Origin of the sequence: Kitasatospora sp. NPDC057223, from assembly GCF_042669755.1 — a bacterium.
GTDB lineage: Bacteria > Actinomycetota > Actinomycetes > Streptomycetales > Streptomycetaceae > Kitasatospora.
In genome coordinates this window covers 1-57,671 of sequence record NZ_JBHUWW010000035.1, presented here as the reverse complement: position 1 = coordinate 57,671, position 57,671 = coordinate 1, and the positions used below count along the sequence as shown (strand labels likewise).

At 73.1% G+C, this 57,671-nt stretch carries 40 protein-coding genes and 1 pseudogene (1 of these 41 running past the window's edge); 23 read left to right on the top strand and 18 right to left on the bottom strand.

Annotated features, from left to right (window positions below; genetic code table 11):
* Nucleotides 1-306 carry the end of a YhjD/YihY/BrkB family envelope integrity protein gene (locus ACFUK0_RS15480; RefSeq protein ID WP_380250215.1) on the top strand. Its footprint begins 663 nt before the window's first position, so only the last 306 of its 969 coding nucleotides appear in the window; its start codon lies off the left edge, out of view; the stop codon is at nt 304-306.
* Nucleotides 307-313: 7 nt separating this feature from the next.
* On the opposite strand, the gene xylB is transcribed toward ACFUK0_RS15480, so the two are convergent.
* Complete coding sequence (xylB, locus tag ACFUK0_RS15475; protein ID WP_380250213.1) at nt 314-1,747, bottom strand: xylulokinase; 1,434 nt, start codon at nt 1,745-1,747, stop codon at nt 314-316.
* A gap of 239 nt (nt 1,748-1,986) precedes the next feature.
* Between xylB and xylA the strand changes: the two genes are divergently transcribed.
* Nucleotides 1,987-3,165 carry a xylose isomerase gene (gene xylA / locus ACFUK0_RS15470; protein WP_380250211.1) on the top strand — a complete coding sequence of 393 codons (1,179 nt, stop codon included), beginning with the start codon at nt 1,987-1,989 and terminating at the stop codon, nt 3,163-3,165.
* A 58-nt stretch (nt 3,166-3,223) separates the two neighbouring features.
* Here xylA and ACFUK0_RS15465 read toward each other — a convergent pair whose 3' ends face one another.
* From ACFUK0_RS15465 to ACFUK0_RS15450, 4 genes are all read right to left on the bottom strand, one after another.
* The gene (locus ACFUK0_RS15465) at nt 3,224-3,892 is read right to left on the bottom strand and encodes an NUDIX domain-containing protein (RefSeq protein WP_380250209.1); all 669 of its coding nucleotides are present in this window, start codon (nt 3,890-3,892) and stop codon (nt 3,224-3,226) included.
* Nucleotides 3,889-4,242 (bottom strand): DUF4406 domain-containing protein, encoded by a 354-nt coding sequence (locus ACFUK0_RS15460; protein ID WP_380250229.1) that lies wholly within the window; start codon nt 4,240-4,242, stop codon nt 3,889-3,891. Before ACFUK0_RS15460 ends, ACFUK0_RS15465 begins: the two co-directional genes overlap by 4 nt.
* Nucleotides 4,243-4,298: 56 nt before the next feature.
* A complete protein-coding gene (locus ACFUK0_RS15455) occupies nt 4,299-5,084 on the bottom strand; it encodes a DeoR/GlpR family DNA-binding transcription regulator (RefSeq protein ID WP_380250207.1) in 786 nt (261 codons plus the stop codon).
* Between the two features lie 144 nt (nt 5,085-5,228).
* The gene (locus tag ACFUK0_RS15450; RefSeq protein ID WP_380250205.1) at nt 5,229-5,705 is read right to left on the bottom strand and encodes a MarR family winged helix-turn-helix transcriptional regulator; all 477 of its coding nucleotides are present in this window, start codon (nt 5,703-5,705) and stop codon (nt 5,229-5,231) included.
* 99 nt (nt 5,706-5,804) lie between these two features.
* Here ACFUK0_RS15450 and ACFUK0_RS15445 point away from each other — a divergent pair, with 99 nt between their 5' ends.
* Complete coding sequence (locus tag ACFUK0_RS15445; protein ID WP_380250203.1) at nt 5,805-6,896, top strand: epoxide hydrolase family protein; 1,092 nt, start codon at nt 5,805-5,807, stop codon at nt 6,894-6,896.
* A 106-nt stretch (nt 6,897-7,002) separates the two neighbouring features.
* Here ACFUK0_RS15445 and ACFUK0_RS15440 read toward each other — a convergent pair whose 3' ends face one another.
* A complete protein-coding gene (locus tag ACFUK0_RS15440; protein WP_380250201.1) occupies nt 7,003-9,795 on the bottom strand; it encodes a cellulose binding domain-containing protein in 2,793 nt (930 codons plus the stop codon).
* Nucleotides 9,796-9,999: 204 nt separating this feature from the next.
* Between ACFUK0_RS15440 and ACFUK0_RS15435 the strand changes: the two genes are divergently transcribed.
* A complete protein-coding gene (locus tag ACFUK0_RS15435) occupies nt 10,000-12,312 on the top strand; it encodes a glycoside hydrolase N-terminal domain-containing protein (protein ID WP_380250199.1) in 2,313 nt (770 codons plus the stop codon).
* Between the two features lie 64 nt (nt 12,313-12,376).
* Entirely contained in the window at nt 12,377-13,045 is a 669-nt protein-coding gene (locus tag ACFUK0_RS15430; RefSeq protein ID WP_380250197.1) for an MOSC domain-containing protein, read from the top strand.
* A 70-nt stretch (nt 13,046-13,115) separates the two neighbouring features.
* Here ACFUK0_RS15430 and ACFUK0_RS15425 read toward each other — a convergent pair whose 3' ends face one another.
* Nucleotides 13,116-16,046 carry a glycoside hydrolase family 3 C-terminal domain-containing protein gene (locus ACFUK0_RS15425; protein WP_380250195.1) on the bottom strand — a complete coding sequence of 977 codons (2,931 nt, stop codon included), beginning with the start codon at nt 16,044-16,046 and terminating at the stop codon, nt 13,116-13,118.
* A 334-nt stretch (nt 16,047-16,380) separates the two neighbouring features.
* Here ACFUK0_RS15425 and ACFUK0_RS15420 point away from each other — a divergent pair, with 334 nt between their 5' ends.
* The 10 genes from ACFUK0_RS15420 to ACFUK0_RS15375 all read left to right on the top strand — a co-directional run bounded on the left by ACFUK0_RS15420 (nt 16,381) and on the right by ACFUK0_RS15375 (nt 30,256).
* Nucleotides 16,381-18,060, top strand: coding sequence for an ABC transporter substrate-binding protein (locus ACFUK0_RS15420; protein WP_380250193.1), 1,680 nt, complete (start codon nt 16,381-16,383; stop codon nt 18,058-18,060).
* 42 nt (nt 18,061-18,102) lie between these two features.
* Nucleotides 18,103-19,122, top strand: a complete 1,020-nt coding sequence (locus tag ACFUK0_RS15415; RefSeq protein ID WP_380250191.1) for an ABC transporter permease — start codon at nt 18,103-18,105, stop codon at nt 19,120-19,122.
* Nucleotides 19,119-20,048, top strand: coding sequence for a carbohydrate ABC transporter permease (locus ACFUK0_RS15410; protein ID WP_380250189.1), 930 nt, complete (start codon nt 19,119-19,121; stop codon nt 20,046-20,048). Before ACFUK0_RS15415 ends, ACFUK0_RS15410 begins: the two co-directional genes overlap by 4 nt.
* Nucleotides 20,049-20,127: 79 nt before the next feature.
* A complete protein-coding gene (locus ACFUK0_RS15405; RefSeq protein ID WP_380250187.1) occupies nt 20,128-21,204 on the top strand; it encodes a LacI family DNA-binding transcriptional regulator in 1,077 nt (358 codons plus the stop codon).
* Nucleotides 21,185-23,221 carry a TIM-barrel domain-containing protein gene (locus tag ACFUK0_RS15400; RefSeq protein ID WP_380250185.1) on the top strand — a complete coding sequence of 679 codons (2,037 nt, stop codon included), beginning with the start codon at nt 21,185-21,187 and terminating at the stop codon, nt 23,219-23,221. Before ACFUK0_RS15405 ends, ACFUK0_RS15400 begins: the two co-directional genes overlap by 20 nt.
* 11 nt (nt 23,222-23,232) lie before the next feature.
* On the top strand, nt 23,233-25,212 hold the full coding sequence (locus ACFUK0_RS15395; protein ID WP_380250183.1) for a beta-galactosidase: 1,980 nt from the start codon (nt 23,233-23,235) through the stop codon (nt 25,210-25,212).
* A gap of 190 nt (nt 25,213-25,402) precedes the next feature.
* Nucleotides 25,403-26,350: a PrsW family intramembrane metalloprotease gene (locus tag ACFUK0_RS15390; RefSeq protein ID WP_380250181.1), complete on the top strand. Its 948-nt coding sequence runs from the start codon at nt 25,403-25,405 to the stop codon at nt 26,348-26,350.
* A 47-nt stretch (nt 26,351-26,397) separates the two neighbouring features.
* The gene (locus ACFUK0_RS15385) at nt 26,398-28,218 is read left to right on the top strand and encodes an alkyl/aryl-sulfatase (protein ID WP_380250179.1); all 1,821 of its coding nucleotides are present in this window, start codon (nt 26,398-26,400) and stop codon (nt 28,216-28,218) included.
* Between the two features lie 3 nt (nt 28,219-28,221).
* Complete coding sequence (gene glsA, locus ACFUK0_RS15380) at nt 28,222-29,460, top strand: glutaminase A (RefSeq protein ID WP_380250177.1); 1,239 nt, start codon at nt 28,222-28,224, stop codon at nt 29,458-29,460.
* Nucleotides 29,461-29,515: 55 nt separating this feature from the next.
* On the top strand, nt 29,516-30,256 hold the full coding sequence (locus tag ACFUK0_RS15375) for a DUF3592 domain-containing protein (RefSeq protein ID WP_380250175.1): 741 nt from the start codon (nt 29,516-29,518) through the stop codon (nt 30,254-30,256).
* 13 nt (nt 30,257-30,269) lie between these two features.
* Here the strand turns inward: ACFUK0_RS15375 and ACFUK0_RS15370 are convergent, their stop codons facing one another.
* From ACFUK0_RS15370 to ACFUK0_RS15360, 3 genes are all read right to left on the bottom strand, one after another.
* Nucleotides 30,270-32,099, bottom strand: a complete 1,830-nt coding sequence (locus tag ACFUK0_RS15370) for an SLC13 family permease (RefSeq protein WP_380250173.1) — start codon at nt 32,097-32,099, stop codon at nt 30,270-30,272.
* 81 nt (nt 32,100-32,180) lie between these two features.
* Complete coding sequence (locus ACFUK0_RS15365) at nt 32,181-33,827, bottom strand: AbgT family transporter (protein WP_380250171.1); 1,647 nt, start codon at nt 33,825-33,827, stop codon at nt 32,181-32,183.
* The gene (locus tag ACFUK0_RS15360; protein WP_380250169.1) at nt 33,817-35,394 is read right to left on the bottom strand and encodes a leucyl aminopeptidase family protein; all 1,578 of its coding nucleotides are present in this window, start codon (nt 35,392-35,394) and stop codon (nt 33,817-33,819) included. Before ACFUK0_RS15360 ends, ACFUK0_RS15365 begins: the two co-directional genes overlap by 11 nt.
* 297 nt (nt 35,395-35,691) lie before the next feature.
* On the opposite strand from ACFUK0_RS15360, the gene ACFUK0_RS15355 reads away from it, so the two are divergent.
* The 3 genes from ACFUK0_RS15355 (at nt 35,692) to ACFUK0_RS15345 (ending at nt 40,231) form a co-directional block, all read left to right on the top strand.
* On the top strand, nt 35,692-37,782 hold the full coding sequence (locus ACFUK0_RS15355; protein WP_380250167.1) for a SpoIIE family protein phosphatase: 2,091 nt from the start codon (nt 35,692-35,694) through the stop codon (nt 37,780-37,782).
* Between the two features lie 47 nt (nt 37,783-37,829).
* Complete coding sequence (locus ACFUK0_RS15350; protein ID WP_380250227.1) at nt 37,830-38,411, top strand: cupredoxin domain-containing protein; 582 nt, start codon at nt 37,830-37,832, stop codon at nt 38,409-38,411.
* A gap of 83 nt (nt 38,412-38,494) precedes the next feature.
* Nucleotides 38,495-40,231 (top strand): SpoIIE family protein phosphatase, encoded by a 1,737-nt coding sequence (locus ACFUK0_RS15345; protein WP_380250165.1) that lies wholly within the window; start codon nt 38,495-38,497, stop codon nt 40,229-40,231.
* Nucleotides 40,232-40,300: 69 nt separating this feature from the next.
* Here ACFUK0_RS15345 and ACFUK0_RS15340 read toward each other — a convergent pair.
* Nucleotides 40,301-40,696 (bottom strand): annotated as a pseudogene (locus ACFUK0_RS15340) (ATP-binding protein); the annotation flags it as partial.
* Nucleotides 40,697-40,915: 219 nt separating this feature from the next.
* Between ACFUK0_RS15340 and ACFUK0_RS15335 the strand changes: the two are divergent.
* Together ACFUK0_RS15335 and ACFUK0_RS15330 are read left to right on the top strand one after the other, a co-directional pair.
* Nucleotides 40,916-41,782, top strand: a complete 867-nt coding sequence (locus tag ACFUK0_RS15335) for a helix-turn-helix domain-containing protein (RefSeq protein WP_380250163.1) — start codon at nt 40,916-40,918, stop codon at nt 41,780-41,782.
* On the top strand, nt 41,779-41,973 hold the full coding sequence (locus ACFUK0_RS15330) for a DUF397 domain-containing protein (RefSeq protein ID WP_380250161.1): 195 nt from the start codon (nt 41,779-41,781) through the stop codon (nt 41,971-41,973). The genes ACFUK0_RS15335 and ACFUK0_RS15330 overlap by 4 nt, the downstream gene beginning before the upstream one ends.
* An 8-nt stretch (nt 41,974-41,981) precedes the next feature.
* Here the strand turns inward: ACFUK0_RS15330 and ACFUK0_RS15325 are convergent, their stop codons facing one another.
* The 3 genes from ACFUK0_RS15325 to ACFUK0_RS15315 all read right to left on the bottom strand — a co-directional run bounded on the left by ACFUK0_RS15325 (nt 41,982) and on the right by ACFUK0_RS15315 (nt 45,438).
* Nucleotides 41,982-42,647: a hypothetical protein gene (locus tag ACFUK0_RS15325; protein WP_380250159.1), complete on the bottom strand. Its 666-nt coding sequence runs from the start codon at nt 42,645-42,647 to the stop codon at nt 41,982-41,984.
* 28 nt (nt 42,648-42,675) lie between these two features.
* Nucleotides 42,676-43,902 carry a helix-turn-helix domain-containing protein gene (locus ACFUK0_RS15320; RefSeq protein WP_380250157.1) on the bottom strand — a complete coding sequence of 409 codons (1,227 nt, stop codon included), beginning with the start codon at nt 43,900-43,902 and terminating at the stop codon, nt 42,676-42,678.
* A gap of 357 nt (nt 43,903-44,259) precedes the next feature.
* Nucleotides 44,260-45,438, bottom strand: a complete 1,179-nt coding sequence (locus ACFUK0_RS15315; protein WP_380250155.1) for a GDSL-type esterase/lipase family protein — start codon at nt 45,436-45,438, stop codon at nt 44,260-44,262.
* A 247-nt stretch (nt 45,439-45,685) separates the two neighbouring features.
* Here ACFUK0_RS15315 and ACFUK0_RS15310 point away from each other — a divergent pair, with 247 nt between their 5' ends.
* Together ACFUK0_RS15310 and ACFUK0_RS15305 are read left to right on the top strand one after the other, a co-directional pair.
* A complete protein-coding gene (locus ACFUK0_RS15310; protein ID WP_380250153.1) occupies nt 45,686-46,621 on the top strand; it encodes an esterase/lipase family protein in 936 nt (311 codons plus the stop codon).
* 166 nt (nt 46,622-46,787) lie between these two features.
* Entirely contained in the window at nt 46,788-49,610 is a 2,823-nt protein-coding gene (locus ACFUK0_RS15305; RefSeq protein ID WP_380250151.1) for a penicillin acylase family protein, read from the top strand.
* On the opposite strand, the gene ACFUK0_RS15300 is transcribed toward ACFUK0_RS15305, so the two are convergent.
* Both ACFUK0_RS15300 and ACFUK0_RS15295 read right to left on the bottom strand, forming a co-directional pair.
* Nucleotides 49,537-50,328, bottom strand: a complete 792-nt coding sequence (locus ACFUK0_RS15300; protein WP_380250149.1) for a TetR/AcrR family transcriptional regulator — start codon at nt 50,326-50,328, stop codon at nt 49,537-49,539. The genes ACFUK0_RS15305 and ACFUK0_RS15300 overlap by 74 nt on opposite strands.
* 46 nt (nt 50,329-50,374) lie before the next feature.
* Nucleotides 50,375-54,079: a DUF4132 domain-containing protein gene (locus ACFUK0_RS15295; RefSeq protein WP_380250147.1), complete on the bottom strand. Its 3,705-nt coding sequence runs from the start codon at nt 54,077-54,079 to the stop codon at nt 50,375-50,377.
* A 216-nt stretch (nt 54,080-54,295) separates the two neighbouring features.
* Between ACFUK0_RS15295 and ACFUK0_RS15290 the strand changes: the two genes are divergently transcribed.
* Nucleotides 54,296-55,972, top strand: a complete 1,677-nt coding sequence (locus tag ACFUK0_RS15290) for an alpha/beta hydrolase (protein WP_380250145.1) — start codon at nt 54,296-54,298, stop codon at nt 55,970-55,972.
* Nucleotides 55,973-55,986: 14 nt separating this feature from the next.
* On the opposite strand, the gene ACFUK0_RS15285 is transcribed toward ACFUK0_RS15290, so the two are convergent.
* Nucleotides 55,987-56,736, bottom strand: coding sequence for a hypothetical protein (locus ACFUK0_RS15285; RefSeq protein WP_380250143.1), 750 nt, complete (start codon nt 56,734-56,736; stop codon nt 55,987-55,989).
* A 90-nt stretch (nt 56,737-56,826) separates the two neighbouring features.
* Entirely contained in the window at nt 56,827-57,564 is a 738-nt protein-coding gene (locus ACFUK0_RS15280) for a CPBP family intramembrane glutamic endopeptidase (protein ID WP_380250141.1), read from the bottom strand.
* Between the last annotated feature and the right edge of the window lie 107 nt (nt 57,565-57,671).

The following is a 57,671-nucleotide window of genomic DNA, read 5'->3' as shown; positions in this document are numbered from 1 at the left end:
TGGCTGCCGCTGCTGCCGGGGGCGGTGCTGTGCGCCGTCGCCATGGTCGCCCTGTCGGTCACGGCCCGGCTGTACATCCCGGCGGCGCTCAACCGCAGCCTGGCGGAGTACGGCGGGCTGGGCCCGGTGTTCACCCTGCTGTCCTGGCTGATCGTGCTCTGCGCCGTCATCACGGGGTGCATCACCGTCGGGGCGGTGATCGCGCAGGAGCCGCCGCTCTCGCACCACCTCGGCACCCCCGCCCCGGACTCGGCCCCCGTCGCACCCGGCGAGGCGGCCCAGCCCGGGCCGTTCAGTGGTATCTGACCTGCGATCAGCTGGGCTTCTCCGCGCGCAGCAGGGGCTGCGCGCGGTCCAGGGTGCCGGCGAGCCGGGCGAGCGCGGCCTCGTCGCGCTCCAGCGGCTCGTGCAGCGGGCCGTCGGCGGTGCGCCAGCGGCGGGCCACCTCGTCGGGGCGCTCGCCGGTGAGCAGCGCCGCGGCCTGGGCGGCCGCGCCGAACGCGACCAGTTCCCTGGCGGCGGGCACCTGGACGGCCCGCCCGGAGAGCCGCCGTACGGTGTCGCGCCACGCCGCGCCCTGCGCGCCGCCGCCGATCAGCAGCAGCGGGACGTCCGGGTCGGCCGCCTGGCCGCCGGCCCGCAGGACGTCGTCGAGGGCGGCCAGCAGTGCGTAGGCGGCGCCGTCGTAGGCGGCCTGCAGGATCTGGCCCGGCGTGGTGTCGTGCCGCAGGCCGTACAGCAGGCCGGCCGAGTCGGGGAGGTTCGGGGTGCGCTCGCCGTCCAGGAACGGCAGGACGACGACGCTGCCGCCGGGCTCGACCGCGCCCCGGTCCCGGCCGAGCAGGGCGGCGATCCGGTCGACGGCCTGCGTGCAGTTGAGCGTGCAGGCGAGCGGCAGCCAGCCGTCCAGGGCGTCGGCGAAGCCGGCTACGGTGCCGGTGGGGTCGGCGGGCCGGCCGCGGGTGACGGCGTAGACGGTGCCGGAGGTGCCGAGGCTGAGCACCGGGCGGCCGGCGGTGAGCCCGAGCCCGACGGCCGCCGCCATGTTGTCGCCGGTGCCGGCCGCGACGGGGGTGCCGGGGCGCAGCGGCCCGCCGGGCAGGGCCGGGCCGGCCGGCTGCCCCTGGGCGAGGACGGCAGGCAGCATCGCCTCGTCCAGCCCGCAGGCGGCGAGGATCTCGGAGTCGTAGCCGTCGGCGCCCCACCAGCCGGTGCCCGAGGCGTCGCCCCGGTCGGTGGTGGCGGCGCCGGTGAGCCGGCCGGTGAGGTAGTCGTGGGGGAGCCGGACGGCGGCGGTGGCCCGTGCGGCGGCGGGTTCGTTGGCGGTCAGCCAGGCCCACTTGGCGACGGTGAACGCGGCGGTCGGGACGCTGCCGACCCGGCGGGCCCACTCGCCGGCGCCGAGGCGGGCGGCCAGCTGCTGCGCCTGGGGAGCGGAGCGGACGTCGTTCCAGAGCATCGCCGGCCGCACCGGGCGGCCGTCCGCGCCGAGGGTGACGAGGCCGTGCTGCTGTCCGCCGATCGAGACGGCTTCGGCCCGGTCGGCGTACCCGGTGCCGGCGAGCGCGGCGTTCAGGGCCTGCCACCACTGCTCGGGGTCGCTCTCGCGCGCGCCGCCGGTGCCGCTGACGGTGTGCGGGGCGCGGCCCTCGCCGAGGACGGCGCCGGTGTCGAGGTCGACGGCGAGGGCCTTGGTGGCCTGGGTGGAGCTGTCCACGCCGATGACCACGCGTGCTGTTGCTGCCATGTCTGCTGGGTCCTTCCATGGGCCGGCCGGGTGGGCTGCGGCAGGTGTGCGGCGCGGGGGGCTTTGCGAAACCGCTTCCGCATACTAGTTTGTTTTCTGCGATTGCAAATAGCGCCGGAGCGAATCACCCCCGACCGGTCGCGGCCCGCAGCCGCAAGCCCGTCCGGACCTGCCAGCAGGCCCAGACCTGCAGCCAAGCCCAGACCCGCCAGCAAGCCCAGACCCGCCAGGAGCCCTCGGTGACCCAGGACAGCCTCACCCCCACCCCCGACGACAAGTTCACCTTCGGCCTCTGGACGGTCGGCTGGCAGGGCCGCGACCCGTTCGGCGACGCCACCCGCCCGGCCCTCGACCCGGTGACCTCGGTCGAGCGACTGGCCCAGCTCGGCGCGTACGGCGTGACCTTCCACGACGACGACCTGATCCCCTTCGGCTCCACCGACGCCGAGCGCGAGGGACACGTCAAGCGCTTCCGGCAGGCCCTGGACGCGGGCGGCCTCAAGGTGCCGATGGCCACCACCAACCTCTTCACCCACCCCGTCTTCAAGGACGGCGCCTTCACCGCCAACGACCGCGACGTGCGCCGCTACGCCCTGCGCAAGACCATCCGCAACATCGACCTCGCCGTCGAGCTCGGCGCCGAGGTCTACGTCGCGTGGGGCGGCCGGGAGGGTTCCGAGTCCGGCGCCGCCAAGGACGTCCGTACCGCGCTGGACCGGATGAAGGAGGCCTTCGACCTGCTCGGCGCGTACGTCCTGGACCAGGGTTACCAGCTCCGCTTCGCGATCGAGCCCAAGCCCAACGAGCCGCGCGGCGACATCCTGCTGCCCACCATCGGCCACGCGCTGGCGTTCATCGAGCGGCTGGAGCACCCCGAGCTGGTCGGCGTGAACCCCGAGGTCGGCCACGAGCAGATGGCCGGGCTCAACTTCACCCACGGCATCGCGCAGGCCCTGTGGTCCGACAAGCTCTTCCACATCGACCTCAACGGCCAGTCCGGCATCAAGTACGACCAGGACCTGCGCTTCGGCGCCGGCGACCTGCGGCAGGCCTTCTGGCTGGTCGACCTGCTGGAGTCGGCCGGCTACAGCGGCCCGAAGCACTTCGACTTCAAGCCCCCGCGCACCGAGGACTTCGACGGCGTCTGGGCCTCCGCCGCCGGCTGCATGAGCAACTACCTGATGCTCAAGCAGCGCGCCGCCGCGTTCCGCGCCGACCCCGAGGTGCAGCGCGCCCTCAAGGCCTCGCGGCTCGACGAGCTGGCCCTGCCGACCCTCGGTGAGGGCGAGAGCCCGGCCGCCCTGCTGGCCGACCGCAGCGCGTTCGAGGAGTTCGACGTCGAGGCCGCCGCCGCCCGCGGCATGGCCTTCGAGCAGCTCGACCAGCTCGCCATGGAGCACCTGCTCGGCGCCCGCTGACCGAAACGGCGCGAGGTCCGGCCCGGGTGCGGAGTGCCGCACCCGGGCCGGACCGTCGTCAGGAGGGCGGCCGGCGGCCGAACGGCCCGTCGAGGGCGGCCCACTGCAGCAGCATGATGGTCTTGGCATCGGCGACGGCCCCGCTGCGGATCATGGCGAGCGCCTCGTCGAAGGGCACTTCCACGGTGCTGATGTCCTCGCCCTCGTCGGCGATCCCGCCGCCGGCGCCGGTGGAGGTCGCAGGCCCGTAGGGAGCGGCGAAGAAGTGCAGCCGCTCGGTGACCGACCCCGGGCTCATGTAGACCTCGAAGACGCGCTCCGGCCGGCCCACCGTGTGCCCGGTCTCCTCGGCCGCCTCCCGGCGGACGGCCTCCTCGGGGGAGTCCCCGTCCAGCAGCCCCGCGGCCGTCTCGACGAGCATCCCGTCGGGGTGCCCGTTCACGTACGCGGGGAGGCGGAACTGACGGGTCAGCAGGACGGTGCGGCGCGCGGCGTCGTACAGCAGCACGGTGGCGCCGTCGCCCCGGTCGTAGGTCTCGCGCTGCTCGCGGCTCCAGTGACCGTCACTGTGCCGGTAGCCGAAGGTGGTCTTCCTCAGCACGTACCAGTCGCAGGAGAGCACCTCCACCTCCTCGACGCGCACCCGGGGATTGCCGGTCAGGTCGCGGCCGTGCCGGTCCAGCCCGGTGCGCCCCCGCCGGTCGGGGGTGTCGACGCCGGCGGTCACCGGGCGGCCGGCACGTCGTCGAGGCCGGTGTAGACGGCCGCGCCCTGCGCACGGGCCTGCGCGACCATCCGGTCCGCGCCCGCGGAGGGGCCGCCGATCCGCAGCACCGCGTCGCAGCGGGCGAGCAGGCGCTCGGCGACCGGGTGGAAGATCTCCTCGAAGAGCGGGTCGCCCGGGACGGTGCTTCCCGCCGTCTCCAGCAGTGGGAGGGCAAGGGCCTCCCCGGTGACCGGCAGGTGGCCGGCCCGGAAGAGCGCCAGCGCGCTCGCGTTCATCGCCCGGACGTTGGCCGCGAGCGCGGCGGGGTCGTCGCCGGTGCCCGAGCGGTACGGGCCGGCGACCAGGATCATCAGCGGGCGGGGAACGTCGGTCACGGTGTCTCCTTCTGGTGGGGCCGGGCTTTCGGTCAGGCCAGTACGGTCCTGACTCCCGCCTCGGTGAGGGCGGCCAGGGTCCGCGGCCCGCCGGGGTGGGTGGCGGCGTCCCGGGCCGCGGTGTCGGTGACGAAGTCGTCCACGGCGCCGAGCCGGGCGACCTGGCTGAACGCGCGCACCCCGAGCTTGGTCGCGTCCGCGACGGCGATCGTCCGGCCGGCCTGGGCGAGGGCGGCCTGCTTGACCGCCGCGTCGTCCAGCGAGAACTCCGACCACCCGTACTCGGCGTGCACGCCGCCGATCGACAGCACGAAGCAGTCGAAGGCCAGCGACTCCAGCGTCCGCAGCGCGAGCGGGCCGACCAGGGACCGCTCCCCGGGCCGCGACCGGCCCCCCGCGACCAGCAGGTCGATCCCGGGCCGGTCGGCGAGGGCGACGGCGGCCTGCAGGCTGAGCACCGCCACGGTCAATGGGGCCCGCGCGGCCAGGTGGTGCGCGACGTGCACGGTCGTGGTGCCGGCGTCCAGCAGTACCCGGGAGCCCGGTTCGATCATCGCGGCCACGGCCGCGCCGAGCCGGTCCTTGGTGGCGGCCTGCCAGGGCTCCCGCGCGAGGAAGCCCGCCTCCTCCTCCCGGGCGCGGGTGGCGACCGCGCCGCCGTGCACCCGCTGGACCAGCCCCTGCTGTTCCAACGCGTCCAGGTCCCGGCGGACGGTCATTTCGGAGACCCCGAGGCGCTGGGAGAGCTCCGACACGGAAACCCGGTCGGAGCCCTGCACCAGTCGCAGGGTCAGGTCCAGACGATTGGCGACACCCATGGCTCATTTCTAACACAGCTATGTGCGAATGAACATTCTGATGTGAACCGTGGGGTCGTGGCGGCCGGGAAGGATCACGCCGGACGGTGGCAGGAACCGCCCCGGGGAGCCGTGCGCGCTGGGGGCGAGGCGCGGGCGGACGGGCTACTGCGCGTCCTGCGGCCGGGGGTGCGGGGGCTGGTGGTGCACGATCAGGGCGGTGAGCAGGCGGGTGAGTTCGTCCTGCTCGGCGGGGGCCAGGGGGGCGAGGAGCTCGCGCTGGGCGTCGGCGACGAGCGTGTCGAGGTGCTCCAGGCGACGGCGGCCGGCGGGAGTGAGGGTGATGACGTTGCGACGGCGGTCGGCGGGGTCGGGTTCGCGGCGGATGTGTCCGGCGTCGGCGAGCTCGTTGACGACGGCGACCATGTCGCTGCGGAATATGCCGGTTCGGCGACTGAGGTCGGCCTGGCTGGCGGCGCCGGCCTCCGCAAGTGCGACCAGCACGGCGAAGTGCGACCTGCGAGCGCCTTCGGCGGCCAGGGGTTCGCTGACGAGCCGGTCGGCGACGACCGAGACCCCGGCGAGCAGTCGGCTGGGGATGGTGCGCAGCCGGTCCGGGGTGGGTTCGGGGGTCGGGCTCATGGGGGATCCTCCGCCTCTTGTGTTAGTGACACTAACAGTCTAGCTTCGTTAGTGTCACTAACGTTCGGGCTGCTAATGAATCCCTCTGGAGCGAAGACCGTGATCAAGCCGTTCCGCATCGACATCCCCCAGGCCGACATCGACGACCTGACCGACCGGCTCTCCCGTACCCGTTGGCCCAACGAGGTCGCCGACGCCGGGTGGGACTACGGCTTCCCGCTGGCGCGGCTCAAGGAGCTGGCCGAGTACTGGCGCACCGGCTACGACTGGCGCGAGCACGAGGCCGAGCTCAACGAGCTTCCGCACTTCACCACCGAGATCGACGGCCAGAACATCCACTTCGTCCACGTCCGGTCCTCGAAGCCGGACGCGCTCGCGCTGGTCCTCACGCACGGCTGGCCCGGTTCGTTCCTGGAGTTCCTCGACGTCGTCGAGCCGCTGTCACGCGACTTCCACCTGGTGATTCCGTCCATTCCGGGATTCGGCTTCTCCGGGCCGACCCACGAGCGCGGCTGGGACATCGTCCGGGTCGCACGGGCCTGGGCCGAGCTGATGCGCCGTCTCGGGTACGAGCGCTACGGTGCGCAGGGCGGCGACTTCGGCTCGGGCATCTCGACGGCACTCGGTGCGGTCGCACCCGAGCAGGTCGTCGGGGTGCACATCAACTACCTGCCGACCCGGCCGGTCCCGGACGCGGGGATCGAACTGTCCGAGACGGATGAGGCCCGACTGGACAAGGTCAGGCAGCTGATGGCGAACCGTCCGCCGTACCAGGCCCTGCAGGCCGCCACCCCGCAGACCATCGGCTACGCGCTGACCGACTCGCCGGTCGGCCAACTGGCCTGGATCGCGGAGCGCTTCGCACAGTGGACGGACCCCCGCTCGCCGATCAGTGACGAGCGGATGCTCACCGACATCTCGCTGTACTGGCTGACCGCCACCGCGGCCTCCTCCGCGCGACTGAGCCGCGAGACCCCGCGAGGGGTCGAGCCGTGCCCCGTGCCGGTCGGCGTGGCGGTGTTCGCACACGACATCACACAGTCGGTGCGACCGCTGGCCGAGCGGCTGTACGACATCAGGCACTGGTCGGAGTTCGAGCGCGGTGGCCACTTCGCCGCGATGGAGGTGCCGGACCTGCTCGCCGAGGACGTCCGGGAGTTCTTCCTCGCCCGCATCGGCGAGGAGCACTGAAGCCGGGCCGCCGCGAAGGGCCGTCATGACGGTGGCGCGCGAGCCGCAGGGGTGCGGGTCGCGCGCCACGGTCATGACGTGTGCGGTCAGGGGCGTTCGGCAGGCACTACTTCACGGTGCAGGCCGTGCCGTTCAGGGTGGCCGCCGTCGGATTGGTGTTGCTGCCCGTCCAGCTGCCGTTGAAGCCGAAGGACGTGCTGCCGCCGTTGGCCGCCAGCGTGCCGTTGTACCCCAGGTTGTTCACCGTGACGTTGGCGCCGGACTGGGTGTACGCGCCGTTCCACAGCGAGGTGACCTGCTGGCCGTTGGCGTAGGCCCACTTGACGGTCCAGCTGCTGATCGCCGTGGTGCCGGTGTTCTTCACCGTCACGTTGGCGCCGAAGCCGCCGCCCCACTGGCTGGAGACCGCGTAGGTGATCTCACAACCACCGGACGCCGTCGGGCTGGTGGTCGCGGTGGGGCTGGTGGTGGCCGTCGGCGACGTGGTCGCGGTGGGCGAGGCCGTCGGCGACGTGGTCGCGGTCGGCGAGGTGGTCGCCGTCGGGGAGGCGGTGGCGGTCGGGCTCGGCGGGGTGGCGGTGGTGTCGCCGACGATGATGCCGCGGCCGTTGGTGCCGACGTACACCCGGCCGTAGACCCGGGGGTCGCCGGTGATCGTGGAGCCGGTCCAACCCCACTGCTGGGCGTCGTTGTTGATCCTGACCCAGCTGGCGCCGGCGTCGTCCGAGCGGAAGATGCCGCGCACCCCGCCGATCCTGGCGCTGGTGTAGAGCGCCGGGTACGTCCGGCCGGGGGCGGGCTTGCCGAAGCCGATGTTGTCGGCCTGGTCGGCCGCCGCGAGCTTGCTGAAGGTCGCACCGGAGTCGGTGGAGTGCCACAGGCCGTACGTGGTACCGGCGGTGGTGGCGCCACCGGCGAGCCAGACGTCGCCCTCGGTGGTGGTCAGGGCCTTGAAGCGGGCGTTGCCGGTGGCCGGCAGGCCGGTCGCGGCGCTGGCGGTGAAGCTGAGGCCGCCGTCGGTGGAGGTGTAGAACTTCCCGGCCGCGAAGGCGTAGAACTTCTTCGGGTTGATCCGGTCGGAGCTGACCCGGGCGCCCGCCGGGACACCGGTGGCCGCCGTCCAGGAGTTGCCGCCGAAGGCGGACGAGGAGACCGCGCCGCCGTCCGGTGCCCAGAGCACCCGGCTGCCGTCGGCGGAGAGCGCGACGGTGCCGCCGCCGGTGGTGCCGGCGGGCTCGCTGTTCGCCTGGTACCAGTTGGCGCCGTTGTCGTTGGAGAAGGCGATCCGCTTGCTGGTGCTGCCGCTGTCCAGGTTGCCGCTGCGGACCACGATGTTCGCGTTCGACTCGGCGTAGTCCAGGCTGGTGGTGGTGGTGAAGTTGGGGGAGGTGAACATCATCGCCGGGACGGTGGTCAGCGAGGTGTGCCGGAACCCGCCGATGTCGCCGAGCGCGCTGAGCAGGTTGGCGCCGGTGGGCGGGCTGATCAGGTCGTTGACCGCGGTCTCCTCCAGGCCCTGCACGACCGGCTTGATGGTGATCTTGGTGCCGGCGTCCCAGGCGGTGAGGTTGTCGGTGCCGTAGAGCGTGGCGCCGGTGCCGTACATCATCCGGTCGGAGTTGAACGGGTCGATCTCCAGGGCCTCGGTCATCCAGCCGAGCTTCGGGGTCTCCTCCGGCGGGCTCGGGTTGGCGCCCCAGGTCAGCCAGGGGGAGCTGGAGACGTCCATGGTGTAGTGGTCGACCCGGGTCGGGTAGGAGCTGTACTCCCAGATCGGCTTCCAGGTCGCCCCGAAGTCGGTGCTCCGGTACATCTGGGTGTCCGGCCACCAGGAGCTGTAGCCCGTCGCCATCAGGACGTTGGGGTGCTGGCGGTCGATGCTCAGGCCGCTGTAGCCGAAGTACGCGCCGGAGTCGGTGGACGGCAGCGGGCTGATCCTGGTCCAGGTGCCCGTCGCGGTGGCGTAGCGCCAGATGTCGCCCTTGCCGCCGTCGTACGGGCCGCCGGTGTCGCTGGTGGCGATGTAGAGGTAGCCGTTGACCGGGTCGAGCACGCCCTTGTGCGGCAGGAAGCCGGTGGGCTGCCCGGCGACCCGGGTCCAGGTGGTGCCGCCGTCGGCCGACCTGTAGATGCTGTTGTCCTTGTCGGCGACGCCCACGTAGATGGTCTGGGTGGTCGCGCCCGCGGCCGCCGAGGTCTTGTCGAAGGTGACCCACAGGACGCCCTGTTCGGCGCTCAGGTAGCCGTTGGTGTCGGTCGGGTCGGGCGCGTAGTGGCCCACGTTGGGGAACGCGGTGACCTGGGCCCAGGTGACGCCGTAGTCGGTGCTGCGCCAGAGGCCGTTGCCGCTGGGCGCGCCGAAGTACAGCACCTTGTCGTTGTTCGGGTCGACGGCCAGGCGCTCGCCCATGCCGCGGCCCGGCATGTTGCCGCCGATCTTGAACGGCAGCGCGGTGCGGGCCCAGGTGGCGCCCTTGTCGGTGGAGCGCAGGATGGCGCCGTTGTTCGGGTCCCAGCTGTTGGTGTACATGCCGGCCGCCACGTACACCCGGTTGGTCTGCACGGGGTCGGTGGCGAGGCTGGCCACGCCGGTCAGGTTCCAGTCGTCCCAGCCGACCGAGTCGAGCAGCGGGATCCACTTCTTGGTGGCCGGGTCCTGCCGGTAGGCGCCGCCGATGTCGGTGCGGGCGTAGACCAGGTTCTTCTCGGTCTGGTTGAAGACGATGCCGGGGACGAAACCGCCGCCGTCGATCCTGGCGTTGCTCCAGCTGTACGTGGCGGCCGTGGCCGCGTCGGGTGTGGCGGCGGCCGAGCTGCCGAGGCCGGCCAGCGAGGTCAGCGCCAGACCGCAACTGACCGCCACGGCGGTGAGGGCGGCTCTGGAACGGGAGGTGAGCATGGGGTGGGGAACTCCTCGGGGCAGGCCGGCGGTGGGGGCCGGCTGGGGCGGGGGAGGTGGGAGCGCTCCCATGGTTGACCCGAGGGCGGTACCCGTCAAGAGCCGGAACAGTCTTCGATACGCTTCGACACCTATTCCAACAGGCGGACAACAAACTAGGATGCCGCGAGCCTCGCCGGGAGACCCGCAGAAGGAGCGCCACCCTTGAACCCGCTGGACACCAACGACGTGAATCCGCTGGACACCAACGATGTCCGCGACACCCACGCGATCCACGACACCGCCCCCGCCGGCCGCTGGGAGGACGCGTTCCTCTCCGGCAACGGCGAGTTCGGCATCATGGTCGAGGGCGGCCCGCACCGCGAGCGCACCATCCTCAACCACCACCGGTACGTCCTGCCCAACGGCACCCGCGGCCTCCGGGCCGCCGAGACCGCCGACCGGCTGGAGGAGATCCGCGACCTCATCCTGGCCGGTCGCGCCCCCGAGGCCCAGAAGATCTGGGCCCGCGGCGAGGAACTGCGCTGGACCCAGTCCTTCCACCCCGGCCACGCCCTGGAGTTGGCCACCCCCGAGCACGGGCCCGTCCACGGCTACCGGCGCGGCACGGAGTTCGCCACCGGCGAGATCACCGTCCGCTGGAGCGACGACGCCGGCGCCTGGCAGCGCCGCTCCTTCGTCTCGCGCGCCGACGCCGTCATCGTCCAGGAACTCACCGGCCCGCCGGCGGAACTGCGGCTGCGCCTCACCGGTGACCTGCCCGACTGCCCCGAGGACGTCCGGCACCGCTGCACGGCGACCGAGTCGGCGCCCGGCTGCGGCCTCCTCGTCGCCCACGCCACCTACCCGCAGGGCCAGGGCGCGTACGGCTTCGAGGCCGTCACCCTGGTGCACGCACCCGGCGCCCGGATCGACACCGACGGCGACGTGCTGATCCTGCGCGGCGCCGGGCGCGTCCTGCTGCTCACCGACCTCACCCGGCACGAGCGCCCCGGCTGGGCCACCGCCGAGTCCCGCCGCCGGCTCGCCGGCCTCCCCGCCGACTACGACACCCTGCTGGCCGCCCACACCGCCCTGCACACCCCCGCCTACCGGCGCGCCACCCTCGACCTCACCGGCGGGGCACAACTCCCCGCCGCCTCCGCCGAACTGGCCGAACGCCAGCGGAAGAACCCCGGCGCCCTCGACCCCGCGCTCCTCGAACTCCTCTTCCACCACGGCCGCTACCTGCTGCTCTCCGCCAGCGGCGTGCTGCCGCCGCGCCTGACCGGGCTCTGGATCGCCGCCTGGGGAGCCGCCTGGTGCGGTGACTTCACCACCGACGCCAACCTCAACCTCCAACTCGCCGGAGCCAACCTCGCCGCCGTTCCGGAGGCCGTGCACGCCCACGCCGCCCTGATCCGCGGCCAGGTCGAGGACTGGCGGGCCAACGCCCGTGCCCTCTACGGCATCCGCGGCCTGCTCGCTCCCGGCCGCACCGACGGCGAGCACGGCCACCTGTTCCACCTCGACGACGACTGGCCGTGGCCCGCCTGGCTGGCCGGGGCCGACTGGCTGCTCCACCCGCTGCACGAGTACTGGCGCACCACCGGGGACGACGAGTTCCTGCGCGGTGAACTCGCCGGCTGGCTGGTCGGCGCCGCCGAGTTCTTCGAGGACTTCCTGACCCGGACGGACGACCGGGGCCACGTCGTCTTCGTGCCCTCCTACTCCCCGGAGATCGCCCCCGAGGGCGTGGCCGGCTCCGCCACCGTGAACGCCGTCATGGACGTGTCGGCCGGCCGGCACGCGCTGGAGAGCGCCATCGAGGTCTGCGAGCACCTCGGCATCGAGCCCGGGGCGGTCCGCCGCTGGCAGGGCCTGCTGCTCCGGTTCCCGCCCTACCTGGTCAACCAGGAGGGCCGGCTGACCGAATGGGCCTGGCCCGGCCTCGACGGCAACCTCGACCACCGGCACGTCAGCCACCTGTACCCCGTCTGGCCGCTGCACGAGATCACCCGCGACGCCACCCCCGAACTCGCCGAGGCCGCCCACCGCGCCCTCGCCGACCGGGGCGACGAGAACCTCTCCGCCCACGGCAGCCTGCACCGCGCCCTCGCCGCCGCCCGCCTGCGGGACGCGGACCTCGCCCGCGCCAACCTGCTGAAGATCCTCGGCGCCGACATGCTGTTCCGCTCCCTGATGACCTCCCACAACCCCGCCCTGGAGATCTACAACGCGGACGCCGCGATCACCTTCCCCGGCCTGATCGTGGAACTGCTGGCGGACGCCCGCCCCGGCCGCCTCGACCTGCTGCCCGCCCTGCCACCGGAGTTGGCCCGCGGCACCCTGCGCGGCGTCACCTGCCAGGGCCGCGTCACCGTCGAGGAACTGACCTGGGACCTCGCGCGGGGCACCGTGCGGGCACTGCTGTGCTCCGCCGTCGACCAGACCCTCGCGGTGCACTGCCGGGGCGCCGGGCGGAGCGTCACGCTGGCTGCCGGGGCGGCGGTCGAGGTGGCCTTCGACGGAGTCTGACCGGTGGCCGGGGCGGCCGGAAATCGCGTCGCCCCGGCCCGGCCGGGCGGCGTACCGTCGGGGCATGCATGTGCTCTCCGTGAACGTCGGCGTGCCCGGGCCCAACCCGTGGAAGGGGCTCCGCGCGACCGGAATCGACAAGCGGCCGGTGGCCGGGCCGGTGGCCGTGTCGGCGCCCGGCCCCAAGGGCACCGGCGCCGTCGGCCTGGCCGGGGACAGGGCCTACGACGTGAAGCACCACGGCGGGGCCGACCAGGCCGTCTATGCCTACGCCCGGGAGGATCTCGACGCCTGGGAGCCCGAGTTGGGCCGCCCGCTCGCCGGCGGCGTCTTCGGCGAGAACCTCACCACCGTCGGCCTCGACGTCAACGGCGCCCTGATCGGGGAGCGCTGGCGGATCGGCGCCGACCTCGTCCTGGAGGTGTCCTGCCCGCGCATCCCCTGCATCACCTTCCAGGGCCGGCTGGGGCGCGAGGGCTGGATCGCCCGCTTCACCCGGGCCGCCGTCCCGGGCGCGTACCTGCGCGTGGTCGAGCCCGGGGAGATCAGCGCGGGCGACCCGGTGGAGATCGTCCACCGCCCGTCGCACGACGTGTCGATCGCCCTCGCCTTCCGCGCCCTGACGCTGGAACCGGGCCTGTTGCCAGAGCTGCTGGTCGCTGACGTGCTCCCCGCGGAGGACCTGGCCCTGATCCGCCGGCGGCTCGGCGGTCCCGCCTCGGCGGAGGGCTGAGCAGGCGAAACGCCCCGGCTGGCAGCACGGTTGCTGCCGGCCGGGGCGTTTCGCACCCTCGGAACAGGGGTCAGGCGCCGGCCCGGCTCACGGTGAACTCCGCGACGCGCTGCTCGCCGAGCAGCACCAGGTGGAGGTCGTGGACGCCGTCGAGGGCGGTGGTCAGCCCGGCCGTGACCGTCGTCCACTCGTAGCGCCCGCCGGTGGACGGTACGGTGGCGCTCGCCAGCAGCGGTCCCGTCCGGGGGTCGTGGGCCCGCAGCTCCAGCACCGCCTCGCCCGGCTCCGTCCGCGACACCTCGGCACCGAAGGTGAACGGGCCGTCACCCGAAAGAAGTTCGACCGACCGGAACAGCAGTGAGCTGAGCGTCGCGGAGGCCAGCGGGGCGACGGCGTCGCCCTGGTCGCGGGTGGCGTCCACCAGGGTGACGCCGGTGTGGTCGTCGAAGTCGACGGCCCGGGTGGCGCGGCCGATGACCTGGCGGGGGCCGGGTGCGGCGCCGGCGACGGTGAGAGCGGCGGTCAGTTCGACCGTCTTGGCGGAGCGGGCGACCAGGATCTCGTACGCGCCGGGGTCGACGGTGAACGCGCCCTCGGCGACGTCCCAGTGGGCCAGTGCGGACAGCGGCACGGTGAACTCCACCCGCCGGCTCTCGCCCGCTGCCAGCCGCAGCTTGCGGTAGTCGGCCAGCTTCAGCAGCGGCGCCTCGTACCGCGCGTCGAGCGCCCGGGTGTAGAGCTGCACGGTCTCCGACCCGTCGCGCGGGCCGGAGTTGGAGACCGTCACACCGCAGTGGATGACCTCGCCGTCCAGCCGGACGGTCAGGTCCGCGTAGGCGAATGACGTGTACGAGAGGCCGTGCCCGAACGGGTAGAGCGGCGCCGCCCGGTGGTACTGGTACGTCCAGCCGGCCTGGATGACGTCGTAGTCCAGTCGCTCCGGCAACGGGTCGCTCCCGCGGTACCAGGTCTGCGGCAGCCGGCCGGAGGGGTCGGCGTCGCCCAGCAGGACGGCGGCCAGCGCGCGGCCGGTCTCCTGGCCGCCGTGCGAGGTCCACAGTACGGCCGGGAGGTTGGCGTCCGCCCAGTCGACGGCGTACGGGTAGCTGCTCATCAGCACCAGCACCGTGTCCGGGCACTCGGCGGCGACGGCCCGCAGCAGCGCCTCCTGGGCGGGCGGGAGCCGCAGGTCCGTGCGGTCCTGGGTCTCCCGGCCGTTGATGTGCGGGTCGTTGCCGAGGACGACCACGGCGGTGTCGGCGGCGCGCACGGCGGCGAGCGCGTCGGCGGCGCCGTCACGGACGACCGTCCTGGTCCAGCGCTCGGCGAGGCCCGGCTCGGTGGCGGAGACGGTGACCAGGCCGGTGGCCGGGTCGACCACGGCGTAGGAGCCGTTGTAGACGTTGCGGAGCAGTTCGGTGCCGTCGGCCTGCGGCTCCAGCCGGAAGGTCTCGTGCACGTCCCAGCCGTTGGGCTGGGTCTGGTCGGCGGCGAGGCCGAGGCCGTCGTCCTTGAGGGTGACGTAGCGTCCGGAGGCGGCACTGCGCAGCGTCAGGACGCCGTTGCCCCAGTCGAACAGGTCGAACGAGGCCTCGTCCCCGGGCTTCCCGTCTGCTTCGGCGACGAGGACCGGCCCGGTCGGGGCGGCGGCCGGGACGGCGAGCAGCCCGCCGGTCGAGGCGGCACGCAGCGTGACGCGGTCCACGCCCTCGGTGCAGACCACCTCTCCGCCGCGGGCGCCCAGCGCCGCGCCGAGCCCGGCGGCGACGGTGACGCGGTACGGCATGGTGCCGCTGTACCAGTCCTCGAAGAGCGAGTCGGCGAGCGGGCCGAGCACGGCCACGCGCCGGCCCTCGGCGGGTGCGAGCGGCAGCACCTGCCGCTCGTTCCTGAGCAGGACGACGGACTCGGTGGCGGCGCGCAGCGCGAGCGCCCGGTGTGCGGGGGAGTCGACGACGCTCCACTCGGTGGCGGCGTACGGGTCCTGCCCGGGGTCGAACTCGCCGAGCCGGAACCGGATCGACAGCTGGCGGGCGACGGCGCGGTCGATGTCGGCCTCGGTGACCAGGCCGCGCTCCAGCGCGTCGGTGAACCTGGCGACGGTGGTGCTGGGGTCGTCCGCGTGGTCGGTGAAGCTGTCGACGCCGGCCTTCAGGGCGGCGGCGTGGGATTCGGCGTGGTCGTCGAAGTACTGCTCGGGGTCGACCAGGTTGGACGGAGCCTCGGCGTCGCTGCAGACGAACAGCTCGTGCCCGGTCGGGCCCGCCCAGCGGCGCAGCTCGGCCTCGATCAGCGGGCTGACGTGGCAGGGGCGGCCGTTGACCAGGTTGTACGCGGGCATCACACCGGTCGCCGAGCCGGAGGCGATGGCGGTGCGGAACGCCGCCAGGTCGTACTCGTGCAGGACGCGCGGGCGCAGGCCCGAGGAGGTGACGCAGCGGTCGTCCTCGTTGTTGTAGGCGAGGAAGTGCTTGAGGATCGGCGCGGTGCGCAGGTGCTCGGGGTCGTCGCCGGCCAGGCCGCGGCAGAAGGTGTCGGCGAGGCGGGCGGTGAGCAGCGGGTCCTCGGCGTAGCCCTCCTCGTTGCGGCCCCAGCGCGGGTCGCGCAGCAGGTTCACCACGGGCGCCCAGGCCTGGAGGCTGATCCGGCCCTCGCCGGCGGCCGGCGCGCGGTGGTGGTGGAAGGCGCGCAGTTCGGTGGCGGTGGCGGTGGCGACCTCGTGCACCAGCTCGTCGTCCCAGCTCGCACCGAGGCCGACGGCCTGCGGGAAGACGGTGGCGGCGCCCAGCCAGCCGACCCCGTGCAGCGCTTCGGTGCCGGTGCGGAAGGCGCCCAGGCCGAGGCGGGGCACGGCGGGGGAGTACTGGTGGAGCATGGCGATCCGCTCGGCCGGGGTGAGCCGGGCGAGCAGGTCCCCGACGCGTTCGCGCAGCGCGAGCGTGGGGTCGCGGAAGGGGAGCGGCTCGATGGGCAGCTCGGCGGACACAGCGGTGGTCGTCACCTGGGGAACCCCTTGGGGATGGGCGTGCGGAGGCAGTGGCGCGGCGCGGGGAGGGGGTGCCGGCCCTTGGGCGGCGTCCCGGCAGGCCGCGGTGGTGAAACGCTTCGAAAGTGGCACGCCGGGTTGACCCTGTCAACCATCGGACCGCTGTGACCTCCCAGCATGCCTTGCTACCAAGCTGATTGAGCGGCAGGCAGGCGCCGGACGGGCCGCCGTGATCTCACGGAAATGATTTGTTCATCCCCTTGTCGAACAGGGGACCCGCCGCTAGTGTCACCGCAACATCGAAGCGATTCGACGAACCGGATCCTCGCCGATGAAGGGCCGCACCGACATGAGCACCCAGATCAGCCGCAGAACCCTGCTCAGAACTGCCGTCACCGTCGCCGGAGCAGCCGCCATGGCGCCGCTGCTGAGTGCCTGTGGCAGCGGCGGCGCCGCGAAGAGCGGCTCCAACAGCAAGACCGGCCTGGCCGGCGCCCTCCCCGCCTACGTGCCCAACACCGCGGTCGTCGCGGACATCCCGTCCGTCACCGGCTCCGGTGGCGGGTTCACCGACCCGGGCTTCCTGACCTACCCGGCCAGCCCGGTGAAGACCGTCACCAAGACGCCCGGCTCCGGCGGCAGCTACTCCGCCGTGACGCCGCTCTGGGGGACGATCCCGGCCGCCGACAACCCGTTCTACCAGGCCGTGAACGCCGCACTGGGCGTCAAGCTGACGATGCAGCCGGCCAACGGCACCACGTACAACACCGCGATCCCGACCCTGACCGCGGCGCAGAAGCTGCCCGACTGGATCCAGCTCCCCACCTGGTGGAACGCCCTGTTCAACGTCGGCGAGCTGACCGGCACCCAGCTGGCGGACCTCACGCCGTACCTGGCCGGCGACAAGATCAAGGACTACCCGAACCTGGCGGCCCTGCCGACCGGGGCCTGGCAGGCCGGTGTCTGGGGCGACAAGCTCTACGGGATCCCGTCCTTCTCCTCCGGCACCGCCTTCGCCGGCACCTTCTACTACCGCCGCGACGTCTTCGAGGCGAAGGGCATCGCCGCGGACAGCGTGAAGTCCGCCGAGGACCTGATGAACCTCGGCAAGGAGCTGACCAGCGCGAGCGCCGGCGTCTGGGCCTTCGACGACCTCTGGACGTACCTGGCCCAGCCCTTCGGCCTCGCGCAGCTCTTCACCGCCAAGGACGGCAAGCTCGTCCACAAGTACGAGCAGCCGGAGTACCTGGAGGCGCTCAACTGGGCCTGGAAGCTGGCAAAGTCCGGCTACATCCACCCGGACGCGCTGGCCGGCAACAACAACGACGCCAAGGCCCGGTTCTATGCCGGCAAGGTGCTCGTCACCGGTGACGGCACCGGCTCCTGGAACATGGCCGACGCCCAGGCCGGCCAGGCGGCCGACCCGAAGTACCGGCGCGGCGCCCTGCCGCTGTTCGCGGCGGACGGCAAGTCGGCCCCGAGCATCTTCCTCGGCCCGTCCACCAGCATGGTCAGCTACCTCAACGCCAAGCTGAAGCCGGAGCAGATCAAGGAGCTCCTCGCGGTCGCCAACTACCTTGCAGCGCCGTGGGGTTCGGCCGAGTACACGCTGATCAACTACGGCGTCGAGGGCACCGACCACACCCGGGTCAACGGCACCCCGACCTTCACCCCGGACGGCCAGAAGTCCGTCCAGCAGCAGACCTACCCGTTCCTGGCCTCCAGCCCGCAGGCGATCAGCAACCCGGGCTTCGACCAGCTCACCAAGGACCGCACCGACTGGGACGCCCAGGCCGTCAAGTCCGCCTACAAGCCGGTGTTCTGGAACATGAACATCACCGTGCCGGCCCGGCTCTCCACCGCCAGCGCCGCCCAGGCGCTGGAGGACACCGTCAAGGACGTCCAGCACGGCCTGAAGACCGTCGCCGACTACCAGAACGCGCTGACCTCCTGGAAGCGCAGCGGCGGTGACGAGCTCACCGCCTGGTACCAGACCGAGGTCTTCGACAAGCACGGCTCCGGTCAGTAGCCCCACGCTCCCAGTCCGAAATACCTAGGAGGTGCGGTGGTCGTGGCGGCAGTCACCACGAACGGCGCCGATGTGCCCGGCCGCGAGGAAGCGGCACCCCTCGGCGTCGCGAAGACACCAGGGACGCCCGACAAGCGCGATCAGCGCCCAGGGAAGCTGAGTTGGCGGATCCGGCTGCGCCGGGACCGCTCGCTGCTGCTGATGACCGTGCCGGTCGTCGTCCTGCTGCTGGTCTTCAACTACCTGCCGTTGTTCGGCACGATCACCGCCTTCGAGTACTACGACCCCATCGTCGGGGTCGTGAACAGCGAGTGGATCGGACTGGAGAACTTCCGCCAGCTGCTCGGTGACCCGCTGTTCTGGGGGTCGGTGTGGAACACCCTGGAGCTGGCGGCCGTCCAGCTGGTGCTGTTCTTCCCCGTCCCGATCGCCCTGGCCCTGCTGCTGAACTCGGTGCTCAGCCCGAGGATCCGCAGTTTCGTCCAGTCGGTGACGCTCGTCCCGCACTTCTTCTCCTGGGTGCTGGTCATCACCCTGTTCCAGCAGATGATCGGTGGCGCCGGCCTGCTCAACCAGTTCCTGCGCCAGCACGAGATGACGCCGTGGAACATCATGACCGACCCGACCATGTTCAAGCTGCTGGTGACCTCCCAGGTGATCTGGAAGGACGCCGGCTGGGGGATCATCGTCTTCCTGGCCGCCCTGGCCGCCATCGACGAGAACCTCTACGAGGCCTCCGCGATGGACGGCGCGGGCCGCTGGCGCCGGATGTGGCACATCACGCTGCCCGGCCTGCGCGGGGTCATCGTGCTGATGCTGGTGCTCCGGCTCGGCAACGTGCTGAACGTCGGCTTCGAGCAACTGCTCATCCAACGCTACGCGGTGGGGCACGACGCGGCCGACGTGCTGGACACCTTCTCGTACTTCTACGGCATCGGCACCAACAACTACGGCTACGGTGCGGCGGCCGGAATCTTCAAGAGCGTCATCTCCCTGCTCCTCATCTACGGGGCGAACAAGCTGGCGCACTTCTTCGGCGAGGACGGGTTGTACCGGAAATGAGCGACGTCACCCTCAAGGCCCGGCGGCCCTCCGCGCGCCCGGTGTGGGAGGAGAAGCCGACCGTCGTCGGGCAGGGCGTCAAGGGCGTCACGCTGACCGGCATCGTGCTGGTGATCCTCGGACCGCTCTGGTGCGTGGTGATCACCAGCTTCTCCACCCAGGGCTCGATCAACCAGGCCGGCGGCCTGGTCATCGTCCCGCACGGGCTGACCCTGAACGCCTACCGGGCGATGCTCAGCGACGGACCGGTCGCCCGGGCACTGGTGGTCAGCCTGGCGGTCACGGTGATCGGCACGGCCTTCTCGATGGCCGTCTCGGTCCTGTGCGCCTACGGCCTGTCCCGCTCCCGCTCGCTCGGCCACCGCACCCTGCTGATGCTGCTGGTGGTCACCATGTTCGTCAGCGGCGGCCTGATCCCCTCCTACCTGGTGGTCACCGGGCTCGGCGGCTTCGACCAGTACTGGGCGCTGATCCTGCCGAGCGCGGTCAGCGTGTTCAACATCCTGGTGCTGCGCTCGTTCTACGGGAGCACCGCCTCGGAGCTGATCGACGCGGCCCGGATGGACGGGGCGGGCGACTGGCGCATCCTGTGGTCCGTGGTGCTGCCCACCTCCCGGGCGGTCACGGCGGTGATCACGCTGTTCTACGCGGTCGGCTACTGGAACTCGTTCTTCAACGTGATGCTCTACATGCCGACCAGCAGCCAGAAGTGGCCCCTGCAGTACGTCCTCTACCAGTACGTCAACCTGGGGACGAACATGCCCGGCCAGGTCAACTCCGGCTTCGGCAACGCCGCGAACGCCACCGCGCCGCTCTCGCTCCAGATGGCCGTCGTCGTCCTGACCCTCGTACCGGTGGTGATCGCCTTCCCGTTCGTGCAGAAGCACTTCGCGAAGGGCGTGCTGACCGGCGCGGTCAAGGGCTGACACTCTCTACGCTGTGCGGACAAAAGCACGGCACAGCACCACACTCGTCCGACAAACGCAGCAGGGGGATACCGATCCAATGGTGACACTCGCCGAAGTGGCCCAGCACGCAGGCGTGTCCCCGAGCACGGTCAGCTACGTCCTCAGCGGCAAACGCAGCATCTCGGAGCCCACCCGCCGCCGGGTGGAACGGGCGATCAGCGACCTGGGCTACCACCCGAACGCCGGCGCCCGCGCGCTGGCCGGCAAGCGCTCGCACATCATCGCGCTGGTCGTGCCGCTGCACACCGACGTCTACGTCCCGATCATGATGGAGATCGCGATCTCGGTCACGATGACGGCCCGGCAGTACGGCTACGACGTCCTGCTCATCACCAACGACGAGGGCCCGGACGGTGTGCGCCGGGTCGCCGCGAGCGGTCTCGCCGACGGCGTGATCCTGATGGACGTCGAGCTCGACGACGAGCGGATCCCGGTACTGCGCGAACTCGGCAGCCACGCCGCGCTGATCGGCCTGCCCGCCGACACCACCGGACTCTCCTGCGTCGACCACGACTTCGCCGCCGCCGGAGCGCTCTGCGCCGACCACCTCGCCGACCTGGGGCACCGCGACGTCGCCTTCATCGGCTACGCCCCGCAGGTGTACCAGCGGCACGCCGGCTACGCCGAGCGGACGCTCTCCGGGTTCCGCGACCGGGCCCGCCAGCGCGGCCTGCGGATCCTGCACCGCCCGTGCGAGGGCAGCTTCGAGAGCACGGCCGGAGTGCTCGGACGGATCCTCGACGACCGCCCGGCGACCACCGGTTTCGTGGTCCAGAACGAGGGCGCCATCGGCCCGCTGCTCAGCCTGTTGCGCACTTCGGGGCGGATCGTCCCGGAGGACGTCTCGGTGGTGGCGCTCTGCCCCGAGCAGCTGGCCGAGCAGAACTCACCCCGGCTGACGGCCGTCACCGGCCCGGCCGAGGACCTGGGCCGGCGAGCCGTCGAACTGGTGCTCCAGCGCATCAACGGCGGATCGACGCCCGAGGTCACGCTGCTGACCCCGGTGCTGACCGCCCGTGAGAGCTCCGGCCAGGTGCCCTCCGGGGCCCCGCACCTCCCTTCCCCGCAGAACCCCGCGACCGTGGAGAACAGCAATGCCCAACCACATCCATGACCTCGGCGGCGCCCTCGAATGGCGCGCCAGGGGCGAAACCCTGCGGGTCGAGCCCTGGGGCCGGGACTCCGTCCGGGTCCGGGCCACCCCCGGCGGCGCGCTGCTGGAGGACCTGCCCGGAGCCCTGTTGGAGCGCCCCGCGCACGGCGAGGCCGTCGTCAGGATCGAGGGCAGCACCGCCACCCTGGTCAACGGTGCGATCACCGTCCGCATCGACGGCAACGCCCTCGATGCCAGCGACCCCCAACTGCACCCGGCCGCCGGGCGGATCACCTTCCTGCGGACGTCGGACGGCAGCGAGCTGCTGGCCGAGGAGCCGCACCACTTCTGGTGGCCGGGCCCGCGCCTCTACACCGCGACCGGCAACGGCTACCACCGGCTGGAGCAGCGCTTCCGCAGCTACGCCGGCGAGCGGATCTACGGCCTGGGCCAGCACACCCACGGCATGCTCGACCAGAAGGGCGCCGTGATCGACCTGGTCCAGCGCAACGGCGAGGTGACCATCCCCTTCCTGCTCTCCGACCGGGGCTACGGCCTGCTGTGGAACTCCCCGGCGATCGGCCGGGTCGAGCTGGCCGAGACCGGGACGCGCTGGGTCGCCGACAGCGCAAGGCAGTTGGACTACTGGGTGACGGCCGGCGAGCCCGCCGCGGTGCTCCGCAACTACGCCGACGCGACCGGCCACGCGCCCGTGCTGCCCTGGTGGGCGTCCGGCTTCTGGCAGTGCAAGCTGCGCTACCGCACCCAGGCCGAGCTGCTGGAGGTGTCCCGCGAGTACCGCAGGCGCGGCCTGCCGCTCTCGGTCATCGTCAGCGACTTCTTCCACTGGACGCACCTGGGTGACTGGAAGTTCGACCCGGCCGAGTGGCCCGACCCGGCCGCGATGAACGCCGAACTCGAAGAGCTGGGAATCAAGTTGATGGTGTCGGTCTGGCCGTCGGTCAGCCCGCTCAGCGAGAACTACCACGAGCTGCTCAACGAGGGCTTCCTGATCAACACCGAGTACGGCCCGGTGGCGCACGCCGACTGGCCGGACAAGGGCCTGGCCGCCTACTCGGCGCAGGTCGCCTTCTACGACGCGACCAACCCCGACGCCCGCTCCTTCGTCTGGGACCGGATCAGGCGCAACTACCAGGACCTCGGCATCAAGGTCTTCTGGCTCGACGCCTGCGAGCCCGAACTCAAGCCCGGCTACCCGGCCAACCTGCGCTACCACGCGGGGCCCGGCCTGGAGGTCGGCAACCTCTACCCGCGCGAGAACGCCCGGATGATCCACGAGGGCATGGTGGCGGCCGGCGAGAGCGAGATCGTCACCCTCAACCGCTCGTCCTGGGCGGGCGCCCAGCGCTACGGCGCGGCGCTGTGGTCCGGCGACATCGGCACCGACTTCGCCAGCCTGCGGACCCAGATCAAGGCCGGCCTCAACGTCGCGGTCTCCGGCATCCCGTGGTGGACCACCGACATCGGCGGGTTCCACGGCGGCGACCCGGAGGATCCGGCGTACCGCGAGGTGCTGATCCGCTGGTTCCAGTACGGCGCGTTCTGCCCGCTGTTCCGGCTGCACGGGTTCCGCGGCCCGGAGCAGAAGCTGGAGCCGGCCATGACCGGACTGGCGAACGAGGTGTGGTCCTACGGCGAGGAGGCGTACGGCATCCTCTCCGGCTACCTGCACCTGCGCGAGCGCCTGCGCCCCTACGTGATGCGGCAGATGGAGACGGCGGCCGAGCAGGGCCTGCCGCCGATGCGCCCGCTGTTCGTGGAGTTCCCGGCCGACCCGGCCGCCTGGCAGGCGGACGACGCCTTCCTGCTCGGCCCGGACCTGCTGGTCGCCCCGGTCACCGAGGCCGGCGCCCGCGAGCGCACGGTGTACCTGCCGGCCGGCGCCGAGTGGACGGACGCCTGGTCGGGCGAGCGTCACCGGGGCGGTCAGAGCCTGCGGGTGGACGCCCCGCTGGAGCGCATCCCGCTGTTCCTGCGCGACGGCGCCGTCCTGCCCATCCGGTCCACCGAGAACTGACGGGACGACAGATGCCTCTCACCGGTATGGCCTTCGGGGGTGACTACAACCCCGAGCAGTGGGACGAGGAGACCTGGAAGGAGGACGACGAGCTGATGCGGCAGGCCCGCGTCAACCTCGTCACCGTCGGCGTCTTCTCCTGGGCGCTGCTCGAACCGGAGGAGGGCCGCTACGAGTTCGGGTGGCTGGACGCCCAGCTGGAGCGGCTGCACGCGAACGGCGTCCGGGTCGACCTGGCGACGCCCACCGCCTCCCCGCCGCCCTGGTTCACCCTCGCCCACCCCGAGGCCATGCCGGTGACGGCCGACGGCACCCGTCTCACCCACGGCAGCCGCGACACCTACTGCCTCGCCGCCCCGGCCTACCGCCGGGCCGCAGTGCGGATCGCCGGGGCGCTGGCCGAGCGCTACGGCGACCACCCGGCGGTGGCGATGTGGCACATCCACAACGAGTACGCCACGGTGTGCCACTGCGAGCAGTCCGCCGCCGCCTTCCGGGTCTGGCTGCGGGCCCGGCACGGGAGCCTGGACGCGCTCAACGAGGCCTGGGGCACCGCGTTCTGGAGCCAGCGCTACGGCTCGTGGGAGCAGATCATGCCCCCGCGCGCCACCCAGTGGCACCTGAACCCCGGCCACACGCTGGACTTCCGCCGGTTCTGGTCGGACGAGGCGCTCGCGGCGTACCGCGAGCAGCGCGACGCCGTCCGCCGCCACATCCCGGCCGCCGTGCCCGTCACCACCAACCTGATGCTGCCCGGCTACCAGAACCTGGACCTCTGGGCGTTCGGCCGCGAGGTCGACTTCGTCGGCATCGACCACTACATGGACGCGCCGGGCGTCGACGGCGACGCCGACACCGCCTTCGGCGCGGACCGGGCCCGCTCCTTCGGCGGCGGCAGGCCGTGGCTGCTGATCGAGCAGGGCACCAACACCGTCTACCTGCCCGACCGCGTCCTGCCCAAGGACCCGGGCCGGATCCTGCGCAGTTCGCTGGCCCACATCGCGCGGGGCTCGGACGGCGCGCTGTTCTTCCAGTGGCGGCAGTCCCGGGCGGGCGCCGAGCTGTGGCACTCGGCGATGGTGCCGCACGCCGGCCCCGACACCCGGATCTTCCGGGAGACCGCCGCGACGGGGGCGGCGGTCGCCGCACTGGAGGAGGTCGCCGGCTCCACCGTCACGGCCGAGGCGGCCGTCCTGCACGACGCCGACGCCTGGTGGGCGCTGGACACCAACGGCATGCCCTCCTCCGAACTGGACTACCCGGCCACCCTCAAGCGGGCCCACCGCGCGCTGTGGGACGCCGGTGTGACCACCGACTTCGCCCACCCGGAGTCGGACCTGTCCCGCTACCGCCTCGTCCTGGCACCCAGCCTGTACCTGGTCTCCGACGCGGGCGCGGCCTCGCTGCGCCGCTACGTCGAGGGCGGCGGCACGCTGCTGGTGCAGTACTTCAGCGGCGTCGTCGACGAGCACCACCGGGTCCGCACCGGTGGCTACCCGGGGGCGCTGCGCGAGGTGCTGGGCATCCGCGGCGAGGAGCACCGGCCGCTCGCGGCGGGCGACGCCGTCGCGCTGTCCGACGGATCGGCGGGCACGCTCTGGAGCGAGGACCTGCGCACCGAGGGCGCCGAGGCCGTCACCTCCTACGCCGCCGGCCCGCTCAGCGGCAAGCCGGCCGTCACCCGGTACGGCTTCGGCGCGGGCACCGGCTGGTACGTGTCGACGAGGCTGGCGGACGCCGCGTACCGGGCCCTGGTCGGGCGGGTGCTGGCGGAGAGCGGGGTGCGTCCGGAGGTGGCGGGCCTGCCCGCGGGCGTGGAGGCGGTGCGGCGGCGGGCGGCCGACGGCCGGAGCTGGCTCTTCGTCATCAACAACACCGAGCGGCAGGTGCCCGTGTCCGTGCGGGGCCGGGACCTGCTGGCCGCCCGCGCCGTCCCGCCGGAGGGCCTGACAGTCCCGGCGGGCGGCGTGGCGGTCGTCCGGGAGGAGTAGCCCGGGTTCCGTACGGAGGAGCGTCGCGCCCGGATGGGGGGTGCGACGCTCCTTCGCGTTCCGGCCCGGGACACGGCCGGGGCCGTCTGCCCGCCGACGTGCCGAATTAGGTGACTTTCTATAAGTTTGTCCTGATTCATGACCCGCGCCGACGGCGCGGCCCTGTCGGCGTGCGGTGTGGAGGAGCGAGATGACGACCTACCCGTCCCCAAGCGGAGGCCGCCGGAAGGCCCCGACCACCGACCGCTCCTGGTTGGTGGTCTTCTTCGTCGGCCTCGCCCTCTGGGGCCTGACCGTCGTGGTCACCTTCGCCACCGGCAACGCCAACCTGCTGCCGACGCTCGTCCTGCTCGGCAGCTTCCTCGTCCCCGTCACCTTCGTCACCTGGTCCTACGACCGGCTCGGCGGGGGCAGCGCGCTGACCCCGCGCAGGATACTCACGGCCTTCCTGGTCGGCGGCACCCTCGGCGTGCTCGGCGCCTCGGTGCTGGAGAGCTACTTCCTGCACCCCTCGGTGTGGATGTACGTCGGCGTCGGGCTGATCGAGGAGGGCGTGAAGCTCGCGGCCCTCTGGCTGATGGCGCTGCGCCTGACCAACTACACCCGCCGGGACGGCATGGTGCTGGGCGCGGCCGTCGGCTTCGGCTTCGCCGCCCTGGAGTCCTCCGGCTACGCGCTCACCGCGCTGGTCACGGTCAAGGGCCTGTCGCTGACCGACCTGGTGCAGACCGAGATCCTGCGCGGCCTGCTCGCCCCGTTCGGCCACGGCCTGTGGACGGCCATCCTCGGCGCCGTCCTGTTCTCCACCGCGGCCCGCGGCGGCCGGCCGCGGCTGACCCCCGTCCTGCTCGGCAGCTACCTGGGGGTCGCCGTCCTGCACTCGCTGTGGGACTCGATGCACGGCATCGCCATCGCCCTCGCGCTGAAGCTCACCGGCAGCGACTGGCAGTGGAGGCTGATCGACACCGGCTACCTGCCGCAGCTCACCCAGTCGCAGGCCAACCTGATCCTGGTGTTCCAGATCGCCGGCTGGGTCGTCATCTCCGCCGCCGCCATTCTCTGGCTGCGCGGTCTCGTCCGCAGCCCGAAGGTGTCCGTCCCCGCCAGCGCGGGCGCCGTGGCCCCCGCGCAGCACTGAATCCGTCCGCCCCGCTCCATCCTCCGGCCCGCTCCGAAAGGCGCAGCATGAGCACTCTCCCCTTCGAGGACACCACCGACTTCGAGAACGCCGACCGCGGGTTCCTCGGAGCCCTGTCGCCGGCCGTCGTGAAGGCCGCCGACGGCCGGGTGATCTGGGACAACGACGCGTACGACTTCCTGAAGGCCGACTGCCCGGACACCGCGCACCCGAGCCTGTGGCGGCAGGGCCAGCTCTCCGTGAAGCAGGGCCTGTTCGAGGTCACCGAGGGCATCTACCAGGTGCGCGGGCTGGACCTCTCCAACATGACGCTGGTCGAGGGCGACACCGGCGTCATCGTCATCGACCCGCTGATCTCCACCGAGTGCGCGGCGGCGGCCCTGGAGCTCTACCGCGAGCACCGGGGGCCGCGACCGGTGACCGGGCTGATCTACACCCATTCCCACGGCGACCACTTCGGCGGTGCGCGCGGAGTGGTGCCGCAGGGTCATGCCCCGGTGCCGGTGATCGCGCCGGAAGGGTTCCTGGAGCACGCGGTGAGCGAGAACGTCTACGCGGGCAACGCGATGACCCGCCGGGCGATGTTCATGTACGGCGACCGCCTGCCGAAGGCCCCCGACGGCCAGATCGGCGCTGGGCTGGGAATGACGACCTCGACCGGCACCGTCACGCTGATCCCGCCGACCGTCGACATCACCCGCACCGGGCAGGAGGAGACCGTCGACGGTGTGCGGATCGTCTTCCAGCTCACCCCCGGCACCGAGGCCCCCTCGGAGATGAACTTCCTCTTCCCGGACCGCCGCGCGCTGTGCCTGGCCGAGAACGCCACCCACAACATGCACAACATCCTGACGCTGCGCGGCGCCGTCGTCCGCGACGCCCGGATCTGGTCGCGCTACCTGGACGAGGCGATCGAGTACTTCGGCGACTCGATGGACGTCGCCTTCGCCTCGCACCACTGGCCGACCTGGGGCCGTGACAACATCACCGGCCTGCTCTCCGAGCAGCGCGACCTCTACGCCTACATGCACGACCAGACGCTGCGGATGCTGAACGCCGGGCTGACGGGCCCCGAGATCGCCGAGGAGATGCAGCTGCCGCCCGCCCTGGAGGGCGCCTGGCACGCACGCGGCTACTACGGCTCGCTCAGCCACAACGTCAAGGCCGTCTACCAGCGCTACCTGGGCTGGTTCGACGGCAACCCGGCCCACCTGTGGGAGCACCCGCCGGTCGAGCTGGCCAAGCGCTACGTCGACCTGGCCGGCGGCCCGGACGCGGCCCTCGCCAAGGCCGTCGCCTACATCGAGGACGAGGACCTGCGGTTCGCCGCCACCCTGCTCAACCACCTGGTCTTCGCCGACCCGGACAACGCGCAGGCCCGCGAGCAGCTGGCCGGTGTCTACGAGCGGCTCGGCCACGGCAGCGAGAACGGCACCTGGCGCAACTTCTACCTGATGGCGGCCGTGGAGCTGCGCGGCGGTCCCGGCACCGTCGCACTGGACATGACCAACCCCGAGATGGTCATGGCGCTGACCGTCGAGCAGCTGCTCGACTCCGTCGCGGTGCGGATCGACGGCCCGCGGGCCTGGCACGACAGCCTGGTCGTCGACCTCGCCCTCACCGACGAGCAGCAGCGCTACCGCCTCACGCTGCGCAACGGCGCCCTGACCCACCACGCCAAGCCCCTCGGCGAGCCGCCCCGGGAGGCCGCCGCCCTCACCCTCACGCTGACCAAGCCGCAGCTCCTGGGCGTCCTGGGCGGCAAGGGCCTGGACGGTGTCACGGTCGAGGGCGACCCGGCGCTGCTCGCCCGGCTGTTCTCCTACCTCGCCGAGCCCGACGCCTCCTTCCCGATCGTCACCCCCTGACCCGTGGGCGACGACCACGGGAGCGACGACCCCGTCACCGAGGCACTGGCCGGCGTGCACCGGCGGCTGGGCACCCTGGACGACGGGGAGGTCGCCGCGTACATCCCCGAGCTGGCCCGGGCCGACCGGGCCGGCTTCGGGCTGGCGCTGGTCAGCATGGACGGGCACCGCTACGCGGCCGGCGACGCCGGGGTGCCGTTCACGCTGCAGTCGGTGTCCAAGCCCTTCGTCTACGCGCTCGCGCTCGCCGAGCTGGGGCTGGACGAGGTCAGCCGCTGGGTGGGCGCGGAGCCCAGTGGTGAGGCGTTCAACGCGATCAGCCTGGAGGAGGACACCGGGCGGCCGTCGAACGCGATGGTCAACGCGGGCGCGATCGCGACGACCGCACTGGTGCCCGGCGCCACCCCGGCCGAGCGGTTCGAGCGGGTGCTGGCCTGCCTGAGCGCGTTCGCGGGCCGCCGGCTGGACGTCGACGAGGCCGTCCACGCCTCGGAGGCGGCGACCGGCGACCGCAACCGCGCGCTCGGCTACCTGATGCGCGGGGCCGGCTCGCTGGCCTGCGACCCGCTGCTCGCCACCGACCTGTACTTCCGTCAGTGCGCGGTGCGCGCCACGGCCGCCGACCTCGCGGTGATGGCGGCGACGCTGGGCAACGGCGGCGTCAACCCGGTGACCGGCGAGCTGGTGGTGAGCGGGGAGGTCGCCGTCCAGGTGCTGTCGGTGATGGCGACCTGCGGCATGTACGACGCCTCCGGTGAGTGGCTGCTGCGGGTCGGGCTGCCCGCGAAGAGCGGGGTGTCGGGCGGGCTGATCGCGGTGAGCCCGGCCCGGTTCGGGGTCGCCTGCTGGAGCCCTCCCTTGGACGTGACCGGCAACCCCGTCCGGGGTGCGGCGGCGCTGCGCGAACTGTCGGAGCGCTTCGGCCTGCACCTGATGCGCAACCCCGCGCCGGGCACCCCCACCCTCGACGTGGACGGTACCCGGGGCGCGGTGGTGGCGCGGGGCGCGCTCGACTTCACGGCCGCCGAGCGGGTGCTCTCCGCGTTGCGGGAGCGCACGGCCGCCCCGGCGGGCCCGCTGGTGCTCGACCTCACCCGGGTCACCGTGCTCGATGCCATGGCCGAGGCGCTGCTGCGGGCCACCCTCGACCGGCTGGCCGCCCGGGGCCGCCCGGTCACGGTCGTCGGGCCGGCGGCCGAGCGACTGACCGGGCGTCACACTGTTCGCCCGGTGGACGGTTGATGGTCCGGTCCAGTCCGTTTCGGCCGCTGCTCGCCGCCGGTAGCATCCGTGCGTGATGAACGACGCCCCAGCGCGCCCCGGGCCGGGCGAGCCACGAGTGACCCCCTTGCGGCTGCTGGGCCTCGCCCTCTGCGCGCTGCTCCAGAGTGCCGCCGGCTGGGCGGTCGGCTGGGGCCTCGTCGGGGTGATCGCGTCCGGCAACTGCGGCTCCGGGTACGACCGGTCCTGTACGGCCTCCAACCTGGTCGTCGGCGCGGCCGTGCCGCTGGGCCTGATCGCGGCGGTGCTGCTCCTGACCGGCACGGCCTTCGTGACGGCGGGCAACTCGCCCGGCCCGCACTCGTCGCTGCCGATCGGTGCCGGGATCCTGACCGGCATCGTGCTCAGCCTGCTGGGCGCCGCGCTCGGGGCCCGCAGCACGAGCGTGTGGCTGCTGGGACCGGCCGTGCTGTGCGCACTGGGCGCCCTCTGCTCCGCCCGGCTGGAGGAACGCGGGCGCCGGCGCTCCCTGGCGGCGCAGGCGGAGCAGGCCGTGCGCGCGGAGCGGTTGCGCGAGCACGGGGTGACGGTCCGCGCCACGGTGGTGGACGTCGACGGGACGGACATGCGGTTGGACGACCGGCTCGAACTGGTCGTCACCGTCCGGTACACCACCGCCGACGGCGAGGAGTGCACCACGGCACTCACCGGTACCTTCCCCCTGTACGACCTCCCCCGGCGCGGCGACGACATCGTGGTCCGCTACGACCCGCTGGAGCCCCGGGTGCCGCACCCGGCCCTGCGGGACGCGTCGTAGGGATGCCGGACCGCTAGAACCGCCAGACCAGCGGCACCACCGCGAGCGTGACGACCAGGAACCAGGCCAGCACCGGCAGCCCGTAGCGCCAGTAGTCCCCGAAGCGGTAGCCGCCGGGCCCCATCACCATCATGTTGGCGGGCGTCGCCACCGGGGTCAGGACGGCCGCCGCGGCGGCGACGGCCACGCACATCAGCACGGGCTGCACCGAGATCCCGGCGTCGTGCGCCGCCGAGACGGCGATCGGGACGACGATCAGCGCGGTGGCCATGTTGCTGACGAACTGCCCGAGCACGGCGGTGAGCAGGAACAGGCCGAGCAGCAGCAGGTAGCCGTTGCCGCCGGCCGCCCGGACGACCAGGTGGGCGATGTCGTCGGCCGCGCCGGACTGCTGGATCGCGACGGACAGCGGGAACAGCCCGCCGACGATGACGAGCGTCGTCCAGGAGACGCCCTCGTAGGCCTGGCCCGGGGTCAGCACCCGGAGCAGCACGATGGCGAGCGCGGCCAGCAGCCCGGCGACGGCCGCCGGGACGGCGCCGGTGGCGAGCAGTGCGACCATGCCGGCGAGCACGCCGAGGGCCTTCCAGGCGGGCGCCCCCAGCGGCGCGCTCTGGGTGCGGACGTCGGCGGGCGGATCGACGACGAGGACGTGGCCCGGGCGCTCCAGCTTGCGGTCCAGGGCCTGCCAGCTGCCCTGTACCAGCAGGGTGTCGCCGGCGGCCAGTTCGGTGGGGCCGGAGCGGGTGTCGGCGCCGGCGCCGGTGTCCCGGCCCGAGCGGTGGACGGCGAGGATCACCAGGTCGGCGTCGGCAGTGGCCATCCCGGGGAAGACGGAGCTGCCGATCAGGCTGGAGCGCGGGCTGACCACCACCTCCACCAGCCCGGTGTCCCGGTTCACCAGGACGTCCGCGAGGTGGTCGTGCAGCGGTGCGGGCAGGTGGTCCAGCCCGTGCTGCCCGGCGAAGGCCTCCGTGCTCGCGTGCCCGCCCCGGACGATCAGGATGTCGCCGGCCTGGAGTGCCGCGTCCCCGCGCGGGTCGTGCCCGTCGGCGGTGAGCGCGCCGACGACGGCCAGCCCGGGCGGGGCGGTGGCCGCGAGCGCGTCCGAGGTGCTGCCGACGGCGGGGGAGCGGGCCGGGACCTGAAGGCTCGCCGAGTCGGTCTCCAGCCCGTAGTGGGCGATCAGCGTGCGGGCGTGCCGGCTGAGGTCGGCGGGGATGGAACTCGGCGTGCGCCTGGGCAGCAGCCGGTGGCCGAGCAGCACGGTGAGCGCGATCGTCCCGGCCAGGGCCGGCACGCCGACCACGGCGAAGTCGAAGAACCCGAAGGTGTGGCCGCCCGCCTCGGCCGCGGCCTCCGAGGCGATCACGTTGATGGGGGAGCCGATCAGCAGCAGCAGCGACCCGGCGTGCCCCGCGTACGCGAGCGGCATGACGAGCCGCGAGGGCGGCAGCCCCGTCCGGGTGGCCAGCAGGACGACCAGCGGGAGCAGCGCGGCGACCGCGCCGGTGACGGTGATCAGGGCGGTCAGCCCGGCGGCGAGCAGCATCGCGAGGACGATCAGCTGCCGCCGGCCGGTGCCGGACCGCTCGGTCAGCCGCCGCCCCGCCCAGGCCGTCAGCCCGGTGGCCTGCAGGGCGGCGCTGACCACGAACAGCGCCGCGACGAACGTGACCACCGGGTCGCCGAAACCGGCGAACACCTGCCCCGCGTCGAGCACGCCGGTCGCGTACAGCACCAGCGCGGAGCCGAACGCGACGACCTCCACCGGCAGCCGGTTCCAGACGAACAGCACCACCACGGCCGCCAGGACGGCCAGGCAGACGGCGGCATCACTCACGGAGCACTCCCCCCACTGCGCCCGCCCCTGCCACGGGCAGGGGCGGGCGCTCGGCCGGCGAACGGTTCACTGGCCCGGGGATCAGGCGTCGACGGGTGCGCCGGGGCCGAGCGGGATGCCGATCAGGTACCAGGCGACGAAGAACAGCACCCAGGCGATCGCCACCACGATGGTGTAGGGCATCATCAGCGACACCACCGTGCCGACACCCGACGTCTTCTTGTACTTCTGCGTCAGCAGCACGATGAACGGCAGGTAGACCATCAGCGGGGTGATCACGTTGGCGGGGGAGTCGCCGACGCGGTAGGCCGCCAGGACGGTCTGCGGTGCGATGCCGAGCTGCAGGAACAGCGGGACGAAGACGGGCGCGAGGATCGCCCACTTGGGGATCACCCCGGGGATGATCAGGTCCAGGATGATCGTGACCAGGATCAGTCCGAGCAGCAGCCAGAGCGGCCCGACGTCGGCCCGCTCCAGCACGTCCGCCAGCTTGACGGCCGCGACCGTCGCCATGTTGCTGTAGTTGAAGTAGGCGATGAACTGACTGATGATCAGGAGCAGGAAGATCAGCCCGCCGAGACCGGAGAAGGTCTTGGTGATGGCCTCCATCACGGCCGAGGTGCCCTTGAGGGTCCTGGCCCCGGTTCCGTAGCAGAGGCCGGTGACCAGGAAGATCAGCATGATCAGGAAGATCAGGGCGTCCATGAACGGCGAGTCGTCGAACAGGCTGCCGGTCTCCGGGTTGCGCAGCGGCGCCCCCGGGATGAAGGACAGCAGCGAGATCGCGACGGCCACCGCCAGCAGGCCCCAGAGCGCGTACCGCAGGCCCCGGCCCTCCTCCTCGGCGCTGACGTCGGGCTCCTCCGTCTGCTCGGCCACCGCGCCGCCGGTCCAGGCGCCGAGCCGGGGCTCCACGAGCTTCTCGGTGACGATGGTGATCACGACGGCGAGGAACAGCGTCGAGGCGATGCTGAAGTAGAGGTTCGCGGTGAGGTTGATCGTCTTCCCGGGGCTGACCAGCCCGATCGCCTCGTTGGTGATCTCGGTGACGATCCCGTCGACCGGGGTGATCAGCACGTTCACGCCGAAGGCCGCGCCGACGCCCGCGAAGGCGGCGGCGATGCCCGCCAGCGGATGGCGCCCGACGCTCATGAAGGCCACCGCCCCGAGCGGGATCAGGACCAGGTAGCCGGCGTCCGAGGCGACGCTCGACAGCACGCCGAGCAGCACGATGATGAAGGTCAGGCTCCCCGCCGGGGCGGTCCGCACCAGCTTGCGGACGAGGGCGGCGATCAGGCCCGCCTCCTCGGCGACGCCGACGCCGACCATCGCGACCAGGATGACCGCGACCACGCCGAAGTTGGTGAAGTTGGTGGTCGCCGACGTGAAGATGAACCTGACGCCGTCACCGGTCAGCAGGCTCTCGATCTTCGTCGTCTCCTGGTGGATCTCGTAGGGGTGGTCGTAGTTCGAGACCGGCGGCACCTGGGTCGACGGGTAGTCGGTGCCCCCGTCGTAGATCTCGTGCGCCGGGACGGGCACCGACTCGGCGGCGTCGTAGGTCACGGACACGTCGAAGGCGGCCAGGATCGCCGACAGCACGATGACCAGGGCGCACAGCGCCAGGAAGATCATCGCCGGGTGCGGGACCTTGTTGCCGACCTTCTCGATGCCGTCCAGCAGCTTCTGGCCGAGCGTTCTGCCGGCCGGCGCCGTCTCACCGCTCATGGCGGCTCACCTCGTCCCCCTCGGGAGTACCCGGCCGGACGTCGCCGGGCGCGGTGAAGGCGAGCGCGAACTCGGTCAGCAGGCGTGCCCCGAAACCGGTGCAGCCCTTGGGCCGCCAGGACGAGGCGCTGTCGTTCTGCGCCGGCCCGGCGATGTCGATGTGCGCCCACGGCAGACCGCCGACGAAGTCCTCCAGGAACAGCGCGGCATGGATGGCGCCGCCGTTCGGGCCGCCCATGTTCTTGATGTCCGCGACGTCCGAGTCCAGCTCCGCGCGGTAGCGCCGGGCGAGCGGCAGCTGCCAGGCCGGTTCGTCCGTCGCCCGGGCCGCCGCCAGCACCTGCTCCACCAGCGGCTGCCGGTTGCCGAACACCCCGGCGATCTCGGCACCCAGCGCGCGCATCGCGGCGCCGGTCAGCGTCGCGATGTCCACGACGGCGTCGGTCGGCTCCTCGGTCGCCAGCACCAGCGCGTCCGCCATGATCAGGCGGCCCTCCGCGTCCGTGTTGATCACCTCGACGGTGGCGCCGCCCCGGATCGACAGCACGTCACCGAGCTTGGTGGCCGTCCCCGACGGCATGTTGTCCGTGCACATCAGGTAGCCGGTCACGGCCGTGCGGCAGCCCAGCTCGCCGAGCACCGACATCGCCGCCAGGATCGCCCCGGCCCCCGACATGTCGTTCTTCATCGTCGCGTGCACGGCGTCGGCCGGCTTGAGGCTGATGCCGCCCGAGTCGTACATCACGCCCTTGCCGACCAGGGTCAGCCGGGTCGGGGACTCGCCGACCAGGTTCGGGGTGTACCGCAGCCGGATCATCCTGGCCGGGTCCGCGCTGCCGGCGTTCACGCCCAGCAGGCCGCCGCAGCCCATCGCGATCAGCTGCTCCTGGTCGAACACCTCGGCGGTGAGGCCGGTCTCCGCCGCCAGCCGGGTCGCACAGTCCGCCATCGCCGCGGCCGTCAGCATGCTCGGCGGCGAGTTGGCCAGGTCCCGCGCCAGCATCGTCGCGCGGGCGAAGAGCAGACCCCGCCGGACGCCGCGCCCGGCCGCCGCGACGTCCGGCTCCGGCACCAGCAGCGTCAGCGCCTCCACCGGGACGGCAGCCGGCTCGCGCTTCAGCGTCTCGAAGCGGTAGCGCGCCAGCAGGACACCCTCCACCACCGCCTGCGCGGCGGCCTGCGCGTCGAGCAGCGGGCCCGAGGGCACCACCACCGCGAGGCGCCCGGCGTGGGCGGCCGCGTTGGTGAACGCCGCCGCTCCGTCGCGCAGCGCCGTCGCGTCCAGCGCGTCCGCGTCGCCCGTCCCGAACACCACCACCGGCCCGCCGTCCGGCCGGGCACAGAGCGCGGCCCCGCCCGCCTGCCCCCGCACACCGACGGCTGCCAGTTGCTCCCTGGTCAGGCCCAGCCCGGCGGGCAGCTCACCGGCCGGTGCGACGGGCACACCCGGCAGGCCGTACCCGCCCTCGCCCGCGGCCGGCGTTCCGGCGGAAAGAGCGGCCACCGAGACCTCCGGCGGCCGCCCCCACGAGGGGATCGGGTCGAATCCGTCGCGTGCGTGTGGCATACCCGGCTCCAATCGTCCCCCCGGGGCCAGCCGCTCACGGGCCGACTCGTTCTCAGCGGAAGGGAATCCCAGACTTCTCACACCGCCGGGCCGGGCGCCTGCCGGACGGCCCCCGGTGTGCGCCGAACGGGTGGGCGGCGTCCGCCCCTCGGGCGTCGCCGCAGGCCGGGGTGCACCACCCGGTGCGGACCGGCCCGCGGAACCCGCCGGTACGTCAGCGATTCGCGACTTGCCACCCGTGGCCGCTCTGCGATGGTTGGGGGAAGGAGCACGCACGACGACCCCGGAGGTAGTACGGTGCCGGACTCGGATCGCGACGCCGGTGACGCCGCCCTCCTCGACGCCCTGTTCGGCGCGGCCCCGCGCGCCTGGTACGTCCTCGACGAGAACCTGCGCCTGGTCAACCTCAACCGGGCCGCCCGCACCCTGCACTGCCTGCCCGGCGACGAGGCCCGGGGCAGGCGCCTGGCCGACCTCGCGCCCGGCTTCCCCGCCGAGGAACTGACCGCACTCGCCGCCGAGGTCCTGGACACCGGCACCGCCGTGACCGGCCGGCTGATCCGCGGGAAGGTCGCCGGCAACGGGCCCGCCCCGCTCGCCCTCTCCGTCACCCTCTACCGGCTGGAGGGCCGCGGCCCCGGCCTGGATCCCGATCCCGGCCGGCCGATCGGCGTGGCCGCCGCCGTCGAGGACATCACCGCACGCCAGGGCGCCGCCGACCGGCTCGCGATCTTCCACGACGCCCAGGAGAGGATCGGCTCCACCCTCGACATCGCCCCGACCGCCCAGGAACTCGCCGACGTCACGGTGCCCCGCTTCGCCGACGCCACCGTCGTCGACATCCTGGACGAGACCTGGCGGGCCGGGCCCGCCCACGTCGGCGCCGTCTCGCCCGACCACCCGCTGCGCCGCGCCGCCTACCGCACCCTCCACGGCACCGAACTCCCGGTTTCCGTCGGGCGGCTCAAGACCTTCGTCTTCCCCACCCCGTTCACCCAGACCCTCGCCGACGTCCGGCCCCGCCTGATCTCCCGGCTGAGCTACGACGAGCCCTGGCTGGCCGCCGACCCGGCCTTCGGCGAACGCCTGGAGTCGGCCGGCGTGCACTCCATGATCGTCGTCCCCCTCGTCGTCCACGACGCCCTCCTCGGCCTGGCCGCCTACTACCGCTACGAACGCCCCGAGCCGTTCGACGACGACGACCTCGAACTCGCCCAGCGGCTCACCGACCGCGCGGCGTTCAGCATCGACAAGGCCCGCAGCTACGCCCGCGAACGGACCATCGCCACCGCCCTCCAGCGCTACCTGCTGCCCCAGCAGCCCCCGTCCGTCTCCGCCGTCGACGCCGCCCACCTGTACATACCGGGCGGCGCCGGCAGCGACTGGTACGACGTCATCCCGCTGTCCGGCGCGCGCGTCGCACTCGTCGTCGGCGACCTCGCCGGCCGGGGCATCGAGGCCGCCGCCACCATGGGCCAGCTCCGCACCTCGCTGCGCACCCTGGCCGCCCTCGACCTGACCCCCGACGAACTGCTGGAGCGCCTCGACGACACCGCCGAGCGGCTCGCCCAGGACAACGCCGCGGCCGCCCCCGGCACCGCCGTCTCCCCGACCGAGTTCCTCGCCTCCTGCCTGGTCCTCGTCTACGATCCGGTGTCCCGCCGCTGCACCGCCGCCCGCGCCGGACACCCGGCGCCCCTGGTGCTCGGCCCCGGCGGCGAGACCGTCGCCTTCGACGTACCGGCCGGTCCCCACCTCGGCGTCGGCGGCGCCGGGTACGAGGCCGCCACCATCGAACTCGCCGAAGGCAGCATCCTCGCCCTCTACACCGACGGCCTGGTGTCCGGCCGCGGCCGCGACACCTCCCTGGAGCGCCTGCACCTGCTGCTCGCCCAGCCCGGACGCACCCTCCAGGACCTGTGCGACTCCGCCGTCTACACCCTCGTCCCCAAGCGGCCCGACGACGACGCCGTCCTGCTGCTCGCCCGCACCCACCACCTCACCCAGGACAACGTCGCCGTCTGGACCTTTCCCGACGACCTCGCCGTGGTCTCCGACGCCCGCCGCCTCGCGGAGCGCCAGCTGACCGCCTGGGGCCTCGAAGACCTCGTCCACAGCACCCAGCTCATCGTCAGCGAACTCGTCACCAACGCGATCCGCTACGGCAAGGGCGCCGTCCAGCTGCGAATGATCCGCGACCGCAGCCTCATCTGCGAGGTCTCCGACCACACCAACACCGCCCCTCACCTGCGCCAGGCCCGCAGTACCGACGAGGGCGGCCGGGGCCTGTTCATCGTCATGCAGCTCAGCACCCACTGGGGCACCCGCTACCTGCGTGAAGGCAAGACCATCTGGTCCGAACAGCCCCTCCCCGGCGTGGAGGAGTAGCCCCGGGCGAGCCCGTACGGGTGACCGGTGCGCCCGCCCGGTGTGTGATGCGGGCCCGCGCGGCAGGCGTGCAGCACCCTGGGGCCGGTCGCCCGCCACCGGCGGGCGCGGACCCGAAAGGCCGGACCACCATGCTCCCCACCACCCCGCACCGCCGGTGGCGAACCACCGTGGCGGCCGGCGCCGTCTGCACGCTGCTGGCCCTCGCGGGCTGCTCCAGCAGCCCGAGCACGCCTTCGGCCTCGCCGTCGCCGTCGCCGTCGCCCGCGGCCTCCGGGTCCGCCTCCGCCTCGGCCACCGCGTCTGCGTCTGCGTCTGCGTCGGCCTCCGCCTCCGAGTCCGTGTCGGGGTCACCGAGTGCGACGCCCAGTGCTGCGGTGACGATCACGATCAAGGACTTCGCGTACGACCCCGTCGCGGTGACCGTGTCCCCCGGAGCGACGGTCACCGTCGTCAACCAGGACAACAGCACCCACACCGTCACCGCCAGGACCGGCAACGCCTTCGACACCGGCGTCATCCAGGCGAGCGGCGGCACCACCACGTTCACCGCCCCGACCCAGCCCGGCGACTACCCCTACATCTGCAGCATCCACACCTACATGCACGGCACCCTCACGGTGAAGTGAAGCCGACGCCCCGGTCACCGAGACCTCCGCTCGGTGACCTGCGCAATTGCGCAGGACCGGTGTGCACCCGCGACAATTGACGGATGCGGAATGCCACCGATCGACCCGCGCCAGGGCATGAACCGGGGCACGCACCGGCCCCGGCCGGCGAACCCGGCCGGCTCGCCGACGGCCCGCTGCTCGCGCTCCTCGACGCGCTCGGCTCCGCCTACTGCACGATCAGCGCCACCGGGACGGTCGAGCAGGTCGGCCGCTCCACCCCGTACCTGCTCGGCCACGCCGGGAACGCGCTCGCCGGCCGGCCCCTGCACGAGACGGTGTGCGTCCTCGGCCCGGGCGGCCGCCCCGGCCCGGTACGGACCTGCCCGATCCTCGCCTCCGTCCACGGCGGCCGTCCGGCGCACCGCGCCCACGACGTGTTCCGGCGTGCCGACGGCACCACCGTGCGGCTCGGCTGGGCGTGCCTGCCGAGACTGCGCGGCACCCGCGCCGACGGCGCCGTGCTGGTCCTGTGGCCGCTCACCACCGGGCCCGGCGCGCAGGCGGTGAGCATCGCCCGGGTCGAGGGTGCCCGGCAGCAGGCGGAGGACGCCGTCCTCGAACTGTCGTGGCTCTCCGAGGTGACCACCGAACTGGTCACCATGCTCGACCCCGACCGGGACCTCCCGCGGCTGGCCCGCCTGCTGGTGCCCCGGCTGGCGGACCGGGCCGCGCTGGACCTCTTCGACGGGCCCGGCAGCGTACGGCGGGCCGCGTACGCCGAGACCGGAGCGCGGGCGGACGCGGGGGCCGGCCCGAAGGGCACGACCCCGGGAGGCCCGTCCGCATTCCTGCTCGCGGCCGGCACACCGCTGGCCGCCGTGCTCGGCGGCGCAGGCACCCAGCTGCTCACCGCCGCCGACTCCGCCGCCGCCACCCTGCTGGTGGTTCCCCTGCGACTGCGCGAGCACGTCTTCGGCGCGATGACCCTGTCCCGGACCGGCCCCGGCCGGTCGTTCACCGACACCGAGGTGGAACTCGCCGAAGAGGTCGCCCGCCGTTGCGCCCTCGCCCTCGACAACACCCGGCTCTACAACCAGCAGGCCGACATCGCCGCCGTGCTCCAGCGCAGCCTGCTCACCGAGCTACCCCTGGTGGCCGGCCTGGAGCTCGCAGCCCGCTACCAGCCCGCGCAACGCGGCGCCGAGATCGGCGGCGACTGGTACGACGCCTTCCCGCTGCCCGACGGGACGCTCGCCGTCGTGATCGGCGACGTCGTCGGCCACGACCTCCAGGCGGCCTCCCGGATGGGCGCCCTGCGCAACATGCTGCGCGCCCTGGCCATCGACCGCGCCGTCGACCGGACCGAGGAACCCGGCGACACCCTGCGCCGCCTCGACGCGGTGGCCTGCCACCTGGACACCGCCGACTCCGCCACCGCCGTCCACGGCCACCTGCGCCCGGCCGCTGCGGACGGTCCGGCCGGCTGGACCTTCCGCTGGGCCAACGCGGGCCACCCGCCGCCCCTGCTGCTCGCCGCCGACGGCAGCACCACCCTCCTGGAGGGCGGCCGGGGCATCCTGCTCGGCGTCGAACCCGGACGCGCCCGCCCCACCGCCACCGTCGCGCTGCCGCCCGGCTCGACCCTGCTCCTCTACACCGACGGCCTCGTCGAATCCCGGCTGCTGACGCTCGACACCGGGATCGCCCGTCTGCGTGCGGCGGCCACCGCAGGCGCCGACCTCCCGCTCGGCCGCCTGTGCGACACCCTGATCGCCACCCTCGGCGACCGGGGCGACGACATCGCGGTGATCGCCGTCCGGGTGCCGCCCGCCCCGTGACCCGGCGCCGGACGCCCCCGCCCGGACGTTCCGCCCCGGCAGACCCGGATGGAACTCGGCCCAGACGGTCTTGCCCGACGGGCGCCGGGGATCAGCACCCCAGCGGGCGGCAAGGGCCTCGACCAGCATCAGGCCCCGGCCCGACTCGGCCTCCGGACCGGCGTCGGCAGGTGCCACCGGCTGCCGCTCGCCGCGTGAGTCGCAGACCTCGATCCGGAGCGTGGCGGTCGCCGTGGGGCCCGGCACCAGGAGTCGCAGCCGGAGCCCGAAATCGCGGCCGGGCAGCCGACCGTGGGTCACCGCGTTGGCGGCGAGCTCGGTGACCAGCAGGGCGGCGGTCTGCGAGGCCTCGGAGTCGCGCGGCCACCCCCAGTGCTCCAGCTGCCCGGTGACGGCCAGCCGGGCGAGCCGGACACCCCGCCGGGTGGAGGCGAACTGCCAGTTCCGGGGCAGCGCGTCGGTCATCGCTCGGACAGGGGAGATTTCGGATTTCATGCCACCGAGCCTGCCCGGCCGGCCCTACCCTGACGAGGAGGCGACCCGGTACTGAGCGTATGAGTACCGGCACGGACGGTTGACAGTCCGTCTCGGCGGTCGCGCCGGGTGCGGACGGCACGGCACGGCACGGTGGGGGTGGCCGCATTGGCAGGGGTGAACGAGGGGGCCGGGCGGACCGATCTGTCCGTGCAGGACCAGCACCACGAGCGTCGGCCGGATCCGCCCGACGACCCGGACGGCGTCACGGACTTCCTGCGCGCCATCGGCAAACAGGTCAAACTCCTGCGCGAGCAGGCCGGACTGACCCAGAAGGAACTGGGCGACCGGCTCGGCTACGGCGAGGACCAGATCTCCTCGCTGGAACGCGGACGGCGCACGCCGCAACCGGAGTTCCTGGAGGCCGCCGACGAATTCCTCGGCGCGGGCGGCCTGTTGAAGGTCACCAGGGACGACCTGACGAGGGCCCGGGCCAAGTCACGGGTGAAGCACCCCGCCTGGTTCCGGGACTACGCGCGGCTGGAGGCGGACGCGCTTGAGATCAACTTCTACAGCACCTTGACGGTTCCGGGCCTGTTGCAGACGGAGGACTACGCGCGGACGACCTTCACGGTCCGACAGCCACTGCTGGACGAGAGCACCATCGAGCAGCGAGTCGCTGCCCGGCTGGCCCGGCAGGAGATTCTGACGCGCTGGCCGGCACCGATGGTCTGCGCGGTCATCGAGGAGTCCGTGCTGCACCGCCTGATCGGCGGACCGTTCGTCCAGCGTGGACAGTTGGAGCACCTTCTTCACCTCGGCAGCCTGCGCAGCACGACGATCCAGGTGCTTCCGCTGGCCTGCGAGGACCACGCGGGCATGGACGGTCCGTTCATCCTGCTGTCGCCCAGGGCCAGGCAGCAGGTGGCCTATGTCGAGGTGCAGAACGTCAGCCGGCTGATTACCGATCCCGAGGAGGTTCGTATCCTGGCCGCACGGTACGGAAGCATCCGGGGACAGGCCCTCACGCCACGGGAGTCCCTGGCCCTGATCGAGAAGACCCTGGGAGAGCGATGAACGCCGAGGCCTGTGCGGAACTCATGTGGTTCAAGAGCAGCCACAGTGGCGGCGAAGGCGGCGAGTGCGTGGAGATCGCCGTCGATCCCGCCGCCGTCCACGTCCGGGACTCCAAGGACCGGCAGGGGCCGCAGTTCGCGTTCGACCGGGCTGAGTGGGCGGCGTTCGTACGGTTTGTGGCGCAGGTCTGAGCGGCCGGTCAGGGCGCGTCCGCCGCCTGAGATGCGGCGCGCCATTTCGTGTAGGAGCCGTGGAGGTCCGTGCAGTCGTAGGAGGGAAGCCCGTCGCCGTAGCCGCGGAGCTTGCGGTACGCGGTCTTGAGGTCGCCCTCGTTGGGGAAGTGGCCGAATGCGATCGCGAGTTCGATGACGTCCTCGATGGTGAGGACGGTCAGGTTGTGCTGGGTGGCGATTGCCTTCCCGCCCTGATCATCGATCGCGACGTACACCTCATGGCCCTGCTCCTGGAAGTGAACTCCGTGGGCGACGACGACCGCCTCGCCCAGGTCCTTCCGTTTTCGCAACGCCTGTTCGGCCTGGAAGCCGCGGATGTCCTCCAGTACCTCGATCACGCGGGCGGGGGCGTCCACGGCGAGCAGGGGAGGCAGGACTCGTACCACCGTGCTCGCGGTGAGCCGGTTCCACGGGTTGGTGATCTGCGGGTACTTCCTCGATTTTCCGGCTACCTCGTCGCACACCTCCTGAGGTACCAACAGGGTGAGTCCGGCTCGCCTGAGAACGTCGATGAGGAGTCGGTGCAGACCGGCTCCGACGAAATGCACACAGATCACGGCATCCAGGATGCAGAGCGATTCCGCGTGCAGGGGCCGACCGATCTCGGCAGCCCCGTCGTCGCCCTCGGACAATCGACCGACCCTCCCTGTTGCAACCGCGCTACTGCCCGCTCTGTCGGCCGGCTGATCCGTGAGCGAGCAGACGCCCGAGGTCGGCGCGCCGCGTTGCCGGCGGCGTCACCGTGATTCCGGCTTCCTTCAACGCTGCCTCGGTCTCGTGGATCGAACGCCCCTCCAGGCCGGCCAACGCCCTTATTCCGATGCGGTTCTCACGATACGCCAGTATCGCCCGTTCCAGGATGCGGCGAGGGGGGCGCACGGTGTTAGCGGCTGATTGTTCCTGTTCGTACGCGGGGCCCCATCCGTACCGCTGGGCAAGTTCTGCTCCGGACGGTCCTTTCAGGGACTTCTTCAACGATGCTGAAATCAGGCCCATGTGCTCGATCTGGATGAGGACGACGGCCAGGCTGACGCGAAAATGGCGCGCCATCAGTGCGACGACCCGCTCACCGCACGGGTGTTTCTCCGCGTCGATGACCGGGTTGGGCCTGGTGCCCAGCCAGGACAGGATGCCGTCCTCCGGTGCGAGCAGGTGGCGCGCGAACGCGTTGCAGCGCTCCTCCGCCGGAGATCGCTCGTCGCCGATCTGGTGCTCGGCCGTACCGTCCTCCAGTAGCAGGTGTCCCAGCTCGTGGCCGAACGTGAAGCGTTGCCGTTCGGGTACCTCACAGGCACGCACGGCAACGAGAGTTGTCCTGCGGACCGGGTCGGTCAGAGTGAACCCGTCCACTGTTTTGGGGAGTTGGACTACTGCGGTGTCCACTCCCGTGAGCTGCTCGATCAGTTCGTCGATGTCGGCGATCGGCGCGGTGCCCAGATCGAGTGTGAGGCGCACTGCGGCGGCGAGGTCCTTGCCCTGCAGCTCCGGTGACCGGGATGCCTGGGGGAGAGGGACGCCCGCAGGCCTGCGCTGCTGGCGTTGTTCGTCCGGCGCCGGGCCCGCCCGGTCGAGCCGGGCGTCCAGTTCCAGGATCTGCAGGGACTGGCGGAGGGCCTCCTCGCGGTCCGCCTCGACGAGTGTGTTGATCCTTGCCGCGATCTGCACCCGTTCCCGGACGGGGTTCCCGCTGGTGATCAGCCGAAGCGGGATCTCCAGCGCCTCCGCGATTCGGTCGATCTCCGCGAGTGTCACAGCCGCCCTGGTGCCGTGTTCGATGCGATGAAGGGTGGATTGGGAGAGACCCGCCCGGTCGGCCAGCTGCCGCTCGGTGAAGCCGGCCCGCTCGCGCTCTCGTCGGATCCGTTCCCCCGTGCGTTCGAGATCCACGTAGCACCTCCTCTTGAATCAATTCTACGGCTTTGATTCAGAACCGCCAGAGGTATGTCTACCAGTCGCCACTGTCACGGCCGGGTATCAAGGTTCGACCTCACTCGGATGGGCGTAGCCGGTTACGGACAGTCCCCACCCCGGGTGGTCTTCAGGGCCGGGCCGGCGCGTACCGTTGCCGCATGGCGGACGAAGGCTTGGGCGGCCCGGGCGGGGACCTCGACGCGGGCGGCGGAGATCCGGCCTGTTGGCTGAACCGGATCTGCCCGGAGTGCGACGCGGTGATGGACTCGGCCCCGCCGACGGTGTGCCCGCGGTGCGGGGCCGAGGTGCTCCCGGAGTAGGCGTTCGGTCCGGTCAGCGGCCGGTGGGCCGGGAGCCGAGGGGGCCGTCCGGGCCGAGGGCGAGGCGGGCGAAGCGTTCGCCGATCAGGCGGTAGCCGGCGGTGTCCGGGTGGAGGTCGTCGGGCAGCGGGAGGGCGGCGTAGTCCCCGGCGCCGTAGAGCTCGCGGCCGTCCAGGTAGTGCAGGTGCGGGTCCGTCTTGGCGCGCAGGGCCGTGATGTGGGCGAGTTCGCGGCGGATGCTGTTGAGGCTCAGGCGGCCCGTCTCGGTCTCCTCCGGGGTGCCGTGGGTGATGAACCGCAGCTCCGGGGAGTCGGGGTCGGCGAGGGTGGGGCCGGGGGAGTCCTCGACGGGCGGGCAGAGGATGGGGGAGACCACCAGCAGCGGGGTGTCCGGGTGGCCGTCGCGGACGGTGTCGAGGAACCCGTGGACGGCCGGGCCGAACGAGCGCAGCCGGAAGGCGTCGGCGTTGACCACGTTGATGCCCAGCTTGAGGCTGATCAGGTCGGCCGGGGCGTCCCGGATCGCGCGGGCGGTGAAGTGGTCGACCATCGCGTTGCCGCCGAGGCCCAGATTGACGAGGTCGACGCCCGCGAGGCGGGCCGCGACGGCGGGCCAGGTGTCGGTGGGGTTGGGGGTCTCGGAGCAGTGGCTGATCGAACTGCCGTGGTGCAGCCAGGTCGCCCGGCCGGTGGGCGCGGGGGCGTCGACGGGGGCGTCGGTGTGCAGGGCGATCAGTTCGGTGCGTTCGGTGTGCGGCAGCCAGATCTCGATGTCCTTCACGGCGTCGCCGAGGCCGCTGAACCGGGCCCGGCCGGGCGCCCCGGGGATGACGCGGGCGCGGCCGCCGATCTCCATCTGCTGGATGTCGCCGCCGGGCACGGTGGTCTGCCCTACGGGCCGGCCGTCGACCAGCAGCTCGTAGACGCCGTCCCGCTCCTGCGGGGCGCCCGCCCAGACGGTCTTGGTCGGCCGGGTCTCCAGCTCCACGGTGGCGGCGGCCGTGCGGAAGGCGAGCCGGACACCGCAGGGCTGGCCCTCGACCAGCCCGATGTAGTCGTCGGGGAACTGCGCGCGGGCGGCGGCGGGCAGCCGGTGCGGCACCAGGCCGTCCGCCGTGTGCTCCAGGTCCAGCGCGCCACGGATGGCGACGGGCCCGTCGGCGGTGAGGGCGGTGGTGACGAACGTGGGCATCGGGGCACTCCTCGAAGGGGCGGGGCAGGAATGTGAGCGCTCCCATCCTTGCCCGACCGGGCGCCGGGCCGGAAGAGGGCCCTCGGATCCGGCCGCGACGGGCCCGCTGTGGAGGGATTGAGGAGTACGCACCAAGGCGTGCGCGAAGTCTGGTCAAGCTACTGACTCCTCGGTAACTTACCGATGCGTAGGCGGAGTCCCGCCTCGGAGTGCATGCATGCCTCGAACCCCCACCCGAAGGACAGTCATGCCGAAAACCGTACGCTCCGTGCTGCCCGGACGCGCCAGATCCCGGCGGCTGACCGGCCTGCTCGCCGGCTGCGCCCTGTTCGCCGGTGCGCTGGCGGGCGCCGCCCCCGCCGCCTCCGCCCAGACCGCCGCCGACCCGGTGGCCGCCGCCAAGGCCCTGGCCGCCCCGCTCGTCCCCGGCGCCAACAACTGGTCCTGCAAGCCGAGTTCCGCCCACCCCCGGCCGGTGGTGCTGGTGCACGGGACGTTCGCCACCGGGTCGGTCAACTGGCTGACCATCGCACCCGCGCTGGCCGCCGACGGGTACTGCGTGTTCGCCCTGACGTACGGCGAGCAGCCCGGGATCCCCGTCCTGCGGGCGATCGCGCCCGTCCCCGACTCCGCCGCTCAGCTCGCCACCTTCGTCGACGGTGTGCTCGCCGCGACCGGGGCGGCCAAGGCCGACCTGGTCGGCCACAGCCAGGGCGGCGGCCTGACGCCGCGCTACTACCTGAAGTTCAACGGCGGCGCCGCCAAGGTGCACACCCTCGTCGGCATCGCGCCGAGCAACCACGGCACGACGCTCGCCGGGCTGGCCACCCTCGCGCAGTCCATCCCCGGCGCGATGGACATCGTCGCCTCGGCCTGCCCGGCCTGCGCCGACCAGGTCGTCGGTTCGTCCGTGCTGACCAGGCTCAACGCCGGCGGCGACACGGTGCCGGGGGTGTCCTACACCAACATCATCACGCGCTACGACGAGGTGGTGACGCCCTACCGGACCCAGGCGCTGACCGGCCCGGACGTGCACAACGTCCTGGTGCAGGACCTCTGCCCGGCCAACAGCCCGGACCACGTGCTGATGGCGGTCGACCCGGTGGTGGGCCACGAAGTCCGGCACGCGCTCGACCCCGCGCACGTCGGCGAGGCGGACTGCTGGGCGAACCTCACCGGCTGACCGCACGCCCGTCCCCCGTAGAACCCCCACACGTGGGCGCCCCCAGGCCCACGGGCCCCCACCCGGTGACCCCCCGCCGCAGGAAGCCCCCCGACGGCGGGGGGTCGCCGGCCACCCGATCCACCGCCCGCCGAGCTGTCCTGAATTCCCCCGTGAGGAGCCAGGAATGCACCTGAGGAAGGCACATCCGAAGGCGTCGCGCCCGAGAGCGGCGCGCCTGCGGGCCGGGGCCGTACTGGCCGCCGCCGCCACCGTCTTCGCGCTCGCCGCACCCACTCCGTCGGCCGGCGCACCCACGGCGGCCCCGCCGGACCACTGCGCCGGCCGGTGCGTCGACATCCTGCCGCCGGGGGAGAACGGCAACGCCACGCTGGCGGACATCCTCGGCAACCGCGCCTTCGGCACCCGCCCCGCGCACACCGACGACCAGCTCGGCCCGTACGCGGCCCTCGCACAGGCCTACCCCGGCCTGACCGCGGCCCAGTTGGGCAGCTTCTTCAACGACGCCTCGTTCGGCGTGCCCGCCGCGCAGGTGGCGAGCAGCATCAGCCCGCGGCCGGACGTCACCATCGTCCGCGACAAGGCCACCGGAGTCCCGCACATCACCGGTACCACCCGGTACGGCACGGAGTACGGCGCGGGCTACGCGGCCGCGCAGGACCGGCTCTGGGTGATGGACCTCTTCCGGCACGTCGGGCGGGGGCAGCTCTCCGGATTCGCCGGAGGAGCCGCCGCCAACCGGGAGTTGGAACAGAGTTTCTGGCAGGCCGCCCCCTACACCGAGGCCGAGCTCCAGCAGCAGATCGACACCGCCTTCGGCACCGGACCGCGTGCCCAGCAGGCCCTGGCCGACGCCCGGGCGTACCTCGACGGGATCAACACCTACATCGACAAGGTGTACCAGGCGCGGACGTTCCCCGGTGAGTACGACCTCACCGGGCACATCGACTGGTTCACCAACGCGGGCGGCATCGAGCACTTCCAGCTCACCGACCTGGTGGCGCTGGCCGCCGTCATCGGTGCGCTGTTCGGCTCCGGCGGCGGTGGCGAACTCGCCTCCGCCCAGGTCCGGTCGGCCGCCGAGGCACAGTACGGGACGGCCGCCGGCGACGCCCTGTGGTCCTCGCTGCGCGAGGCCGACGACCCCGAGGCCGTGCAGACCCTCCACGACGGGCAGAGCTTCCCGTACGCCCAGCCGCCCGCGAACCCGCAGGGCACCGCGGTGCCCGACCCCGGCTCGGTCGTCCCCGAGCCGATGATCCACGACGCGACCGGTACGGGGGCCTCGCTCGCACCCACCGCCGCGCCCGGGGTGCTGCCCGGCAACCTGCTCACCGCCAAGCACGGCATGTCCAACGCCCTGGTGGTGTCCGGGAAGTACACCGACGACGGGCACCCGGTCGCCGTCTTCGGGCCGCAGACCGGCTACTTCGCCCCGCAACTGCTGATGCTGGAGGAGTTGCAGGGCCCCGGCATCAGCGCCCGGGGCGCCGCCTTCGCCGGGCTCAGCTTCTACGTCGAGCTGGGGCGCGGCCAGGACTACGCCTGGAGCGCCACCTCCGCCGGGCAGGACATCACCGACACGTACGCCGTCCCGCTCTGCACCGCCGACGGCTCACCGGCCACCCTGGCCGCCACGTCCTACCTGTGGCACGGCACCTGCACGCCGATGGAGCGGCTGGAGCGGAAGAACTCCTGGGCGCCGACCACCGCCGACGCGACCGCGGCCGGCTCCTACACGCTGGTGATGAACCGGACGAAGTACGGGCTGGTGTCGGCCCGGGGCACGGTCGGCGGCAAGCCGGTGGCGTTCACCTCCCTGCGGTCCACGTACCGGCACGAGGCCGACTCCATTGTGGGGTTCCAGATGCTGAACGACCCCGGTGCCGTGCACGATCCGGCGAGCTTCCAGCAGGCCGCGCAGAACATCAACTACACCTTCAACTGGTTCTACGCGGACTCCGCCCACACCGCGTACTACAACTCCGGCAGCAACCCCGTCCGGGCCGACGGCGTCGACCCGGGGCTGCCGGTGCTCGCCCAACCGGCCTACGAGTGGCGGGACTTCGACGCCGTCACCAACACCGCCCGGTACACCCCGGCGGCGGAGCACGCGCAGTCCGCCGACCAGGACTACTACATCTCCTGGAACAACAAGCAGGCCGGCGGCGTGGCCCCGGCCGGGTTCGGCAACGGTTCCGTCCACCGCGGCGACCTGCTGGACGACCGGGTCGGCGCCCTGGTGCGCGGCGGGACGAAGGTCGGCCGGGTCAACCTCGTCCAGGCGATGGAGAGCGCCGCGCTGGCCGACCTGCGGGCCGAGGACGTGCTGCCCGAGCTGCTGCGGGTGATCCGCAGCGCGCCGGTCACCGACCAGGCCCTGGCGGGCACCGTCCAGAAGCTGGAGAACTGGCGGGCGGCGGGAGCGTTGCGGCGCGAGACCTCCGCGGGCAGCCACACGTACGCGGACGCCGAGGCCGTCCGTACGCTCGACGCGTGGTGGCCGCTGCTCGCGCAGGCCGAGTTCCGGCCGGGCATGGGCGAGCCGCTGTTCGCCGCGCTCACCGGCGCGCTGCAGATCAACGAGTCGCCGTCGGGCGGCCAGACCGGGCCGGTGGGGGCCGGCAGTGTCTCCGCCAACGAGTCCGTCCCGCACAAGGGTTCGGCCTTCCAGTACGGCTGGTGGAGCTACGTCGACAAGGACCTGCGGGCCGTCCTCGGCGAGCCGGTGGCCGGCCCGCTGGCCCGGCCGTTCTGCGGCGGCGGCGATCTCGGCGCCTGCCGGCAGACGCTGCTGGACAGCCTGCGGCAGGCCGCCGCGCAGACCCCGGCCCAGGTCTACCCCGGGGACGCGGACTGCCCGGCGGGTGACCAGTGGTGCGCCGACACCATCATCCAGCGCCCGCTGGGCGGGGTCACGGACGCGAAGACGACCTGGCAGAACCGGCCGACGTACCAGCAGGTGGTGCAGTTCCAGAGCCACCGCTGACCGGCCCGGCCGGCCGGGGCCGGGGCGGAACCGGGGGCGGTGCCGGGAGCGGGGCCTCGGGCGGGGAGAAACCCTCGCCCTTGGCCCGGCGCTCCAGGCCGACCCAGACCAGGTCCATCACCCGGCGCGCGGTGTCCTGCGGCTGTTCGCCGGGAACGCCGAGGGCCCACTCGGCCAGCGCGTCGGCGGCGCCGACCAGGGCGTGCGCGACGGCCGCGGCCTCCCGCCGCAGCGCCGCGTAGTCACCGCCACCGGGGCCCCGCCCGGTCGACTCCATCGACCGGCGGACCAGCCCCGTGACGGTGTCGACGATCTCCGCCCTGGTCCGGGCGACCTGCGACGCCAGGGTGTCGCTCTGGGTGCGGGCCTGCTGGTAGAGCACCACCCAACTGGCCCGGTGGTCGGCGACGTACGCGAAGAAGGCGGTCAGCCCGCGCCAGAGCAGGTCGGCCGGGTCGCCGTCGTCGGCCCGGGTCGCCGCGCCGATGACGTTGACCAGGCGGTCGGCCTCCCGGGCGATGCACGCACTGAAGATCTCCTCCTTGGAGCCGAGGTACTGGTACAGCAGCGGTTTCGACACCTGGGCCTGCTCGGCGACCTCGTCCATCGAGGCGGCGTGGAAGCCGTGCCGGGAGAAGACCTGGACGGCGGCGTCGAGCATCTGCTGTTCGCGCACCTTGCGCGGTAGGCGCTTGCGGCCGGGCTGCGGATGATCCATGGGCGCCAGGGTAGCCAGCCGGGAACAGAGCTGACCGATCGGTAAGTTACTTCCCGGTGAACCGATCCCCGACGTTCTCCTCCGCTTCCTCCGCTTCCTCCACTCCTTCCGCTTCCGCCGGGGCCGGTGCGGTCAGGTGCGCCAGGTCGGCGAGCACCTCGGAGGCGATCACCGGGTCGAGATCACCGAGCCGCAGCGGGTGGTCGTCCAGCGGGTGGTGGTCGCCGGGCTCCCCGGCCAGCCAGACGGTCGTCAGGGTCTGCTCGGGGAACTCGTCGACCACGCCGGCCGCGATCCCGTTGTCCAGGGCGATCACCAGGTACCGGCCGGGGCCGAGCCGGCGGGAGATCCAGCGCTCCACACCGGCGTCCTGCGGCACGCCGCGCTCCCAGCCGCGGCGCCGGAGACCGAGCAGGCGGCCCACCGGTACCGTCCGGCCCTCGAAGCGGGTCAGCCGGTAGCCGGTCGCCTCGGCGGGGGTCAGGCTGTGCACCGGGCGGTCGAGCTGGGGGAAGGGCTGCGGTATCCCGTGCACCGCGACGGCCGCGGACCAGGCGGCCCGGCCGCCGTCGCCCAGGTGCAGCGGATGGGCCAGCCGGACGCTCGCGTCCTCGGGCAGCGCCACCGCCGCGCCCGCCGCGTCGGCGAGCGTGCCGGGCCCGGTCACCTGGAACGCCGTGACGACTCCGCGCGACTCGCTCAGCCACACCAGCCCGCGCAGCAGGTTCCGGAGCAGCGGCCCCTGGGCGAGCAGGGCGCGGAACTCGGCCGCCGTCCAGGAGCGTTGCGCCACCAGCGCGGCCTCCAGGCGCCGGAGCCGGCTGTCGGCGGCGGCGCGGACCTCCTTCTTGAGGGCCGTGAAGCGCGCGCGTCCGGCGCCGGCCGCCTCCGCGTCGTCCCGGGCGCCCGGGGCGGGCAGCTCCCCGCGCCGCCGGCCGTCCTCGTCGAGCACGTACGGGCGCAGCCGTCCGTCGAAGTCGAAGCCGACGGTGAAGCGGCGCGGGCCGTAGTCGATGACGGTGCGGCCCTCATCGTCCAGCCCGAAGTCGGGCACCAGGCGGTCGGCGAGCTGCTCGTCGGTGAGCCCGAGGGCGGCGGCGACCTCGGCGATCCGCTCCTGCGCCCGGGCCCTGAGTGCCTTGAACTGCGAGCGTCGGGCCACGTCGTGCAGGTGCAGCAGAGCGACGTCGGTGCCGATCGCGGTGAGCACGTCCAGGCCCTCCACCGCGCGCTGGTGGACGCCCTCGCCCGGCCAGCCGCGGACGACCGGGGTGAGCAGGCGCACCACGGCGTCGTCACCGAGCGGGCCGAGGGCGTGCAGCGCCCAGGCGTCCTTGGGCGGCATCCCGGCCGCGCGCCACTGCTCGAACAGGGCCCAGGCGAACCCGGCGAGCGAGCCGGGATCGCAGAACTCCCGGACGGTGGCCAGGCCCGGGTAGGGGGCGCCGGGGCGGGACAGGGCCAGCACGGTGACGAGGTGCCGGACGGCCCCGACGGGCAGCGCGCCGCCCTGCCGGGCCGCGATCCGGGGCAGCAGCACGACGTCCAGCCAGTCGCCGGGCACCGGCACCCTGGCGGGCAGCGAGTTTTCCAGCGGGTCGCTGGAGACCAGCTCCCGGACGGCGGCGGCCGCCTCGGCGCCGTACTCGGCGGCGACCGCGTGGACGGCCTCGGCGCCGTGCGCGGCGGCGACCAGCAGCAGCGCCTGTTCGGCGTGGCGGCGGGCCGGGCCGGCCGGCCCCACGGCGTCGGGCACCAGCAGCCGGGCGGCGCCCGTGCCGTGCCGGGCGAACCACTCCCGGGCGGTGGCGTGCACGGACTTGAGGCGGACCAGCCACTCGGCCATCAGCCGGGCGCAGCCCAGCTCCAGGAACGGCAGCAGCAGGCCGGCCAGCGTGCCCGGGTGGTGGGTCGCGGCCTGCCGGGCGAGCGGCAGCGCGTCGAGTCCGTAGCGGGCGACGATCGGCCGGTAGGTGCCGGGGCCGTCCCCGTCCCAGAACAGCTCGGGGGCCCAGTGGGCGAGGCTCGGGCGCAGCGGTTCGACCGGCCCGTTGGCGAACAGGCCGATCAGCTCGTGCGGGCGGAGCCGGCCCTGCTGCTGTGCGAGCAGGGCCTCGTCCCAGTCGGAGGAACCCCGCCAGCGCGAGTACCAGGTGCGGGCGGTGGCCCAGCTCTCCTGCTCGCCGGGCAGCCAGTGCACGGCCGGCCCGCCGATCGGCAGCAGGCCGTCCACGGTGTGCGGTGTCGGCCGGGCCCGCCTGCGGGTCCACGGCGGCGCGGCGAGCAGGGCGGGCAGGGCCCCGGCGGGCAGCTCCTCCACCGGCGGGCCCGGGTCGGCCAACGGTGCGACGAGGGCCGCGAACCGCTCGGGCAGGCCGGGGAGTGCGGCGGCGGCCAGGTCGCGGTGGGCGTGGACGTGGGTGACGAGCAGCTGCCGGGCCGGCGCGGCACGCTTGGCGTCCGGACCGAGGGACGCCTCGGCGAGCAGTCGCAGCGCCCGGACGGGGTAGCGGCGGCTCGCCGCGAGCAGGTGCGGCTGGGCGTGGCGGTCGTCCACGCGGGTGAGCAGGGCGGCGAACGCCTCGTCGGACGGCAGCTGGGCCAGCACGCCGCAGATCAGCTTCACGGCGTCGCCGTCGAGCCAGGCCGGGCTTGTCAGCCGCTCGGCGAGCAGGGGCACGAAGCCGGGCCCCACGCCCTCGGCGAGGGTGGCGAGGGTGGCGAGCGACCAGCCCTGCCAGCCCAGCTCGGCCTTTCCGCCGAGTGCGTCGAGGTGCCCGGGGGTGCTGAGCGAGCAGAGCAGCAGCGTGCGCAGCGTGCCGTCGCCGCCCTGACCGGCGGCCGCGTTGCCCTTGGCCAGGCATTCGTCCACCCAGCCGGTCTCGGTGGGCACGAGGTAGGAGACCACGATCCGGCCGGCCCGGCTGCTCCGTTCGCGGTAGGGGGCGAGCGCGGCGACGGTCGCCCGGTAGGCGTGCTCGTCGGTGGCCGCGAGCAGGGCGCGCACCCGGTCCGCCGTCGCGCGCCGGGAGTCGCCGTACGACCAGCGCTGACCCTGCGGCTGCGCGTTCACCCGAATGTTGCGGCGCCCGGCGCCACGGAAGTCCCAGGTCGCGTACACCCCGCGCAGTTCGACGGCCGCGCGGGCGGCGAAGGGGAGGCCGTGGGCGGTGGCCCAGTCGTCGGCGAAGACGCGCAGGTCGGCGGTCGAGGTCTCGGCCAGCGCGGCGAGGACGGCGGCGCCGAGCGGGTCGGCGCCGCCGCGCCGGTGCGCCCGGGCGGCCTCGACGAGGGCGGGGTCGCTGGTCGGGTTGGCCAGGGCCTGGTCGATCCAGCCGGCGGCTTCGGTGAGCAGCTGTCCGGCCCGTGCCCCGGCGTCGGCCGCCGGGGTGGCCGCGCGGCGCACGCCGCCCCGCCGGGGGTGCAGATGGCGGCGCCAGGTGGCGGGGAGGGTGAACGCGTCCTCGTCCGGAAGGCCGGCGGGGGCGGGGGCGGGTGCGGTTACCGGGGAGGCGGCCGGGGCGGGGGCTGCGGGGGGTGTCGGGGCGCCGGCCTCGCGGTAGCCCTTGCGCTCCTTCTCGCCGATGGCCCGGGCCAGGTGGCGGTCCGCCTCGGCGGCCGAGCCGAACGACTTCACCTGGGTCCGCCCCGCGGTGCCGGTGCGGCCGTAGCGGACGGTCACCTCGGCGCCCTCGGCCGCGGCCTCCCAGAACTTGTCCGAGCCGTCGCCCGTGTACTCCCAGCGCCGCACGCCTGCTCCGTTCCGTTACCGCCGGTCCCGGTGACCGGCCGGGGTCACGGTAGCCGAGGGTGCCGACAGTGCCCGGGCCGGACGACACGGAGCGGTGTATTGCGTGATGAGACAGGCAAAAGCCGTTGTTCGGCCGAAAATAGGTCGATCATCAGGAAGCTCCCACAGCAGCAGCGCAACCGCGGGACGGTCCGGGGACGGAAGAAGGTGGCGGGCGTGCAGGCGGATCCACGGCTCGGCGCAGGGCACGGCCCCGACGCGGGGGACCGGCCGGTGCTCCGGAGGTGGCCCTCCTGGGGTGCGGTCGCCGGGGCGGTCGTCTTCTACTGCCTCTCGCTCACGCCCTCGATGCTGCCCCGGGCCTGGTGGCTCCAGGGCGTCGAGGCCGGGGTGACGGCGGCGATCGGCTACGGCTTCGGCGCGCTGATCGGGGCCGTCGTCCGGCGGCTCGGCGGCCGGCCGGGCCCCGGGGTGCGGCGGGTGGCGTGGCCGGCGCTGGCGGTGGCCGGTTCGGTGCTGGTGGTCGCGGTGACGGCGTGGAGCGTGCGCTGGCAGGGGGACGTCCGGCGAGCCGTCTCGCTGCCGCCGGAGATCTCGTGGTGGCGGTGGGCGCTCGTCCCGGTGGTCGCGCTGCTGTTCGGCGCGCTGATCGTGCTGGTGGCCCGGCTGCTGCGGCTGGCGACCAGGATCGTCGTGCGCGCGCTGGACCGGGTGGTGCCGCGGCCCGTCGCGCTCGGCGCCGGTGTCGCCGTGGTGGTGTTCCTGGTGGTCGGTTTCGTCCAGGGCTTCCTCGGGTCGGGCGTGCTGCGCGTGGTCGAGCAGGCCGCCTCGCTGACCGACCAGGGCACCTCGCCGGGGATCGTCCAGCCGGAGCTGGCGACCCTCTCGGGCAGCCCCGCCTCCCTGGAGTCCTGGGGCAGCCTCGGCTCCAAGGGCCGGGACTTCGTCGGCACCGCCGCGACCAGGGCCGAGCTGTCCGCGTTCGCCGGGCACGAGGCCGAGGACCCCGTCCGGGTCTACGTGGGCCTGCGGTCCGCCGACACCCTGCAGGGGCGGGCCGACCTGGCCGTCGCCGAGCTGGAACGCACCGGGGGCTTCACCCGCAAGGTGCTGGCCGTGATGGGCACCACCGGCAGCGGCTGGATCAACACCCAGGGCAGTGCGCCGCTGGAGTACATGTACGCGGGCGACAGTGCGATGGTGGCCCTGCAGTACTCGTACCTGCCGAGCTGGGTCTCCGTCCTGACCGAGGACGAGGCCGCGGACGCCGGCCGGGCCCTGTTCGACGCCGTCCACGCGAAGTGGGAGACGCTGCCGGCCGACAGCCGGCCCCGCCTGCTGGTGTACGGCGAGAGCCTCGGGTCCTTCGCGACGGAGGAGGCCGTGGACGGGCAGCTGGCACGGCTGACCACGGAGACCGACGGCGCGCTGCTGGTCGGTCCGACCTTCGACAACCCGGTCTGGGACCACGTCACCGACGGCCGTGAGCCGGGCAGCCCGGTCTGGCGCCCGGTGTTCGAGGACGGCCGCTCGGTGCGCTTCGCCCAGGTGCCCGCCGACCTGGACATCCCGGCGCAGCCCTGGGACGGCACCCGGATCGTCTACCTGCAGAACGGCTCGGACCCGATCGTCTGGTGGAGCCCGGGTCTGCTCGTGCACAGGCCCGAGTGGCTGGACGACCCGCGCGCCAAGGACGTCTCCCCCGCGATGCGCTGGTACCCGGTCGTCACGTTCTGGCAGGTGGCCTGCGACCTGGCGGGCGCCAACGACGTGCCGGCCGGGTTCGGGCACCGGTACGGCACCCTGCCCACCAACGCCTGGGCGGCGATCGCCGCACCGGCCGGCTGGACGGCCGCGGACACCGAGCGGCTGGCGGTCCTGCTGGGCTCCTGACGGGGCCGGGGCGGCTACTTCTCCAGGTGCACCTGAGGGGCCGAGCGCGGCGGCGGCGGGACGGCCGGCGCGCCGGGCGGGGCGAGAGCCGACGAGGCGGCGGACGGAGCGAGCCTGACGGGGCGCCCCTGCGCCGCGCTGCGCTGCTCGAAGTCCGGCGGCAGCCAGCCCCTGGTCAGCAGCCGGGGGTGGGCCGGGAACGACGTGGTGGCCGCCAGGACGAACATCAGCGAGGCCCACGGCGTCTGCAACTGGACGGTGGTGTAGCCGCCGCCGTACATGTCGTGGAACCCGGCCAGCAGGAGGTCGGGCCCGGCCAGGTCGACCGACTCCAGCCCGTCCCAGGACAGGTGCAGCGGGCACTGCGGGTGGCCGAAGAGGACGTGCCGGTCGGTGACGGTCACCTCGCCGGTGCCGTCCAGTACCCAGCGCGGCTGGGCGGCGAGTTCGGCGTTGCGCCGGCGGTTGGCGTTGCCGATCGCCGAGGCGGCCAGCGCGCCGATGACGAACGCGGGCCCGCCGATCGCGAACGTCGAGTTCCGGGTGTAGCTGCCGTCCCCCAGCGCCCGCCAGCTCAGCCGGTGCGCGGGGCCCACCGCGAGGGCCCGCTCGCCGGGCTCCAGCCGGGCCCGGGTGGCCACCACGGGACGCTGCCCGACCCGCTGCTCGCGGATGTCGGCGAGGATGTCGCAGGTGTACCAGAGGTACTCGTCCAGTGTGGACCAGGCCTGCGGGCCGGCCCCGTTGGCATGTGGATCGTGCATGCGCTGCTTCCCCCCGGGAGCAAGAGATTCCCATCCGCCGTGCCGACGGCGTCGGGCCAATCTACCCGGTCCGGTCCGGCCGACGGTCCGTCACTCCAGCGCGTGCAGCAGGAAGCCCGTCACGATGCCCAGGGCGTTGGTCGCCCAGTGCAGCCCGGCCGGCGCGAGCAGGCTGCCGCTGCGCCGGCGCAGTTCGCAGAAGAGCACCCCGGCCAGGCCGGTGAACAGGACGGTGCCGGCCTCCACGACCACCACGCCGAGGACGGACTGCCCGAACGCCGACCCCAGCGCGGGCTTGTCGTCCGTGAGGTGGAGCGACGGCAGGATGTGCCAGAGCCCGAACAGCAGTGAGGAGCCGATGGTGGCGACGCGGACGGTCCAGCCCTTGCGGAGCAGGCCGTAGAGCACGCCGCGGAACCCGATCTCCTCCAGCAGCACGGTGCCCAGCGGCAGTCGCACGAGGACCTCGAAGGCCACCGTGCCTCCGCTGTCGCCCTCGGTGCGGCGGTCGCTGAACAGCCCCTGGGTGAACGGCAGCAGCGCCCCGACCAGGTAGACCGCCGCCACCAGGGCGATCAGGGTGCCCGCCCAGCGGGCACCGCGGCCGAGGTCGGCGCGGCCGAGGCCGGCGTCCGTCCAGGTGCCGCCGGCCAGGTGCAGGACGGCGAGCAGCAGGGCGGCCGTGACCGGCGCGGTGAGCAGGTAGGCCGAGGGCGCGAGCCGGTTGTTCAGGACGTTGGCGGCGGCCAGCAGCAGGACGCTGAGGCCGACGCCCGTCCGCAACCCGATCCGGAAGCCGCTGACAGCGCGCCAGAACCCGTGATCCACTCTCGCCTCCTCGCAGCCTCCTCCCATCCTCGGCGCCGCCGGCGGGGATCGCCCGGGGAAACGCCGCTGCCTGCGGGGGAATGCGGCGGGCCGGCCGGGCTCGTTGG

Coding starts and splice junctions, on each gene's coding strand:
- ACFUK0_RS15365 (WP_380250171.1), bottom strand. CDS start 33,827: ATGAGCGGTGAGACGGCGCCGGCCGGCAGAACGCTCGGCCAGAAGCTG.
- ACFUK0_RS15410 (WP_380250189.1), top strand. CDS start 19,119: ATGAGCGACGTCACCCTCAAGGCCCGGCGGCCCTCCGCGCGCCCGGTG.
- ACFUK0_RS15455 (WP_380250207.1), bottom strand. CDS start 5,084: ATGGGTGTCGCCAATCGTCTGGACCTGACCCTGCGACTGGTGCAGGGC.
- ACFUK0_RS15350 (WP_380250227.1), top strand. CDS start 37,830: ATGCGGGCCCGCGCGGCAGGCGTGCAGCACCCTGGGGCCGGTCGCCCG.
- ACFUK0_RS15420 (WP_380250193.1), top strand. CDS start 16,381: ATGAGCACCCAGATCAGCCGCAGAACCCTGCTCAGAACTGCCGTCACC.
- ACFUK0_RS15405 (WP_380250187.1), top strand. CDS start 20,128: ATGGTGACACTCGCCGAAGTGGCCCAGCACGCAGGCGTGTCCCCGAGC.
- ACFUK0_RS15345 (WP_380250165.1), top strand. CDS start 38,495: ATGCGGAATGCCACCGATCGACCCGCGCCAGGGCATGAACCGGGGCAC.
- ACFUK0_RS15300 (WP_380250149.1), bottom strand. CDS start 50,328: ATGGATCATCCGCAGCCCGGCCGCAAGCGCCTACCGCGCAAGGTGCGC.
- ACFUK0_RS15390 (WP_380250181.1), top strand. CDS start 25,403: ATGACGACCTACCCGTCCCCAAGCGGAGGCCGCCGGAAGGCCCCGACC.
- ACFUK0_RS15430 (WP_380250197.1), top strand. CDS start 12,377: ATGCATGTGCTCTCCGTGAACGTCGGCGTGCCCGGGCCCAACCCGTGG.
- ACFUK0_RS15460 (WP_380250229.1), bottom strand. CDS start 4,242: ATGATCCTGGTCGCCGGCCCGTACCGCTCGGGCACCGGCGACGACCCC.
- ACFUK0_RS15315 (WP_380250155.1), bottom strand. CDS start 45,438: ATGCCCACGTTCGTCACCACCGCCCTCACCGCCGACGGGCCCGTCGCC.
- ACFUK0_RS15330 (WP_380250161.1), top strand. CDS start 41,779: ATGAACGCCGAGGCCTGTGCGGAACTCATGTGGTTCAAGAGCAGCCAC.
- ACFUK0_RS15450 (WP_380250205.1), bottom strand. CDS start 5,705: ATGAGCCCGACCCCCGAACCCACCCCGGACCGGCTGCGCACCATCCCC.
- ACFUK0_RS15305 (WP_380250151.1), top strand. CDS start 46,788: ATGCACCTGAGGAAGGCACATCCGAAGGCGTCGCGCCCGAGAGCGGCG.
- ACFUK0_RS15440 (WP_380250201.1), bottom strand. CDS start 9,795: ATGCTCACCTCCCGTTCCAGAGCCGCCCTCACCGCCGTGGCGGTCAGT.
- ACFUK0_RS15400 (WP_380250185.1), top strand. CDS start 21,185: ATGCCCAACCACATCCATGACCTCGGCGGCGCCCTCGAATGGCGCGCC.
- ACFUK0_RS15395 (WP_380250183.1), top strand. CDS start 23,233: ATGCCTCTCACCGGTATGGCCTTCGGGGGTGACTACAACCCCGAGCAG.
- ACFUK0_RS15385 (WP_380250179.1), top strand. CDS start 26,398: ATGAGCACTCTCCCCTTCGAGGACACCACCGACTTCGAGAACGCCGAC.
- ACFUK0_RS15285 (WP_380250143.1), bottom strand. CDS start 56,736: ATGCACGATCCACATGCCAACGGGGCCGGCCCGCAGGCCTGGTCCACA.
- ACFUK0_RS15310 (WP_380250153.1), top strand. CDS start 45,686: ATGCCGAAAACCGTACGCTCCGTGCTGCCCGGACGCGCCAGATCCCGG.
- ACFUK0_RS15360 (WP_380250169.1), bottom strand. CDS start 35,394: ATGCCACACGCACGCGACGGATTCGACCCGATCCCCTCGTGGGGGCGG.
- ACFUK0_RS15375 (WP_380250175.1), top strand. CDS start 29,516: ATGAACGACGCCCCAGCGCGCCCCGGGCCGGGCGAGCCACGAGTGACC.
- xylB (WP_380250213.1), bottom strand. CDS start 1,747: ATGGCAGCAACAGCACGCGTGGTCATCGGCGTGGACAGCTCCACCCAG.